The organism is Streptomyces sp. NPDC127092, from assembly GCF_042722475.1.
Classification (GTDB): Bacteria; Actinomycetota; Actinomycetes; order Streptomycetales; family Streptomycetaceae; genus Streptomyces.
Genome location: NZ_JBHXFE010000056.1, coordinates 1 through 53,261, shown reverse-complemented (window position 1 = coordinate 53,261; position 53,261 = coordinate 1). Strand labels below are relative to the sequence as shown.

Genomic DNA, 53,261 nt, shown 5'->3' with positions numbered 1-53,261 from the left:
ACCGCCGCCGCGAACGGAGCGATCTTCGCCTCCGCCAGCGCACGGACCGACTCCCGGAGCATCTCGTGCTCCTCCGGCAGGCGATACAGATCGAAGTCCTTGGCCATGGTCTGCGGCTCCCCTATAACAATGCTTGTGGCATGTGTGGCACTGAGTACCCTCAGCAAAACACACTCAGTGCCACGATGCTAGTGGCTAGGGTGCCGACATGAACACGCAGGGAGACGAGGGGCAGCTCCAGATCTACGAGACGGAGGAGAACGGGCCGGGCTGGACGCGCTGCGTCGTGCGCTGCGTCGGGGGAGTGGTCCGGCGGGGCGACCGGCTCGACGGCGGACGCCTGACCGTCGACCGCATCGACGCGTACATGAAGGTCGACGTGGACTTCGTCGACGCCGCGCATGCCGCACGGGTCCTGCTCTCTGGCCCAGGCGTCTCCGGGCTGCGCCGCTCGCTCGTCATAGGGACCGCCGGACCGCGTCTGTACGGCTACACCGGACCGCCCGAGATCCGCCGGGCCGTGGGCTGGGACCACCCCGGGGGCCCGGTGATCGGCGCCGCCGCGGACTTCGCGGCCTGGGCGGCCGTGCAGTCCGCCGCCGACCTCGCCGAACCCTTCACCTACGTCGTCGACGCGCGGGGGCGGCTCCGGCTCGCGCCCCGCCGCAGCGAGCACGTCGCCTGCGCCGGCGGCGGCTGCGTGCGCGCCGCCGGCGAGATCACCTGGGAGCCGAGCCCGGCCGGCGGCTGGTCGGCGGCCGAGGTGAACAACTTCTCCACCGGCTACGCCCCCGACCCCGAGTGCTGGCCCTCGGTCGCCGCCGCCCTCGAGACCGCCGGCCTGGGACACCCCGGCCGCTTCACCCACGCGGTGACCTTCCGGCGGTGCCCCGCACCCGACTGCGCACAGCTCAACGTCGTACGCGACGGGCTGTACGTGTGCGCGGTGTGCGGGGCCACGCTGCCGGCGGAATGGAACGCGGCGGCGGAGTGAGAGGAGCGCCGCAGCGGCGGGGGAGCGGAGTGGCTGCGGGTCTCCGCCAGGGCCGCGGGCGGGTGGTCGCGTCGTCCCTCAGTGGCGGACGACGCCGGTGCTCTCCCCGCGCAGCACGGTCTCGCCGTGCTGGTTGGTGATCTCCACCTCCAGCTCGAGGCCGGTACCGGACCGGACCTCGCTCAGCGCGCGGACCGTCACCGCCGCGGTGATCGTGTCGCCCGCCCAGACCGGCCGCACCAGCTCCCAGCTCATCCGGCGCGCGATGAAGTCGAGCCGCCCGCCGATCTCGGTGGCGAGGGACGCGGTGAACAGGCCGTGCGCCATCGCCCTTCCCTGGTCGGGGAGATGGTGCCGGCCGCGGTCCCCGACGAGTTCGGCGAAGGCCGCGATCGCCTCGTCGGTCACCGTGCGTTCGGCGCGCAGCACCTGACCAACCTTCAGATCAAGGTTCTCCGACACTCTGTTCCTCCAGACGGGCGTGCGACGGACATGACGGCGCCAGTCTGTCAGCCCCCGGAAACGCCGGACGGCGGCGGGGCGACTGCCCCACCGCCGTCCGGTGTGCGCTCAGGCCGTGCGACGGATCAGGCCGCCGGGGCCGGGAACGTCGGGTACTCGACGCCGGAGACGTGCTGGACGACCCGGATGACCTGGCAGGAGTAGCCGAACTCGTTGTCGTACCACAGGTACAGGATCGCGTTGTCGCCGTCGACCTTGGTCGCGCCGGCGTCGACGATGGAGGCGTGGCGCGAGCCGACGAAGTCCATCGAGACGGCGTCGGGGGCCGTGGTGAAGTCGATCTGTCGCTTCAGCGGCGAGTGCAGCGAGACGTCGCGGAGGTACTCGAGGACCTCCTCGCGGGTGGTCTCGCGGCCCAGGCGCAGGCTGAGGATCGCGATCGAGACGTCCGGCACGGGGACGCGGATCGAGCTGCCGGTGATCGGCGCCTTCAGGTCGGGCAGCGCCTTGGCCACGGCGGAGGCGGCACCCGTCTCCGTGATGACCATGTTGAGCGGCGCGGAACGGCCGCGGCGGTCCGCCTTGTGGTAGTTGTCCAGCAGGTTCTGGTCGTTCGTGAACGAGTGGACGGTCTCCACGTGACCGCGCAGCACGCCGAACTCGTCGTCCATGGCCTTCAGCGGCGGCACGATCGCGTTCGTGGTGCAGGACGCGCAGGACAGGACCTTCTCGTCCGGCTTGATCGTGTCGTGGTTGACGCCGTGCACGATGTTCGGCACGTCACCCTTGCCGGGCGCGGTCAGCACGACCTTGTCGATGCCGGGGCGCAGGTGCTTGGACAGGCCCTCGCGGTCGCGCCACTTGCCGGTGTTGTCGATGAGGATGGCGTTCTCGATGCCGTACGCCGTGTAGTCGACCTCGGACGGGTCGTTGGCGTAGATCACCTTGATCGTGTTGCCGTTGGCGACGATCGTGCCGTTGGCCTCGTCGACGGTGATGGTGCCCTGGAACTGGCCGTGGATGGAGTCGCGGCGCAGCAGCGAGGCGCGCTTGACGAGGTCCTGCTCACCGCCGCCGCGCACGACGATGGCGCGCAGGCGCAGACCGTTGCCGGAGCCGGCCTTCTCGATCAGCAGGCGGGCGACGAGCCGGCCGATGCGGCCGAAGCCGTACAGGACGACGTCGCGGCCGTCACGCCGCTCGATCTTGTTGGCGCCGGTGGCGCCCGCGACGGCCTCGGCGGTGAACTCGGCGACCGACAGGCCGCGGTCGTCGGCCTTGTACTCCGCGGCGAGCATGCCGATGTCGATCTGGGACGGGCCCAGGTCGAGCGTGGTCAGGGTCTCCAGGAACGGCAGCGTCTCGGTGACCGAGAGCTCCTCGCCGTCGATCTGGCGCGCGAATCGGTGGGTCTTGAGAATGCTGACCACCGACTTGTTCACCAGGGAGCGGCTGTGAACGAGGACCGTGACGTCCTGCTCTCGGTGCAGCTTCCCGATGATCGGAATCATGGACTCCGCGATCTCCTCGCGGTTCTTCCAGTTTGTGAACGAGTCCTCGTTGACAGTCACAGTGCATCTTTCGAGCTAGGGAGTGCTCATATGCTAACCCGCCCGATCGGATGTGCGGCAGGGGGCCCCTGTGTGGTTCTGGCCACGGGGCTGCGGTGGCGAGTTTCCGGCGGTAACATCACGGCCGCACAGGCCTGACACACCGTCACCTGATGCGGCATCAGTCGAGCTCGGCCGAGACCGGTCGGGCTCGGCCTGGACCAGCCGGACTTGGCCGGGACCAGCCGCGTCACCAGCCCCAGGAGGCCCACCGATGCGCCGCCCTGCCGCTCAGCTCTCCGTCCCGCCCGTCCCGCCCGTCCTTTCTGTCCTTTCTGTTCTGCTCGCCGTGGTCGCCGCCGTCCTCGCGGGCCCCGCCGCCCCGGCCGAGGCCCGTACCGCCGCCGCCGCGGCGGCGCCCCGCCCGGTGATCCTCGTCCATGGCTACAACGCCGACCCCGGAGTGTGGGGGAGCCTCGACACCCGGCTCAGAGCCGCCGGATACGGCGACGGGCAGATCTTCCGCTGGGGCTACGACACCCACCAGTCGGTCAACGAGGTACTGGCCGGCCGCTTCGCCGCGTACGTCGACGAGGTGCGGCGGCAGACCGGCGCCGACCGGGTCGACGTCGTCGCCCACTCCTTCGGCAGCCTGCCCACCCGCTGGTACGTGAAGTACGGCGGCGGCACCGCCACCGTGGCCCACTGGATCTCCCTGGCCGGCCCCAACCACGGCACGAGCGTCGCCTGGGCCTGTGCCCTGTGGGACCAGGCCTGCCGGGACATGACGCCCGGCAGCTGGGTCCAGAAGAAGCTCGCCGAGGGCGACGAGACCCCGGGCACGGTCGGGTACGCCACGTTTTGGTCGAACTGCGACGAGGTGATCAACCCCGACGACAGCGTGCCGCTGAGCGGCGCGACCAACCATCCGGCGGGCTGCCTCGACCACAATGCGCTGCTCGGCGACGAGGCGGTGGGCAGGGGAGTGCTGGCCGCGCTGGGCGGCTGAGGGCGTAGGGGACGTCAGACCTGGACCCGGGGACCCCGGCCGGGGGCCCGGCCGGGGGCGGGCCGCGCGGCGGTGCGGCGTACCGCTCAGAGGCCCACGTCCCTCGCGCGCAGGTCGGCCGGCGTCTCGCGGCGGACGAGGAGGCGGCTGGTACCGGCGGAGACCGCGACGACCGGAGGGCGGCCGACCAGGTTGTAGGCGGACGCCATGGACAGGTGATAGGCGCCGGCCACCGGCACGGCGAGGAGGTCGCCCGGGTGGACGTCGGCGGGGAGCGGGACGTCGTCGGCTAGCACGTCGCCGGCCTCGCAGTGGCGCCCCACCACCGTCGCCCGCACCGTGGCCGCCGCCGTGGAGCCGCGGCCGATCAGCCGGGGCGCGTAGCGCACCCCGTACAGCGCGGGGCGCGGGTTGTCGCTCATGCCGCCGTCGACGGCCACGAACACCCGTTCCGGCGTGGTCTTCACGGCGAGGACCCGGTAGACGGCGACACCGGCCGGTCCGACGATCGCCCGGCCCGGCTCGACGATCAGCCGCGGCACGGGCAGTCCCGCGCCCGCGCAGCTCTCGGCCAGCTCCGCGCGCACCTTGCGCGCGAGCGCGGTCAGGTCGAGGAGCGGGTCGCCGGGCCGGTACGCGATGCCGTGGCCGCCGCCCAGGTCGAGCTCGGGCAGCACCACGCCGTGCGCGTCGCGCGTCCTCGCCATGAGACCGACCAGCCTGCGCACCGCGACGAGGTACGGCTTGACGTCCGTGATCTGCGAGCCCAGGTGGCAGTGGAGCCCGGTGAGTTCGAGCCGCGGCTGGTCGAGGATGCGGGCGACCGCGTGCTGGGCGTGCCCGTCGCGCAGCGAGAGCCCGAACTTCTGGTCGTCCGTACCGGTGCGGATCTTGGCGTGGCCGCCCGCGCCGATGCCGGGCGTGACCCGCAGCAGCACCTTCTGGCGACCGTGCGGGCCGACGGCCGCGGCGATCCGGGCGATCTCCGACGGGCTGTCGATGACGATCCGGCCGACCCCGAGCCGCAGCGCGGTCCGCAGGTCCTCCGGCGACTTGGCGTTCCCGTGCAGCAGGATCCGCTCGACGGGGAAGCCGGTCGTCACGGCCAGCTCCAGCTCTCCGGCGGAGCACACGTCGAGCCCCAATCCCTCCTCCTCGACCCAGCGGGCCAGGGCGCGGCAGAGGAACGCCTTGGCGGCGTAATGCACTTCGGCGCCGGGAAACGCGCCGAGGTAGCCGCGGCAGCGCTCGCGGACCTCGCCCTCGTCCAGGACGTAGACGGGCGTGCCGTGGCTCCCGGCGATCTCGTCGAGGGCGACCCCGCCGACGAGCACCCGCCCGTGCGGGCGGACGACGGCCGAGGCGGGCCAGACGGACAGCTCACCGGCGGCGCCGGGGGCGGACCCGGGGGCGCACCCGGAGGCGCGCCCGGGGGCGGACGCCGAGGCGGGCTCGGAGGACGGCCCGGAGGCGGAATCGGGGGACGACGCGGAGGCGGACCTGGAGGCGGGCTCGGGGGACGACGCGGAGGCGGGCCTGCAGGCGGAGGCGGAGGACGGCCCGGAGGCAGGCCCTGAGGCGGTGGCGCGCGGAAGCGGTGCGATGGTCATGGCGACGGCTCCCCTCAACGCGCGGACAGGGACGCGGGTACGCACGCGACGGGCACCGCGCCCGTCGTGTCCGCGCCCATGGGCGCGGCGGCGCTGCTCGCCGCGGCCGTCAGGGTGGGGTCGACGGTCAGTGCCTCGACGCCCAGCGGCCGGACGAGGGCCCGTAACGCGGGCTCGGCCAGCGCGATCCAGGGCTGGTCGGGCCCGAGGACCGCCCGCAGCCCTCCGGGCGTGGTGAAGGCGACGGCGGTACGGCCGCCGGGCGGGGTACGGAAGAGGCGGGCGGCGCAGCCGTGGGCGACCGGCCGGACGGGTACGCAGAGCCGTCCGGCCGGCACCCGTTCGACAGGCTCGGCATCGTCTCCGTACAGCGTGTGGGTCATGGTGGTCCCTCCCCGGGAACGGGGCGCCCCGCGCCCGTCGCGCCGGGGCCGCACTCCCGAAGCTAAGCCCGGTCCGGCCCGGTCCGGGAGCACCCCTGATGCGTCTCTGACGGTCACTTGACGCGATCGGCACGGCAGCCGACGACGGCTGACCGGCGGTTGGCGACGTCCGACCCGGAAGTCGGCGACGCCTGACGCGGCGGGCGGGAATGGCCGGGTTCGGACGGGGAGCCGACCGGATTCCGGAATCCCTTCGAAACCGTCCCGCCCGGCCTGGCAGGCTTGCGTCGTGACGTACGTCGTGACCGTGGATACGTGCATACCGGACGACACCTCCGACCTCGACGCGCTCGGCCGCTTCGGCGCCGCCGTCCTGCTCGAGCGCGGCTTCGGCTCCGTGGCCGGCGCCGAGGGCCCGGACGGGGTGGAGGTGGACGTCCTCGACGTGACCGTGGCGCCCCACGCGCGCGGCGCCGAGCTGACGGTGACCGCCCTCGCGCCGTCCCTGGAGGTCGCCGAGGACGCGGTGGGGGCCGTGGCCCAGGAGGTGCTCGACCGGGAGGAACCGCTCGCCGGATGGCTGGTGGTGAGCAGCGAGGTGCGGCTGCACACCGACCGCGCCCGGGAGAGCCTGGCGGCGGCCGACGGGCCGGACGTCCCGCCCAGCGACCCGGCGGCCCGCAGGGCCCGGCACGCCGCCGCCAGGCGCGGCGGCCAGCCGGGCCACGACGGCGCGGGCGGGCAGGGGGACGGGTACGGGTACGGGGCCGGGGACGGAAGCGACGAGGACGGCGTGTGGTCGGACGTCGTCGAGGACGCCCCCGACCCGGAGACCGAGATCCGGGCCGCGGCCGTACGGCTCCGCTCCTTCGAACCCGACGTCTTCGGCGCGAGCCCCGACACCGCCGAACTCGCCGCCGGCGCCCTGGTCCACGCGGCCGAGGTGCTCATCGACGAGCTGTACGACGACGTGCAGGCCCTCGCCGACGAGGACACCGACGTCGCCGGCTGCCAGGGGCACCTCTGGCACCTCGACCGGCTGCCGGTCCAGCACGCGGCGCGCTACGACGAGCCCTTCGCGCGCCGGTTCCTGGTGACCGCCGTCGCCCTCACCACCCGCTTCACCGACGGGGGTTTCCGCCGCCTCGGCTGCCTCGCGGAGGAACTCGTCCTGAGGTTCCTCCTGGAACAGGCCCGTGCGGCCCTCGATCTGTACGGCCTCCTGGACGACGACGTGGTGGCGGCGCTGGAGCGCTTCCACTCCCATGTCCGCGCGGAGGCCGGCATCGGTGCGGACCCCGGCCCGGAACCGCCGCTCCTGGGCTTCGGCACCTGGTTCACGCCGTTCGGCGAGGACTGTTACGTCCACCCGTACGCCGCCGACTCCGCCGACTCCTCCGACTCGTCCGGCGAGGAGGAGTCGGCCGAGGAGCCGGAGGGCGCCTGAACCGGACGCCGGCACCCGTGCTGCCTGCCGATGTGCGCCCGAGGCGCCGGTAGGCTCGGGCGGACCGTCGGGAGGGCTCGGCGGGGGCACGGAGGAGAGACAGTGTTCGTCAAGGTGTGCGGGCTCGCCACGACCGCCGACGTCGACGTGGCCGTCGAGGCGGGGGCCGACGCGGTCGGCCTGGTGATCAGCGGGACCAGCGTCCGCGGTCTGACGCGCGACCGGGCCGCGGCGCTCGCCGCCCACGCCCGCGCCCACACGCCGGACCGGGTCCTGTCGGTCCTCGTCGTCAACGACACGCCCGCCGCCGAGGCCGCGGCGCTCGCCCGCGACCTGGACGTCGACGCCCTGCAGCTGCACGGCCCGTACAGTGAGGCCGACTTCGCGGCGGCGGCTTCCGTCTTCCCCCGGCTGTGGCGCGCCACCTCCCTCAAGGAGCGGCCGGACACCCGTGTCGGCGCCTACGGCGAGGAGGTCCTGCTGCTCGACTCGCCCCGGGCCGGCTCGGGCGCCCGCTGGGACCTCTCCCTGCTGGACGCGGCCCGACCCGAGGGCACCTGGCTGCTCGCCGGCGGCCTCGCCCCCGAGAACGTCGCCGAGGCCGTCGCCGCGGCCCGCCCCTGGGGCGTGGACGTCTCCAGCGGCGTCGAGTCCGCCCCCGGCGTGAAGGACCACGACCGCGTCCGCGCGTTCGTCGCCGCGGCGAAGTCCGCGGGCTGAGCCCGCGCCGGCCGCGGGCTTCGCCCACGGGGTTGCGTCGCTCGCACCCCCATCCCGTGACCGGGCCGTCGTCAGCCGTCGTCAGGGACATCCCACTGTCAGACCCTCCCGCTAGCGTGCGGACCGCCAGACCCCGCACTCGCTCCCGGAGGATCGCTCATGGACATCCTGCTCATCGCCGGACTGTGGCTGGACGGATCGTCGTGGGACGACGTCGTGCCCGAGCTCACCGAGCTCGGCCACCGGCCCGTGCCGCTCACGCTTCCCGGGCAGGGTGACGGCGCCGCCTCCGCCACGCTCGACGACCAGGTGGCGGCGGTACTCGACGCCGTCGACGCGGCGCCCGGAAAGCCCCTCGTGGTCGGGCACTCCGCCGCCGCGAGCCTCGCCTGGGCCGCCGCCGAGGCGCGGCCCGGGAAGGTGGCCGGGGTCGCCCTGGTCGGTGGCTTCCCCGCCTCCGACGGGCGGCCCTACGCCGACTTCTTCCCGGTCCGCGACGGCGAGGTTCCCTTCCCCGGCTGGGAGGTGTTCGAGGGCCCGGACGCCGCGGACCTGGACGAGGACGCCCGGAAGCGCCTCGCGGCCGCCGCGGTCCCCGTCCCGGAGGCGGTCACCAGGGGAGTCGTACGGCTCGCCGACGAGCGCCGCTTCGAGGTGCCCGTGACCCTCGTGTGCCCGGAGTTCACGCCGGCGCAGGCCCGCGAGTGGATCGCGGCGGGCGAGAGCCCGGAGCTGGCCAAGGCCGCCCACGTCGACTACGTCGACCTCGACTCGGGCCACTGGCCGATGACCACCCGCCCCCGCGAACTCGCCCGCGTCCTGGCCGACGCCGCGGACTCCCTTGCCGACGCCCAAAACGTCGGCCGGGGAGCCGAGGGCTGAGCGCGCCCCACCTGCGCCCCACTCGCACCCGGCCCGCGCCCCGCCCGCGGCCCACCTGCGCCCCACTCGTACCCGGCCCGCGCCCCGCCCGCGGCCCACCTGCGCCCCACTCGCGCCCCACCTGCGCCCCACCCGCACCCTCCCGGTCCTGCCCGCCCACCGAGCCGCCGCCTGCCGCTCGGGCCCCGCCGAACCGCCCCCCTTCCCGCCTCACCCCCTCCTCCGGCCACCCGTACGGCGCAGCCTTCGCCATCGTGCCCCGAGGCGGCCGCGCGTCGCCGGGACCCGTGGGCGGTGCGACCGAGCCGCCGGGCGGGGCGGCTCGGGGGCCCGTCGCGGGCGCCGGGGCGGGGCCTCGCCCCGGGGTCCGCGAGGGTTCGCGCGAGTAGACTCCGAGGAGGTACGAGCGCCTGCTCCGGAGGTCCTCTTGACCGGTTCTGCGGAGCCCAAGGGCACGCCCCCAGGGGCTCCCCACCATGGTGAGCCCGGCTTCGCGGGTCTGGCCGCGGAGAACCTGCGGCTCCGGTCCGAGCGCGCCCGCCGGCACCTGACCGACCTCGCCACCGGCGTCCTCGCCGCCCAGCTCGGCGTCTCCACCGTCGACGCCGCCGAGCACCTTTCCGCCCTCGCCGCCGCCACCGGGCTGTCCGCCGAGGACCTGGCGGCGGACATCGTCAACGCCCTCGGCGCCCCCGTGGGCCACCGCGGCTCCCCGTCCGCCCGGACCGACGCCCGAGCCGACACCCGGAGCGGCACGCGGATTGCCGAGGCCGGCCCCGGCGGGACGGCAGCCGAGGACGGGACGGGCGCGGTGCGTGGCGAGGCGCCGGTCGTGCTCGCGCGCCGGCTGCGCCGAGCGGCCGCTGCCGCCGAGACGGCGGACGACGTCGGCGAAGCCGCCCGTACCCTCCTGGAGGGCGGTCTCGGGCCGCTCGGCGCGGACAGCCTGTGGCTCTGGCGGTGCACCGACGCCGGCTGTCTGCGGCTCGCCGGGCACGCCGGCGTCGGCGCCACGGAGGCGGTGGCCTGGTGGTGGATCCCGCCCGCCGCCCCGGAGCCGATCCGCCGCGCCCTCGAAGGCAACACCCCGCTGTGGCTGGCCGACGGCCCCGGCGAGGGAGCCGTCCTGCCCGGGGCCCGGCCGGGCGCCGCCCGGGCCCTGCTGCCGCTGCGCCGGCGCGGCGCGGCGACCGGTCTCGCCCTGGTCGGCTGGCCCGGCCCCGTCGACTTCGACCCTGCCCTGCGCCGGGCCGTCGCCGGACTGATGGACGTCGTCGTCACCGTCCTCGACCGGCCCGACAGCCAGGCGGCCGACGCCCCCGTGCTCGTCGACCTCCTCGACGCCCTCACCCACCCCGCGGTCCTGCTGCACACCGGCACGACGGCCGAGGTCCTGGTCGTGGAACACGCCAACGAGGCCGCCGCCGTCGCCCTGGGCGGCCGCCTCCTGACCGACGACCGGACCCTGACCCGGGTCTTCCCGCACGTCCACAGCGCTCTCGACCGCCTCGCCCGGCGCGCCCGCCACACCCGCCACCCCCAGCACGCCGCCCACCTGCCCCTCGGCCGCCCGGCGGACGCCGCACCGGACGGGGTGCCGGAGGAACAGGACGCGCTGCTCGACGTCCGCGTCCTGCCGGCCGGAGCGGACCGGTGCGTGGTCCTCTGGCACACCGCGGGTGACCCCGGCCTGGCCGTCGGCCGGGCCGTCGCCCGCCTGCAGAGCGTCGCCACCTTCCAGGACAGCCTGACCGGCGGCGACACGGTGTGGTCCGAGCAGGCGTACGGGATCTTCGGGATGTCCCGCGACGAGCCGCCGCTGCCGCTGCTCGCCCTGCGCGCGCGGGTCCACCAGGAGGACGGAGAGGCGCTGACCGCGCTGCTCAGGGCGCTCACGGAGCGCCGTTCCGGTGCCCAGACGGTGCTGCGGGTCGTGCTGCCCGAGGGCTCCGTGCGCCATGTCCGGGTCGCGGCCGAGCCGCTGCTCGACGGCAACGCCGTCACCGGCTTCGTCGGCGTCTACCAGGACGTGTCGGCCACCCGGCGCACCGAGCTCGCCCTCACCGCGACCTTCGACCACCTCAACGCCGTCCGCAGCCAGGCGGAGCTGCGCCACCAGCTCGCCCTCCAGCTCCAGCAGGCGATCGTTCCGGAGGCCACCGCCCTGCGCGAGCTGCCCGGCGGCCTCACGGTGGCGGCCCGTTACCGGCCCGCGGCCGAGGAGTACCAGGTGGGCGGCGACTGGTACGACGTCCTGACGCTGCCGACCGGCAAGGTCCTGCTGGCCGTCGGCGACATCGCCGGGCACGGCATCGAATCGGTCACCGGCATGGTCGCCCTGCGCAACGCCCAGCGCGCCCTCGCCTTCACCGGCAGGCCGCCCGCGGAGCTGATGGGCTGGCTCAACGAGGTCACCCTGCGCACCAGCGGCGGTTCCACCGCCACGGCCGTGTGCGCGCTGTACGACCCCGAGGACGGCGGCCTCGTCTGGTCCAGCGCCGGCCACCTGCCGCTGCTGCTCATCCGCCACGGCCGGGCGCGGCTCCTCGAACCGCCGCAGGACATCCTGCTCGGGGCGGTTCCCGCGTACGCGTACGAGGAGCGGCGCACCGAGCTGGAGCCCGGGGACACCCTGCTCTTCTACACCGACGGCCTGGTGGAGCGGCGCCACGAAGGACTGGGGCCCGGGCTCGCGAGGCTCCTCGCGGTCGCCGGACGGCTGGCCGGCCGGGAGAGCCCGGAGCTGCTGGTGGACGCGCTGCTCGGCACGGCACTCGGCGACACGGACGACGACACGAGCGTCGTCGCGGTACGGCTGCGCCGCCCCGGCGAAGCAGCACCGGAGGGTGTGGGGCCGGAGCGCACGGGACCGGAGGGCGCGGGACCGGAACGCGGTGGACCGGACCGGAGGGTCAGGCCTCCAGGCGACGGTGGATCTTGACCAGGAGTTCCTTCTCGTCGACGGGCTTCGCCAGATAGTCGTCGGCGCCCGCCTCCAGGGCGCGGGCCCGGTCGCCGGGCATCGCCTTCGCGGTGACGACGACGATCGGCACGTCGGCGCGGTCCGGCAGCCGCCGGATCTCCTCGATGGTCTGGTAGCCGTCCATCCCGGCCATCATGACGTCCATCAGGACCAGCCGTATCTCCTCGTGCCCGCCGAGCAGTTCGATGGCACGCCGACCCCCGTCGGCGGTCAGCACCCGCAGTCCGTGCGCCTCGAGGACCTGGGTGAGCGCGAAGACGTTCCGGATGTCGTCGTCCACGAGGAGGACGGTGGGCCCCGGTCCCGCGTGCGCCGCGGCGCCGGGTTCCGAGGCCGAGGCCGGCTCGGACACCGCCGCCGTCCCGGGACCGGTCCCGGCCGCCGTGCGGGACGAGGTCCGCTCCGGCAGGTGGAAGGTGAAGCGGCTGCCGCTGCCCGGTGTGCTCTCGACCTCGATGGTGCCGCCGACCAGCCTGGCCACCTCCCGGCTGATCGACAGGCCGAGCCCGGTTCCGCCGTACTCGCGCGCGCTGGTGCCGTCGCCCTGCTGGAACGCCTCGAAGATGTTCCGCAGCCGGTCGGAGGGAATGCCGATGCCGGTGTCCTCGACCCGGAAGGCGAGCACCGGCCGTTCGTCGCGCAGCGCGGCCGGTATCTCGTCCGGCGGGGTGTGCTCGACGGTCAGCGACACCTGGCCGGCGTCGGTGAACTTCAGCGCGTTGGACAACAGGTTGCGCAACACCTGCCGCACCCGTCCCTCGTCGGTCGTCAGGTACGCCGGTACGTCCGGGGCGACGGTGACGGTGAACTCCAGGCCCTGCTCGTCGGCGACCGGCCCGAAGGTGGCCTCCAGGTACTCCAGGAGCTGGGACAGCGCGAACGGCTCGCGCCGCACCTCCATCTTGCCCGCCTCCACCTTCGACAGGTCGAGGATGTCGTTGATCAGCTGGAGCAGGTCGGAGCCCGCCGAGTGGATGACCTCCGCGTAGTCGACCTGCTTCTCCGTCAGGTTGCCTTCGGGGTTCTGGGCGAGCAGCCGGGCCAGGATGAGCAGGCTGTTCAGCGGGGTCCGCAGTTCGTGGCTCATGTTGGCCAGGAACTCGGACTTGTACATCGAGGTGCGGGACAACTGCTGGGCGCGGGCCTCCAGTTCCTGCCGGGCCTGCTCGATGACCCGGTTCTTCGACTCGATGTCCTCGTTCCGCTCGGCGAGCAGCTCCGCCTGCTCCTGCAGCTCTTCGTTGGAGCGCTGCAGTTCGCGCTGCCGCGCCTGCAACTCCTGGGTCCGCAGCCGTAGTTCGTTGGCGAGACCGCGGAACTGGGCGAGCAGTTCGTCGGTGCGCAGATTCGCCACGAGAGAGCTGAGGACGGCGCCCGCGCTCACCACGAAACGGTCGAGGAAGTCACGCTGGAGGGCGCTGAAGGGCTGCAAGGAGGCGAGTTCGACGGCGCCGAGCACCTGGTCCTCCACCACGATCGGCAGGATGATCAGCGCGGCGGGCTCACCGGTGCCGACGGCGGAGCTGATGGTGGCGTAGCCCTCGGGCAGCCGCTCGACGAGCAGGGTGCGCCGGTCCCGCGCCGCCTGCCCCACCAGCCCCTCGCCGAACCGGAAGCGGCGCGGCGGACCGCCCGGGCCGACCGGCAGTCCGTACGAGGCGGCGAGCACCAGATCGGGCCCGGCCGTCCCGGCCTCTTGGTGCCGGCCGTCCTGCGGGTCATGAACACCCTGCGCGTCGTGAAGGCCCTGCCGGTCGTTAATGCCCTGCCTGTCATGAAGACCCTGGGCGTCGTGAATGCCCTGCCGGTCCTCCAGGCCCTGGAGGTCCCGGACGTCCTGGCGGTCCCGGAGGTCCTGCCCGTCCGGGCGGTCCTCCCGGTCGCGTCGCGTCTCCCGGCCCTCCCGGACCCGGGCCTCCTCCGGTTCCACCGTGAGGAAGAAGGCCCCGTACTGGGCCGAGACCAGCGGCGGCACCTCCGTCATGATCAGTTCGGCGATCTCCGGCAGCCCACGGGTGCCCTGGAGCAGCGCCGTGGTCCTGGCCAGGTTGGTCTGCAGCCAGTCCTGCTCCTCGTTGGCCCGGGTGGTGGCCCGCAGCGACTCGACCATCGCGTTGATGTTGTCGCGCAGCTCGCCGACCTCGCCCGGCGCGTCGACCGTGATCGACCGCGTCAGGTCGCCCTCGGCGACCGCGCTGGTGACCTCGGCGATCGCCCGCACCTGGCGGGTCAGGTTGCCGGCCAGCTCGTTGACGTTCTCCGTGAGCCGCATCCACGTGCCGGAGACGCCCTCGACCTCCGCCTGGCCGCCGAGCTTTCCCTCGGTGCCGACCTCGCGCGCCACGCGGGTCACCTCGGCCGCGAACGACGACAGCTGGTCGACCATCGTGTTGATCGTGGTCTTGAGCTCCAGGATCTCGCCCCGGGCCGATACGTCGATCCGGCTGGTGAGGTCGCCCTGGGCCACCGAGGTGGTCACCTGGGCGATGTTGCGCACCTGGTTGGTCAGGTTGTCGGCCATCGAGTTGACGTTGTCGGTGAGGTCCTTCCAGGTGCCGGAGACCCCGCCCACCCGGGCCTGGCCGCCGAGCTTCCCCTCGGTGCCGACCTCGCGGGCCACCCGGGTCACCTCCTCGGCGAAGGAGGAGAGCCGGTCGACCATGGTGTTGATGGTCTCCTTCAGCTCCAGGATCTCGCCGCGCGCGTCCACCCGGATCTTCTGCGTGAGGTCGCCGCGCGCCACGGCGGTCGCGACCTGCGCGATGGAGCGCACCTGCGAGGTGAGGTTGTCGGCCATCGTGTTCACGCCGGTGGTCAGCTCCCGCCACACGCCGCTCGCCCGCGGTTCGTGCACCCGCCCGCCCAGCAGGCCCTGCCCGCCCACCTCGCCGGCGACCCTGGTGACCTCGGAGGTGAGCAGGGAGAGCCGGTCGACCATGTCGTTGTAGACCGACGCGATCTCGCCCGGGACGCCGCCGGAGCCCTCGGGAAGCCGTACGGACAGGTCGCCGTCCCGCACGGCCGTCAGGCCGTCGAGGAGCCGTCGGAGACCGTCGTCGTCGGAGCCGCCGTGGTCGCCGTGCGTTCCCTGGCGGTCCTTCGTGCGCTGGTGTGCGTGTCTGCGCTGTGCCATGAGGCCTGCTCGGCGGGGTCGGACGCCCCGCCCATCCACTCTAGGACCGCCCGGCGCCGTAAGCCTCCGGAGGCTTACGGGGCCTCCGGCAGAACCTCCACCTCGAACCACACCGTCTTCCCGGCCCGGCCCCTGGGCACCCAGCCCCAGCGCGTGGCCAGCCGTTCCAGCAGGTAGAGGCCGTGGCCCGAGGAACGGTCGGCCCGGTGCGGACCGTGCGGACGGGGCCGGTCCGGACAGGTGTCGGTCACCTGCACCCACAGGGCCCGTTCCGTTCCGGCGAGCTGCAGTTCGCTGACGGCGCCGCCGTGCCTGCGGGCGTTGGTGACCACCTCGGAGACCAGCAGCAGCGCGTCCGACGCGGCGGGCCGCTCGGGCGAGCCCGCGGGCCCGAACCAGGCCTCGAGCGCCCCCTGCGTGAGGTCGCGGCATCGCGCCACCACGCCTGCTTCGTGTGATCCTTCCGTCAGGTCGTACCGCAGCGAGCGGCCGACGGCCGGGATCTCCTTCCCGCTGGCCACGGACGGCGGGTTTCCCGGTACGGGCCGGGCAAACCTGGCGGCGGCAGGCGGGACGCCCGGCCCCGGGGGGCCGGGCGCCGGGCGTGGCGCGTCAGTCGCGGCGGCCGACCAGCCACGGCGGGCGCGAGGGGCGGCCCACCTCCAGCCACACGACCTTCCCCGGCGCGCCGTCCTGCTTCGCCGCCGAGCCCCAGGCACCGGCCAGCCGGTCGAGCACCATCAGCCCGTGTCCGCCGGGCATCGCGGGCGAGCGCGGGCCGTGCGGGCGCGGATGGACCGGGTTGGCGTCGTACACCTCCACCCGCAGCCGTCCGCCGGAGTGGCGCAGCACGAGTTCCTCGGGTCCGCCCGCGTGCAGGCAGGCGTTGGTGACGACCTCGGACACGAGCAGCAGCACGTCCTCCGCCCGTTCCCGGTCCTCCGGTGCGGCGGCCGGCAGCCAGCCCCAGTCGGTGAGGGCCTCGGCCGTGAAGTCGCGGCACCGGGTCACCGCCCCCGCCGGGCCGGCCAGCAGCAGCCGTCGCACCTGCCCGGCCTGCCGCGTGGCCCGTGGTCCGTCGCGCCGCGCGCCCGGCACCTCCTCCTGCCGCCGGCCCTGCTGCTCGTCGGGCGGCTCGCCCGGCGGCCCCTGCCGCTGTCCGTCGTGCGGCCCGCGGCGCTGCCCGTCCTGCCGCCCGCCGGCGGGCGCTCCGGCACTCCCGGCACCGGCCGGGCCCTCGTCTCCGCCGTTCCGGGTGCCGCCGCGTGTCATGCTTCCTCCGCGGCCGGTGTGTCCGCGAGCGCGGCCGCGGTGTCCGCGTACACCCGGAACACCGACCGAGCTCCCGTGATCTCGAACATCCGGTCCACCGGCGCCCGCAGCCCGGCCAGATCGAGCCTGCCGCCGCCCTCGGCCATCCGCAGCCGGGTCCTGAGCAGCACGTTCAGTCCGGTGGAGTCGCAGAACCGCAGTCCCGAGCAGTCGACGACGATCCGCTCGGCCGTCACATGCGTCGCCAGGGCCTCCTTCAGCGGGGCCGCCGTGTCGTGGTCGAGCTCACCCGTCACGGCCAGGACGACCGTCCCGGGGCGATGCCCGTCACGGACCCGTACGCCGAGCCGACCGGTGAAGTCCTCCGCCGTCTGCTCCATGCCTCCCATGCGGACGCGGCCTCCTTCCGTCCTGAACCGTGAAACGGTCCGTTCTGCCGGCCGTGGCCGGTCTCCCCATGATCAGCCGTCGCCCGGTACCGCGCGATCGTCGACGATTCCGAACAGCCGGAGCGTCCCCGTCATCGTGAACAGCCGGCGCGGCCGGCGCGGCACCGGCCCGGCGGGCACGAGGCGACCGCCCGTGAAGTGCTCCGTGGTGGCGAACTCCGGATTCCTGCCCGGTGGCGGCACGACGTCTACGGGAACCATGGCGGCACCTCCGACGGGCGGCTGCCCCGTTCCCGGCCCCCGCATGCGCGGCCGGAGCCCGGAATCACCCGGTCGGCCCGCGGCCGGCACCGGTGCGCACGCGGTCAGAACCAGTGCAGGCAGTGCGGAGGGCGCTCGGCTCCGAAGAGCGCGTCGGCGAGGGCGGCCGCGCCCGGACGGTGGGCCCGGACGTGTCCCGCCCGGACGAGCGTGCTCGGGGCGGTGCCGCCGAGGTAGACCGAGCCCAGGTCCCGCACGTCCAGGGACAGGTCGGGCTCCCGGTCCGTCGGGACGCACGCGGCCTTCCCGTCCCGCACGGTCAGCAGGTGGCGGCCGTGCTCGCCGAGGAACGGGTCGTGGACGTCGAGGACGAGCTCCCCGTTGCCCGACCAGCCGCGCGTGGTCAGCGCACGGGGGACGTCGAGGATCCGTACCCAGAGCCAGTCGGTGTGGTTGCCGACCTCGCCGGCGCGGAAGTCCGCGAACTGCCAGCGCAGCGGGTGCTCCGGCGGGAAGTGCCGGAACACGACCCGGCCGACCAGGTCGTGGCCGAGGACGAACCGCGCCAGGGCGGTGAAGACGGCGTCGTCGGCGGCGACGGTCTCGTCGACCGTGAGCGTGTCGGGCTCACCGACCGAGTAGCTGGCGTAGCCGTCGGGGACGCCGTCGGCGTCGCGGTGCACGGCGACGTAGCGCGCCGCCGGAGCGACCGGCGGCTGCCCCGCGCCCCTGGCCCACCAGCGGGGCGGCCGGGACAGGGCGCCGGGCTGGGCGCGGCGGTAGCGGTCGTAGACCTCCTCCAAGATCCCGCCGCACTCGGCACGCCGCAGCAGCTCGACCGAGCCGGTGTCCTGGCCGGACGCCGGGCCGCCGGTCCGGCCGTTGGCCGTGCCGTTCGCCCGGGGCGCGGTGAGGCCGGCCTGGTGGCGCGACACCGTCAGCCGCTGGGTGTAGGTCGCCGGTCCGTAGCCGAACCTGCCGTAGATCGGGGCCTCCGAGGCCAGCAGGACGGAAAGGAACTCGCCGCGGGCCCGGAGCTCGGAGAGCTGGTGCCGCATCATCGCGCTCAGCACGCCCCGGCGGCGGTGCGAGGGCAGGACGCCGACGGCGGTCACGCCGGCGGCCGGGGCGAGCACCTCACCGGGCAGGGTCAGCTCGAACGAGTACGCGCCGGCGGTGCCGACGGGCCGCCCGTCGGGCGCCACGGCGAGCAGACAGCGGTCCATTTCGAGCGCCGCCCACCAGACGCCGCCGCCGTCCTCGGCCGGGGTTTCCGGGAAGCGCCCGAACGCGGCGTGGAGGGTGTCGACGAAGACGTCGTGGTCCTGGTCGCTGGTCGTGCGGATGTCCATCGCTGCTGCTTCCTCCCCGGGACGGGGGCACCACGGCGGGTGGTGCCCCGCGACAGTGCAGTCCCGACCGGCGGCAGGGTCAAACGATTTACGTTCCGGCCGTCACCTCAGCGGCGTGCTGAGCTCGACCGCGCGCAGGGCGGCGGAGAGGGACAGCTCGTCGGCGAAGTCCAGGGCCGTGTCGGTCAGTTTGATGACGTGCTCGTCGCCGTGGGCGAGGGCGCGTTCCATGACCTCCTCCGGCGTGAGGGTGCCCGGTGAGACCGGGACGGCCGGGGCGGCGGGGGCGTACATCGCGGTCACGGCCGCCGAAGCGGTCCAGGCGGCCCGCAGGCTCGGCACCCACAGGGGGCGGGGGAGCGCGGGCAGGGTGCGCAGCACGGCGTTGGGGGCCGTGGCGGCGTGGACGAGCATGGTCTCCTCGCCGTGGCCGTGGGTGGCGTAGCGATGGGTGGCCGCCCGGACGAGTTCGGCCAGCCGCTCGTACGCGGCGTCGGGCTCGGTGACCGAGTCCGCCCACACCGGCAGCCGCTCGACCCGCCCGAGCCGGTCGGGAAAGCCGCCTTCCCGCACGGCGATGGCCGGTACGGCGTCGAGGGCGGCCGCCGCGCCGTCGGCGCCCGGCAGCGGGGCGACTCCGGCGACCGGGCGGTGGCGGGCGGCCCAGTACCCGAGCCCGTGGGCCAGTTCGGTCAGCCGCGGCTCGGTGTGCCCGCCGGCCAGCAGGGTGCGTACGGCGTGCCCGACGCGGATCACCGGGTGGGTCGAGCCGCCGTACATGCCGGGCAGCAGCCGGGGCCACCACTCGGCGAGGACGTCCCGCCAGGGCCGCTCGGCCAGTTCGCGGCCGAAGTGGTCGATCCAGTCGGCGGCCCGGCGCGGGTCGCCCAGCGCGGAGCGCCAGTCCGCGGCGGTGACCGGCGCGACACCGGTCGGGAACTCCTCCAGTTTCGGCGCGTACGCGTCGAGCCAGCGGTGCACGGCCCGCGCCCTGCCGCGCGCGGCCAGCGCCTCGACCGCCATCGGCGCGTGATTGGTGAGCCGTCCGAGCCGCTCGGGGCCGGAACTGTGCAGCCGCTGCAGGGCCTCGTCGAGGATCCCGGTCGCGTCCCCGCCCGCCGTCCCCGTACCTGTCGTCTCCATGGCGGGGACACTAGGCGCCGCGCCGGCGACGGCGTAACGGTCGTGAGGACCAGGCCGGGACGGGAACGGCCTCCGCCGCCGGCCCTACGCCGGGCGGCGGCAGCCGTCGCCGCCCCGGGCGCCGGTATGCCCGGCCGGCCGGCTCAGGCGCTGGTCAGGACGACGAGCTGTCGGGTCGCCCGGGTCATCGCCACGTAGCGGTCCACCGCGCCTTCGACGCCCGTGCCGAACCGCTCCGGGTCGACCAGCACGACCAGGTCGAACTCCAGCCCCTTGGACAGCGTCGGCGTGAGCGACCGGACCCGGTGCCGGTCAAGGCCCCTGTCACGGTCCCGGTCGTGGTCGTGGTCGCGCTCCCGGTCCTCCGGCCGGAAGCGGCCGTCTCCGGCGGAGAGGCGGCCGTCGTCGACTCCGGCACCGATGACACACGCGGTGCCCTCCGCGTGTTCGGCGAGCCACTCGTCCAGGATCCGGTCCAGGTCCGCGACCGGACCGTGCACCACCGGGACGCCGCTGCTGCGCACGGACGTCGGCACGTTCGCGTCGGGCAGCGCGGCGCGGATGGCGGGCTCGGCCTCCGCCATCACCTCCTCCGGCGTGCGGTAGTTGATGCTCAGCGAGGCCTGCTCGATCCGGTCGAAGCCGACCCGCTCGAGCCGTTCCCGCCACGACTCCGTGAACCCGTGCCGCGCCTGGGCGCGGTCGCCGACCACGGTGAAGGACCGGGACGGGCAGCGGAGCAGCAGCATCTGCCATTCCGCGTCGGTCAGTTCCTGGGCCTCGTCCACCACGATGTGCGCGAACGGACCGGCCAGGACGTCACGTTCGGCGCCGGGCAGCGAGGACTCGTCGACCAGGCTGACCTTCGCGTCCGCCCCGCGCAGCATCCTCACCAGGCCCTCGCCCTCGTCGCCGTCGGCGCCGGAGTCGGCCGCGGCGGCGATGAGGTTGTCGACCACCGCGGACATCTGCTCGCGCTGCGCCGCGAGCGCCTCCTCGTAACGGCGCCTGCGCAGCGCCGCCTCGGGCTCGCCGAGCCGCTGCCGCGCCGCGTCCAGGAGCGGCAGGTCGGACACCGTCCACGCCCGGGCGTCCGCGCGCTGGAGCATCCGTACCTCGTCGGCGGACAGCCACGGCGCGCACATGCGCAGGTACGCGGGGACGGACCACAGGTCGCCGACCAGGTCGGCCGGGTCAAGGACCGGCCACGCGCCGTGCAGCGCCTCGGCCAGCTCGCGGTCGGCGCGCAGCGACTTCCGGAACCGGTCCTCGGGGATCTCGGCGTCGTCGAGCTTCTCCAGGAGCAGGTTGCCGACCTCCTCCCAGATCAGCTCGCGCGCCTCGTTGTGCGGGGTCCCTTCGGCGGCCTCGAAGGCCTCGGCCCAGTCGTCGGCGGTCAGCCGCACGTCGGCCCAGGGCGTGCTCACGGTCAGGCCCCGCGCGGGCGGCTCCTCGTAGAACCGTACGGCCAGCTCGATCGAACGCACCATGTCCGCCGAGGACTTGAGGCGCGCGACCTCCGGATCGGTCTCGGGCACCGCCGTGGCGCCCTCGGGCACGAGGTCCCGCACGGTGCAGGTCCGTACGCCCTCCTCGCCGAGGCTGGGCAGGACGTCGGAGACGTACGCCAGGTACGGCTGGTGCGGGCCGACGAAGAGCACGCCGCCGCGCCGGTGGCCGAGGCGGGGGTCGGAGTAGAGCAGGTGGGCGGTGCGGTGCAGGGCGACGACGGTCTTGCCGGTGCCCGGGCCGCCGTCGACGACGAGCGCGCCGCGCGAGCCCGCCCGGATGATGGCGTCCTGGTCGGCCTGGATGGTGGCGAGCACGTCCCGCATCCGCTCCGAGCGGTTGCCGCCCAGGCTCGCGACGAACGCGGACTGGTCGTCGAGGGCCGCGTGCCCTTCGAGCCCGTCGGCGGTGAAGACCTCGTCCCAGTAGTCGTCCACCCGGCCGCCGCTCCACTGGTAGCGGCGGCGGCTGGCCAGGCCCATCGGCCGGGCGTGGGTGGCGGCGAAGAACGGCTCGGCGGCGGGCGAGCGCCAGTCGATCAGCAGCCGCCGGCCGGTGGCGTCGGTGAGGCCGAGCCGGCCGATGTACACGGGCTCGGGGGAGCCGGAGTCCGTGCCCGCGGGCACGATCCGGCCCAGGCACAGGTCGAGACCGAAGCGGTGGAAGGTGCGCAGTCGTGCGGTGAGCCGGTGGATCTCGGCGTCCCGCTCCATGGCCTCGCGGCCGGTGCCGCCGGGCGCCTTGCGCAGCGCGTCGAGGCGTTCGGACAGTTCGGTGACCGTCTGCTCCAGGCTCTGTGCGACGGCCGCGAAGTGCTGCTCGTCGGCGGCGATCAGTGCCGGGTCGGCCTTGGGGGAGAGGCGGTCGGACAGATTGAACGCGGACGTAGTGGTACGCACGTCGTGAAACTCCCATTTCCGCAGGTTCCGGCGTCAAGGCCAGTGATTCTGCGGCACGAGGGGGGGCTTGCCGCAAGGCCCCCCATGCGCTATAAGTTGAGAGTGGCGAGGAGCGCGTGTTCCTCGCTTTTCGCGTTTCCGGACCCGGGAAGGCCGCGCGCACCGGGCCCCGGCCGGCCAGGCCGGCCAGCCCGGGCCGACGGCCTGGCGAACGCCGGCCGCATCCGTACGGCGACTACGCGGGGTCGTCGGCGAGCAGCGCCCAGACCTCCAGGTCCTGGCGGGCGCCGTTGAAGGCGAACACCTCACGCAGCGTGCCCTCGTGCCGCATTCCGAGTCGCTTGGCGACGGCGATGCTGCGCGTATTGGCCGGGGTCACGCGCCATTCCACCCGGTGCATTCCGCGTACCCGCAACGCCCAGTCCGCGAGATGCCGGGCCGCACGCGTGACGAGGCCTTTCCCCTGTACGTCGGGCGACAGCCAGACGCCCATTTCGCAAACACCGGTCGGCACGTCGAAGATGCGGAACAGCGCCCCGCCCTCCAGTTCGCCGTCGACCCAGATGCCGAAAATGCGGCCGCCGTCCTGACTCTGCGTATCGGCGTACCGCTGGAGGAATTGCCGTGCCGAGTCGGCGTCCACGATGAAGTGGGCCCATGGAAGCCACGGCGCGAGATGCGGCCGTACCCGGTCGACGTACGTGGCGAATTCTTGCGCCTGCCACGGCTCCAGTGGGCGCAGTTGGGCGGAGTCTGTCAGGTCGTGGCCGAAGAGCGTCACGCAAGCCTCCCTCGGGGTCGGTTCCAGGCGATGCGGCGGGCGGATGACGGCCGTTGGCACCCCTGGTGAACGCGGCCAACGATAGGCGAGCGCCCGTCGGCGCGCCCACCGGGCCGGTCCGGGATGTCCGTTTCATCGGTCCGCATGAACATGCGCCGCACAGGCATGCGATCACGCTTTGTTGATCTCCGCTACCCGCTCGCCACACGATGTGGATGTCTGAAAGCGAACGCGGCCGACACTTATCGGCGGCCGTCGACCGAAACGGAGAAAGATGCTTACGAAGCGGTTCGTCAAGTCTGCCAGAATGGCGTTTTCGGCCGTTCTTCTCGCGGCCGCTCCGGTCGTCTCGGGTGAACTCCTGGCGGGCGCCGGTTCCGTGGCGGAAACCAACGGACGGATCGCGGCGGATCACGGCTGGGGCCGGAGCGCCGGCGTCGAGCCCGCTTCCTCGGAGGGCTTTGTCGTCCTCGCCGACGGAACCGACGACCACGGCTGGGGCTGAGCCGGTCCCCGTTTTACGCACAGTTCATTTCGAATTCAGAGGAGGGGTAGGAAATGGCGGCAGTCAGCGTGCACGAGGTCGTGGCACGGTGGGTCGAGCGACAGCCTGAAGCCTGTGCGGTACGCGATCCGGCGGGGGGCCGGGAGCTCTCGTACCGGGAGCTGTGGCAGCGCGCCGGCTGGCTGGCCGCCGAGCTGGCCCGCCGCGGAGTCGGCCGGGGCGATCTCGTACCGGTCGCCCAGGACCGCTCGGTCGACCTGATCGTCACCTTCCTCGGCATCCTGCGCTGCGGCGCCGCCTACCTCCCCTTGGACGGTCTCGCCCCGACCAGCCGGCTCGCCGACATCGTCGCCGAGTCCGGCTCGGGAGTGATCGTCCGTGCCCCGGGTGCGGCCGGGGCCGCCCCGGGCCGCTGGGCCGGTCTGCCGGACTGGCTGCCCGAGGGCGTCACGCCGCTCGACCTGCCCCGCAGCGACCCCGGTCTGCCGGTGCCCGAGGTGTCCGGTGACCGTGACGACCCGGCGTACGTGAACTTCACCTCGGGATCCACCGGGCGCCCCAAGGGCGTCGTCGTGCCCCACCGGGCCGTGCTGCGGCTCGCCCTCAACGCGCTGTTCTGCACCGTGGAGGCGGGCGACCGGGTGGCGAGCTCCGCCAACCCGGCTTTCGACGCCACCACCTTCGAGCTGTGGAACGCGCTCTGCGGCGGTGCGACCGTCGTGGTCTTCCCGTCCGTGACCGAGCTGGCCATGGACGAGTGGGCGGCGCTGATCCGCTCCGAGCGGATCGACCACATGTTCCTCACCACCTCCCTCTTCCACACCGTGGCGCGCGAGAGCGCCGGTGCCTTCGGCACCGTCGGGACCGTCGTGGTCGGCGGCGAGCAGCTGGAACTGGCCGCGGTGCGCCGGGTCCTGGCGGCGGAACCGCCCGGCCGGCTGGTGAACGGCTACGGCCCGACCGAGACGACGACCTTCGCGGCGTACTTCGACTGCACGGACGAGAGCCTGGCCGGGCTCGACCGGGTGCCCGTCGGCTTCCCGCTCCAGGAGACCTCCCTCCACCTCCTGGACGCCGGGCTGAACGAGGTGCCGGAGGGCGGGACGGGTGAGCTGTGCGTGGGCGGCCCGGGCGTCGCCCTCGGCTACCTGGCCCGTCCCGAGCTCACGGCGGAACGTTTCGTCACCCTGCCCGCGACCGGCGAACGGATCTACCGCACCGGAGACACCGGCCGGCTGCTGCCGAACGGCGCCGTCGAGCTCTTCGGGCGCACCGACCGGCAGGTCAAGCTGCGCGGCTTCCGGATCGAGCTCGAGGAGATCGAGCGCACCGCGATGGCCTGCGGCCTCGCCGACGCCGCCTTCGTCGAGAAGACCGGCGAGGGCCCCGCCGCCTCGCTCGTCGGCTTCGTCCTGCCCTCGCCCGAGGGCGCGGCGGACCTCGGCCGCGAGGAACTGCCCGGCGCCCTCAACCGGCGCCTCGGCGAGACGCTGCCGAGCTACATGCTCCCGTCGCGCTGGCTCGTGCTCGACCGCGTGCCCTTCGGCTCGACCGGCAAGGCCGACCGCAACCAGCTGCTGCGCCTGCTCGACGCGCCCGCCGCGACTCCGGCCCCACCAGCCCCGTCCGGGTCCGGCACGGCCGCCGGCTCCGGCGCCGACGGCCCGGTGATCGCCACGCTCCAGGCCGTCTGGCAGGACGTGCTCGGCGCCGAGGCCGTCGGCCCCGCGGACAACTTCATCGACCTGGGCGGCAACTCCATCCTCGCCATGCAGGTCGCCGTACGGGTGCAGCAGCGGCTCGACGTCCGCATCGACGCCGGTGCCGTGCTGCTGACCGACAGCCTCGAAGAGCTGGCCGCCCACGTGGCCTCGACCTCCCTGGTGGCCGCCCCGTGACCGGAAACCGCCCCTCGCCGCTCTCCTTCGCGCAGGAGCGGCTGTGGTTCGCCGACGCCGCCGCGCCCGGCAACCCCACCTACAACGTCCCGCTGTTCTTCCGCGCCCGGGGACACCTCGACCCCAAGGCCCTCTCCCTCGCCCTGGAGGCGGTCACCGCACGGCACGAGCCGCTGCGCACCGTCTACCGGCTGGCCGACGGCCGTCCCGTGCAGGAGGTCCTCGCCGCCGAGCCGGTGCCCGTCGAGGTCGTCGACCTCACCGGAGCGCCCGACGCGTCCGCCCGCGCCGAGCGGGAGGCCGCGGAGCGCGGCCGCGCGCCCTTCGACCTCACCGCCGGCCCGCTGCTGCGCTGCACGCTGTGGCAGGGCCTGCCCGAGGGCGACGCGGTGCTGCTCACCGTCCACCACATCGCGGTGGACGGCTGGTCGCTGGCCCCGCTCTTCGACGACCTGGCCCGCGCCTACGAGGCGGCGGCCGCCGGCGATCCGGCGGAGCTGCCCCCGCTCCCCACCCGTTACGCCGACTTCGCGGCGCTCGAACGCGGCGCGGAGGACGACCCCGCGGCCGTACGGAGCCTGGACGAGCGGGTCGCCGAGCTGCTGCGCGTCGCCCCCGGCCTCCGCCTGGCGGGCCGCGCCGACCGGCCGGCCGCCCCGGACGGCAGCCGGCCCGGTGCCCAGCACACCCTCACCGTCCCGCCGCCGGTCCGCGCCGGGATCGCCGGACTCGCCCGCTCGCTGCGCGTCACCCCGTACGTCGTGCTCACCGCCGCCGTCCAGGCCGTGCTGCGGCGCTGGTCGGGCCGGAGCGACTTCCTGCTCGGCACGATGACGGCCAACCGGGACCACCCCGGCCTGGAGGAGGCGGTCGGCTTCTTCGTCAACAACGTGCCGCTGCGCTGCCGGGTCGACACCGCCGGCTCCTTCCGCGACCTGTGCGCGGCCGCCCGCAAGGAGGCCTTCCGCTCGCTGTCGTACCAGCGCGTGCCCTTCGACCGGCTGACCGCCGCCGTCGCCGCCGCGCACGGTACGGGCCGCAGGCCGCTGGTCGACGTCGGCTTCGTGTACCAGAACACGCCGGCGCCGCGGGCCGGGCGCACCGGCTGGACCGCGCCCGCCGTCCTGGCCACCGGCACCGCGAAGTTCGACCTGCTGCTGATCCTGGAGGACGGCCCCGAGGGCCTCGCCGTCACGATCGAGTACGACACCGAGCTGTACGCCGCCGCCACCGCGCGGGACCTCGCCGAGGGCCTGGCCGCCCTGCTCGACGCGGCCGTCAAGGACCCGGACACGCCGCTGGACGCGCTGCCGGACCTGCCCGGCCAGCCCGCCGCCGAGGACCTGCCGCCCGAGCCCGCCCCGCCCGCCGCGGCCCTGGCCGGCCCGGCCACGGGCGCACCCGCCGGGACCGCCGTGGCCGCCGCCACCGGCGCACCGCTCACCGCCGCCGAGGCGGAGGCCGCGGAGCTCTTCGTCGCCGCCCTCGCCCAGCGCGGCGGGCTCGGCCCCGCCCCGGCGGCGGCCGAACTCGCCCCCGGCTCCGACTTCTTCGCGCTCGGCGGCCACTCGCTGCTCGCGGTCACCATGCTCGCCGAGGCCAAGCGCCGGCACGGGCTCGTCGTCTCACCGCGCGTCTTCCTGCCGGACCCGACGGTCGCCGGTCTCGCCCGCCTCCTCACCGAGGCGCGGGCCGCCGCCCAGGACGCCGGACCCGCGCCGGAGGCGGCCGAGCGGCCCGCCCCGGTGCCCGCCGCGGACGCCGAGGCGCACCCGGCCTCCCCGGTGCAGCAGCGCTTCTGGTTCCTGGACCGGCTGCCGTCGCTGCGCGCCGCGTATCTGATCCCCACGCTCGTCGAGTACGGCGGGCCCGTGGACCACGACGTGCTGCGCCGGGCCGTCGACCTCGTCCTCTCCCGGCACCCCGCCCTGTCCTCGGTGTTCTGCCTCGACCGGCGCAAGCGCCACGTGTGCTACCGCACCACCGCCACCCCGGCCCCCACCGAGGTCACCGACGCCGCCGACTGGCACCCCGACACCCTGCGCAACCGGCTGTCCCGGCTGTGCTGGGCCCCCATGGACCTCGGGCAGGACGCCCCCGCCCGCGCGGAGATCCTCTCCCTCGGGCCCGGGCGGACCGTGCTCGCCCTGGTCGTCCACCACATCGTCGCCGACGGCTGGTCCCGCGACCTGCTGCTCGCCGAGATCGGCACGGCCTACCGCGCCCTGTCCGACGGCACCGCCCCCGAGCTCGGGGAGCCGGTCCACCCGGCGGCGCTCGGCCCCGCGACGCCGGCGACCCCGGCGCAGGAGGCCGAGCGGGCCGCCGCCCTCCTGGAGCACCTGGCGGGCGCGCCCAACGACATCGCGCTGCCCCACGACTGGCCGCGGACCGAACTCCAGTCCACCGAGGCGACCCTGCTCACCGAGCGGCTGCCCGCCGAGACCGCGGCCCGGTTGCGCGCCGTCGCCGCCGACGTCGTCGGCTGCACCCTCTTCATGACCACCGCGGCGCTGCTCGCCGTGGCCCTGGCCCGGCGCGGCACGCAGCGGGACTTCCTCTTCGCCTTCCCGTGGGCTGGGCGCGAGGAGCCGGCCGCGGCCGGTGCGGTCGGGATGTTCGTGAACACCCTGATCCTCCGCCTCGACCTGCGCGGGGAACCGACCTGGCGCGAACTGCTCGGCCGGGTCAGGGAGAGCTGTTCCGTCTCCTACCGCCACGCCGACGTCGCGCTCGACGTCCTCGCCAACGAGCTGCACAGCGACCGCGACCTCAGCCGTCCCGCCCTCACGCCGGTGTTCCTCAGCGCCCAGAGCGGCGCCACCGGCCCCGCCGTCCTGACCGACGACACCACCGCCCGCTTCCTCCCGCTGGAACCGCTGCACATCAAGTACGAGCTCGAACTCGTCGCCACCGAGGCAGCGGACGACCGTCTGGACCTGTGCCTGGCATACGCCGTCAACCTCTTCACCCGGGACACGGCCCAGGCCCTGCTCACCGACGTGGTCGCCGCCGCCGAAGACCTCGCGGCCGACCCCGACTCCCACCCCATCACCAGGAGCACTTCGTGAACAACACCGTGGCCACGACCCCGCTCACCGAGACCGAGCTGCTCGCCCGGGTCCGGCAGGCCTGGGCCGACACCCTCGACCTGGACGGCGTCGACCAGGTGCCCGACGACGTCAACTTCCTGGAGGCGGGCGGCAGTTCGCTGCTCCTGATCATGCTGTGGGAGGAGCTGGACCCGCTGACGGAGCGCACCCTCAAGGTCTCCGACCTGTTCCAGCACAGCACCGTCAAGGCCCAGGTCGCCCTGCTCGGCGACACCTCGGGCGCCGAGGAGGAGCTGACCGAGCTCGGCGCCCGCAACCGCGGTGGCCTGATCGGCCGCGCCCGCCGCGACCAGATCTCCGAGTGAGCGAGGGAACCCGGACCATGACCAACAGCACCGACATCGCCGTCATCGGCATCGGCCTGCGCTATCCCGACGCCACCACTCCCGAGGAGTTCTGGCGCAACATCGACCGCGGCGTCGTCTCCATGCGCGAGATGTCGCCCGAGCAGCTCAAGGCCGCCGGCGTCACCGACGAGATGCTGGCCGACCCGGCCTTCGTCCGCGTCGCCACCTCGCTGCCCGGCGTCGAGGACTTCGCCTCCGAGTTCTTCGGCTACCCGCCGCGCGAGGCCGAGACCATCGACCCGCAGCAGCGGATCTTCCTGGAGGCCTGCTGGGAGGCCCTGGAGAACGCCGGACACCCCGTCCGCAAGGACGGTCCCGTCGTCGGCGTCTTCGCCGGCAGCGCCGCGGGCAACTACTCCGCCGCCCTGCTCGCCGCGAAGGCCCGCGAGCAGGGACTGCGCGCGGCCGTCGACGACCTGGAGCTCACCGTCGGCGGACAGGCCGACTTCATGACCTCCCGCGCCGCGTACAAGCTGGGCCTGCGCGGCCCCGCCGTCAGCGTCCAGACCGGCTGCTCCTCCTCGCTGTACGGCGTCCACTACGCCACCCTCAGCCTGCTGTCCGGCGAGTGTGACATCGCCCTGGCCGGCGGCGCCACGGTCCTCGAACCGTTCCGCGGCTACCGCCACCAGCCCGGCGGGGTGCTCTCCGAGGACGGCTACTGCCGCTCCTTCGACGCGAGTTCGACCGGCACCACGTACAGCTCGGGCGTCGGCGTCGTCGCCCTGCGCCGCCTCGACGACGCCCTCGCCGACGGCGACAACGTGCTCGCCGTGATCCGCGGCAGCGCCGTCGGCAACGACGGCGGCGACCGGCTCGGCTTCATCGCGCCCAGCCCGCGCGGCGTCGCCGACGTCGTGGCCGCCGCCCTCGGCACCGCCGGCGTCAGCGCCGACAAGCTGCGCTACGTCGAGGCGCACGGCACCGCCACACCGGTCGGCGACAACATCGAACTCATCGCGCTCAACCGCGCGTTCCGCGCCACCACCGACAAGACCGCCTACTGCGGGCTCGGTTCGGTCATGTCCAACATCGGGCACACCGGCCCCGCCGCCGGCATCGCCGGCTTCATCAAGGCCGTGCACGTCGCCCGTACCGGCAAGATCCCGCCGCACCCCACCTTCGAGCGGCCGCGCGACCCGGGCATCCTCGACGAGAGCCCGTTCTTCGTCACCACCACCGGCGAGGACTGCACCGACTCCGACCGGCACGTCCTGGTGAACTCCATGGGCGTCGGCGGCACCAACGCCGCCGTCGTGCTCGCCGCCCCGCCGGAGCCGGTACGCCCCGCCGCGCCGAGCCGCGCCACCGTACGCCTCGTGCTCTCCGCCCGTACCCGCGCCGAGCTCGACCAGGCCTGCCGCCGGCTCGCCGACGCCCTCGACGAGGGCGGCCTCGACGCCGAGGACGTCGCCCACACCCTGCGCGTGGGCCGCGCCGCCTTCGACGAGCGGCGCGTCGTGACCGCGCCCCGCGAGCGCCTCGCCGCCGCCCTGCGGATGCCGCGGCCGCCGGCCGTGCGCACCGAGCGCGCCGCGGGCCGCCGCCCCGTGCTCGTCCTGCCCGCCGCGGACGCCCCGCAGCCGCCGGCCGCGCTGCTCGCCGCCCTGCGCGCCGCGCTGCCCGAGCTCGGCGAGCCCCTGACGGGCGGTCAGGACACCGTGCCCGAGGGCCGTTTCCCGATCTACATCGGCCACGGCGAGCCCGCGAAGGACCGCCACGTCGTCGCCCTGCCGGACCCCGCCGCGCCGCTCGACGAGGACACCCTCGCCGACCTCCTCGACGACGCGGTGACCACCGCCTGGCTGCACGGCGCCGAGGCGAACTGGTCCGCGCTCGCCGGCCGCAGCGGCCGCCGGCTCGCGCTGCCGACGTACCCCTTCACCCGCAAGCGCCACTGGGCCCTCGACCGGCTCACCTACGACGGCCCGGTCGCCGCCGCGCCCGCCGCCACCGGCACCGGCGAGACCTCCACCGCTGCCGAGGGCAGCGTCGAGGCCGGCCTGGTCCAGCTGTGGAAGGACCTGTTCGGGCACGAGACCATCGGCCTGGACGACGAGTTCGCCGCCCTCGGCGGCACCTCCCTGCTCTCGGTCCAGCTGGTCCTGGAGATCCAGCAGCGCTTCGGCGTCCTGGTCAACATCCACCGGGCCGGCGGCAGCCAGGCCACCGTCCGCCGCCTCACCACCATCGTCGAGGGCCTCCTCAACGGCGCCGGCCTCGGCGACGAGGAGGTCGACCCGGCCGCCGACGGCGACGGCGCCCTCGTCGACGCGGACCTCCAGATCGCCCTGGAGCCGCTCGCCAGGAAGACCGCGCCCGGCAAGGACGTCCTGCTCACCGGCGCCACCGGCTACCTCGGCGCCTTCCTCCTCGACGAGCTCGTCCGCGCGTCGAAGGGCCGCGTCTACTGCGTCGTCCGCGCCGCCGACGAGGCCGAGGGCATGGCCAGGCTCAAGGCCACCGCCGCCAAGTTCGGCCTGGCCGAGCCCGACCCGGAGCGGGTCCACGCCGTCCCCGGCGACCTGCGTGACATCGCCGAGGTCTGCGCGACCTACCGCGACGGCGAACTCGCCACCCGCGTCGGCCACGTCCTGCACTGCGCCGCCAAGGTCGTCTTCACCGAGCCGTACCGCATGCTGCGCGACGACAACGTCCTGCCGCTGGTCGCCCTGCTCAACTGGATGCGCCCGCTCGGCATCCGTGACGTCAGCTTCATCTCCACCGTCGCCGCCACCGCGCCCGCCGGCGCGGACGGCATGCTGATGGAGACCCGCGAGCAGCCGCTCGACCCGCAGCTCGGCGGCTACGGCGTCAGCAAGTGGGTCGGCGAGCGCATCCTGGAGCGCGCCGACCAGGACGGCATGCGGGTACGCGTGTTCCGCCCCGGCCTGATCATGGCCTCCAGCAAGACCGGCGCCTGCAACGACAAGGACCTCATCTGGTTCCTGCTCGCCAGCGGCCTGGTCGTCGGCGCCCGCCCGGTCGACGACCGCGGCATGCCGGTCTCCCCGGTCGACGTGCTGGCCCGCGCCGTCGCCGAACTGGCCCTGTCCTCCAAGTCGGTGGGCCGCGCCTACCACCTCGTCGACGAGATCTCGCCGAGCCTGGAGGACCTGTTCGAGGCCCTGGAGGAGGCCGGCCTGCCCACCCGCACCGTGCCCCTCACCGAGTGGCAGCGGCTCGTCGCCGAGCGCGCCACGGAGACCGGCAGCAAGGTGCTCTCCGCGACCGCCCTCTACGAGATGGAGGGCCACGAGCTCGACGAGGCCGGCGTGCAGGCCCGCGCCTGGCAGCCGTGGCTGCGCAAGGCCGGACTCTCGCCGCTCGTCACCGGCGAACAGCTGCGCAGCGGCCTGGCCTTCCTGGCCCACCGTACGGACGACATCGGCTCGCTGCTCCCGGCCCTGGCGGCCGAGGGCGCGCGCGGCGACAACGAGGGGGAGAAGTGAGCGACAACCCGACGGGCACCGTCCCCGGGTCCACGACGGCCGGCACCACGGGTGCCGCCACGGGCGGACACCGCCTGGCGATCATCGGCGCCGGAGTCATGGGCACCGGCATCACCACCCTGGCCCTCGGCCGCGGCATCGACGTGATCCTCGTGGACGTCTCCGAGGACATCCTCGCCAAGGCCCGCACCGCCGCCACCGGCCAGCTGCGCCTCGCCCGCATGATGGGCAGGCTGCCGCGCGAGGGCGCCACGGGCGAGCTGGTCACCACCACCCGCATCGAGGACATCGCCGAGGCGACCGCCGTCGTCGAGGCCGTGACCGAACTCGCCCCGCTCAAGGCGAAGGTCCTCGCGGAGGCCTCGGCCGTGGTCGCTCCCGGCACCCTGCTGATCTCCAACACCTCGGCCGTGCCGATCGACGAGCAGGCCGACTCGGTCGCCCGGCCCGAGGACCTGGTCGGCATCCACTTCATGAACCCGCCCTATCTGATCCACACCTCGGAGCTGATCCGCGGGCCGCGCAGCGGCGAGGCCGCCGTCGAGGCCGCCCGCGGCCTCCTGGAGGCCCTGGGCCAGCACGGAGTCGTCGTCGGCGACGGACCCGGCTTCGTGATCAACCGGATCCTCCAGCGCATGATCAACGAGGCCGCCCGGATCGTCGCCGACGGCGTGGCCGACCCGGCGTCCGTCGACGCCGCCTTCGAGGGCTGCCTCGGCCACACCACGGGACCGCTCGCCACCGCCGACCTCATCGGCCTCGACAACGTGGTCGACTCGCTGCGCGTCCTGCACGAGCGCACCGGAGACGCGGGCTACGAGCCCTGCGCCCTGCTCCTGGAAAAGGTCGCCGCCGGCGACTTCGGCCGCAAGACCGGCCGCGGATTCTTCACCTACGGAGGAAGCACGTCATGAGCACCCCCACCACCCAGCAGGACACCACCGCCATCCGCGAGACGCTGACCGCGTTCCTGGAGCAGCGCACCAGGACCGAGGTGGCCGGCGACGTCGACCTCTTCGCCACCGGTCTCGTCACCTCCCTGTTCGCGATGGAGCTGCTCGTGCACGTCGAGCAGTCCTTCGGGGTCCAGGTCGGCGGCTCCGACCTCACGCTCGACAACTTCCGCAGCGTGGACGCGATGACCGCGCTGGTACTGCGCCTGCGGGGCGGCGGCGATGAGTGAGCCGACGGCCGTGCTCTCCCCCCGCGCCGAGGCGGAGCAGCTGGCCGGCGAGCTGATCGGCGACCGGGCCGACGCCTGGGACCGCGCAGGCGAGCTGCCGCTCGGGCTGCTGCGCGAACTCGGCGGCAAGGGCGTGCTGTGCGCCCAGGTCCCCGCCGCGTACGGCGGGCTCGGCCTGAGCAGCGCCGACAACGGCGAACTCACCGCCCACGTCGGCGCCCTGTGCTCCTCCGTCCGCAGCGTCATGACCTCCCAGGGCATGGCCGCCTGGACGATCGAGCGCCTCGGCACCGATGAGCAGAAGGCCGTCCACCTGGGCGAGCTCACCTCCGGCCGGCTCGCCGGGGTCGCGTTCAGCGAGCCCGGCGCCGGCAGCGACCTCGGCGCGATGACCACCACCCTCCGCACCGAGGGCGACACGGTCGTCATCGACGGCCGCAAGGCCTGGATCACGGTGGGCGCCTACGCCGACCTCCTCGTCGTCTTCGGCCGCCACGGCTCCGGGGCGGGCGCGGTGGTCGTCCCCACGGACGCGCCCGGCGTGACCGTGGAGCGCGTCGCCGACCCCATGGGCTGCCGGGCCGCCGGGCACGCCGACGTCACCTTCGACGGGGTACGGCTGCCCGCGGACCGCCTCCTCGGCGGCGCCGGCCTCCCCGTCGACTGGCTGGTGACCTCCGCCCTCACCTTCGGCCGGGTCTCGGTGGCCTGGGGCTGCGTCGGCATCCTGCGGGCCTGCCTGCGGGCCGCCGCCTCCCACGCCGCCACCCGGCAGCAGTTCGGCGCGCCGCTCGCCGACCACCAGCTGGTCGCCCGGCACCTGGCCGAACTGCACGTCGCCCAGGAGGCCTCGGCCCGCTGCTGCGAGCAGGCCAGCCGCTGCTGGGACGAGAACAGCCCCGAGCTCGTCACCTCCGCCGTCACCGCCAAGCACCTCGCCGCGGGGCACGCCGCCCGCGGCGCGGCGGCCGCCGTCCAGGTCCTGGCCTCGGCCGGCGCCCAGGACGGCGGCCCGGTGGCCCGCGCCTACCGGGACGCCAAGCTGATGGAGATCATCGAGGGCAGCAACGAGATCAGCCAGCTGCTGCTCGGCAAGCACGCCCTGGCGGTGTGGTCATGAACCACGACACCGCCATCGGCATCGGCGCCGTCCACACCGTCCTGCCCACCGTCCGCACGCCGCTCGGCGAACTCCCCGAGTTCACCGGACTCACCCCGGAGGAGGCCGAGTTCGCCCGCGGCAGCGGCATCGAGACGGTCGGCGTCCTGGAGGACACCACCGCCGGCGACCTGGCCGCCCGGGCCGTACGCGGACTCCTCGACGGGCTCGACGAGAACACGCCCGGCGGGCCCGGCCGCCCCGACACCCTCATGCTGGTCGGACCGCGCGCCCCCGACGTGCTGCTCGGCTCGGACGCCTGCCGCGTCCAGGCCGAGGCCAAGCTCGACGGCGCCTTCGCCTTCACCCTCGACGGGCTCGGCTGCACCGGCTCCAGCGCCGCCTGGGCGCTCGGCCGCGACCTGCTGCTCGCCGACCCGTCGCGGCAGGGCGTGCTCATCGCCCACGGCAGCCGGCCCACCGGCCTCGACCGGGTCCGGTACCCGGTCACCGTGATCGGCGACGGCGCCTACGCGATGACCCTGGTCCGCGGCGGCCGGCCGGTCCTGCGGGCGCACCGCCAGGAGACCGACGGCACCTTCCACGACCTGTTCCGGGTCGACTACAAGCAGGTGCCGTACTACGAGTGGCGCGAGGAGTGCGCCTCGCCCGACCGGTACCGCTTCGAGCTGGCCATGAACAGCCGGATGCGGCTCGCCCGGATGGTCGACGAGGTGCTCGCGGACGCGGGCGTCGACAAGAGCGCGGTCACCACGACGCTCATGCAGAACGTCACCGCGAGCGCGTACCAGTTCTACGAGACCCTGCTCGGCCTCGCCATCCACCCCGTGTGCGGCGAGCACCTGGCCGCGTACGGCCACCTGGGCGCCATGGACGTGGTGCTCAACCTCGACGCGCTCCTCGCGAGCGGCGAACTGGCCCCGGGCGACCTCGTGCTCGTCCTCAACAACAGCCCGGTCGCGGCCTGGGCCGTGACCCTGTGGGAGGTGTGATCATGACGGAGACCGTGCAGGACGTCACGACCGTCAAGTGCCTGGTGTGGGACCTCGACAACACCCTGTGGCAGGGCACCCTGCTGGAGGACGGCGAGGTCGTGCTCTCCGACGAGGTGCGCGAGGTGATCCGCACCCTCGACGAGCGCGGCATCCTCCAGGCCGTGGCCAGCAAGAACGACCACGACCACGCCTGGGAGCGCCTGGAGCGGCTGGGCGTCGCGGAGTACTTCGTGCACCCGCACATCGGCTGGGGCGCCAAGTCCGCCTCCGTGCGGAACATCGCGGAGCAGCTGAACTTCGCGCTCAGGACGATCGCCTTCGTCGACGACCAGCCCGCCGAGCGCGCCGAGGTCGCCCACCACCTCCCCGAGGTGCGCTGCTACCCCGCCGAGGAGGTCCTGGAGCTCACCGGCCGCCCCGAGTTCAGCCCCGTCACCACCGCCGACTCGCGCCGCCGCCGCGAGATGTACCAGGCGGGCTTCCGCCGTGAGGCGGCCCGCCAGGAGTTCCCCGGCGCCGACGAGGAGTTCCTGCGCACCCTGGACCTCGTCATGACCATCCGGCGGGCCGCCGACGAGGACCTCGCCCGGGTCGAGGAACTCACCCTGCGCACCAGCCAGATGAACGCCACCGGCGTCCACTACGGCGACGCCGAGCTGCGCGCCCTGCTCGCCGACCCGGCCCACGAGGTCCTGGTCATCGCGCTGCGCGACCGCTTCGGCGACCACGGCGCCGTCGGCATCGTGCTCCTCGAACGCCTCCCCGGCGTCTGGCACCTGAAGCTGCTCGCCACCTCCTGCCGGGTCGTGTCCTTCGGCGCCGGCGCCGTCATCCTGCGCTGGCTCACCGACCGGGCCGCCGCCGCGGGCGTCCACCTGGCCGCCGACTTCCGGCGCACCGACCGCAACCGGATGATGGAGGTCGCCTACCGCTTCGCCGGCTTCACCGGCGACGCCTGCCCCTGCGCCGCGGCGGTCACCGGCCCGGACCGGGACGGCATCGAGCTGCTCCACATCGAGCCCGTACGGCAGGAGCCGCCGACCACGATGCGGCTCGACGCGCCCGACCTGACCGTGCCCGCCGGCGAGGTGTCGCATGGCTGACCCGCAGGTCCCCGGCACCCTGTACGAGTGGTTCGACCGGACCGCCGAACGGCACCCGGACGAGCCCGCCCTCGCCGCCGGCGGCGCCGTCCTGACCTACCGCGAGCTGCGCCGCGCCGCCGAGCACGTCGCCGCCCGGATCCTGGCGGCGCACGGCTCCGCGCCCCGCCGGATCTCCGTCATGGCGACCCGCTCCGTCGCGGTCCTCGCCGCCTACCTGGCGGGCCAGCGGCTCGGCGCGACCGTCACCCCGGTCAACCCTGCCTTCCCCGTGCAGCGCAACCGGATGATCGTCGAGCTGGCGGGCGCCGAGGTGCTGGTCGTCGACGCCGCCGACGCCGGCCAGCTCGACGGCGAACTCGCCGGCCGCGTGCCCACCGAACTGCGCCTGGACACCGAGGAGGTCGCCGCCGCCGGACGCGCGGCGACCGCCCCGGCGGCGGAACTCCCGCCGTACACCACGAGCCCGGACGACGTGGCGTACGTCCTGTTCACCTCGGGCTCGACCGGCCGCCCCAAGGGCGTCCCGATCCGGCACCGCAACCTCGGCCCGTACCTGGCGCACAACATCGCGCGCTACGGCATCGGCCCCGGCTGCCGCACCTCGCACACCTTCGACCTGACCTTCGACCCGTCGGTCTTCGACCTGTTCGTCACCTGGGGCGGCGGCGCCACCCTCGTGGTGCCCGGCCGGGCCGAACTCCTGTCGCCCGTCGACTACCTCGTCGACAACGGCATCACCCACTGGTTCTCGGTGCCGTCCGTGGTGTCCGTCAGCGCCCAGCTCGGCAACCTGCCCGCCGGCCTGGCCACCGGACTGCGCATGAGCGTGTTCATCGGCGAGCAGCTGTCCTACGACCAGGCCCGCGCCTGGCACGCCGTCGCCCCGCAGGCCGCCATCGAGAACGTCTACGGGCCCACCGAACTCACCGTCGCCTGCACCGAGTTCGCCCTCCCGGCGGACCCGGCCGACTGGCCCGCCACCTCCAACGACACCGTCCCGATCGGGCCCGTGTACGACTTCCTCGACCACCTGGTGCTCGACGAGGACGGCAGGCCCGGCCAGGAGGGCGAGCTCGTCGTCCGTGGCTCCCAGCGCTTCGACGGCTACCTCGACCCCGCCGACAACCGCGGCCGTTTCCTCTCCTACGACGGCGGCGTCATCCCGTACGACGGGGAGGGCCCGCTCACTCCGGGACACTACTACCGGACCGGCGACCGGGTGCGCTGGGAGGACGGCCGGCTCGTGCACCTCGGCCGGCTCGACAACCAGGTGAAGGTCCGCGGCTACCGCATCGAGCTCGGCGAGATCGAGGCCGCCATGCGCCGCCACCCGGACATCGACCAGGCCGTCGTCATCGCCCTGAGGAACGGCGACGACATCGAACTCGTCGGCTGCCACACCGGCACCGCCGTCGAACCCCAGCCCCTCGGCCGCTGGCTGCGCAAGCGCGTCCCGGTCCACATGGTGCCCCGGCGATTCCGGCACCTGGACACCCTGCCGCTCAACCCCAACGGCAAGATCGACCGGCCGCGCATCACCAGTGAGCTCCAGTCCCACGACCTCGCCGCGGCCGGACCGGCCGGCGGCCACGGAGGCCACCATGGCGATCCTCGATGACATCGTCCCGCCGCCCGGCATCGTCCGGACGCTGTGCCTGAGCAACTTCGCCAAGACCGCGGGGCACGGCGTCCTCATGGCCGTCAGCGTGCTGTTCTTCACCCGCACCGTCGGCATCCCCGCCGAACAGGTCGGCCTCGCCCTGAGCATCGGCGCGGCCATGGCCATGGCCGCCAGCATCCCGGCCGGCCGGCTCGCCGACGTCGTGGGCCCCCGCAACACCACCGTCGGGTTCCTGCTGCTGCTCGGCGTGTTCGTCGGCGCCTACGCCTTCGTCGAGAGCTTCGCCGCCCTCGTCGTCGTCACCAGCCTCGCCCTGATGGCCGAGTCCTCCACCGACGCCGCGCGCGGCGCCCTGATCGCCGGACTCATCCCGCAGGAGGACCGGGTCCGCGCCTGGTCCTACATGCGGGCGGTCAGCAACCTCGGCGTGACCCTCGGCGCCGCCGCCGGCGCCGTCGCCCTCTGGTTCGACAGCCGGCCCGCCTACGTCGGCCTCCTCATCGCGGGCGGCGCGATGTTCCTGATCGCCGGCGCCGCCTACCTGACGGTCCCGTCGGTCGAACCCGCGCCCAAGGAGAGCAGCGGCCCCAAGTGGGTGGTCCTGCGCGACCTCCCGTACGCCGCCGTCGCCCTGCTCAACTCGGTCCTGGTGATGAACGTCGCCATCCTCACCGTGGCGCTGCCCATCTGGATCACCGGGCACACCGACGCCCCGAAGTGGCTCTACTCCGTGATCCTCATCCTGAACACGATCATGGTCGTGCTCTTCCAGGTCCGGGCCGGCAAGGGCAGCGAGGACGTCCGCGGCGGGGCCCGCACCCTGCGCCGCTGCGGCGTGTTCCTCGCGCTGTGCTGCGGGCTCTTCGCGCTCGCCGCCGACCGCCCCGTCTGGGTCGCCGTCGCCGCCCTGCTCGCCGGAGCCGTCGTGCACGTCATCGGCGAGATGCTCTACAGCGCCGGCTCCTGGTCCCTGGCCTTCGGCCTCGCCCCCGACCACGCCCAGGGGCAGTACCAGGGCATGTTCGGCATGTCGACCCAGCTCGGCTCGATGGTCACCCCGGCCCTCGCCACGCTGCTCATCGTCAGGCTCGGCTGGCCGGCCTGGGTGGTCTTCGCCGCCCTCCTGCTCGCCGCCGGCCTCGCCGCTCCCGCGGTGGCGTCCTGGGCCGAACGCACCCGCAAGCCGGCCCCCGAGACGGGCGCCGAAGCGGCCGTCACCGCCTGACCGCCGCCCGATCGGAGAACGCACGCCATGGACTTCAGCCTCTTCTACTTCGCCAACGACAGCACGGGCTCCGCCGACAACCGCTACGAACTCCTCCTCGAGGGAGCGAAGTTCGCCGACCGCAACGGCTTCAGCGCGGTGTGGACGCCCGAGCGCCACTTCCACCCCTTCGGCGGCCTCTACCCCAACCCGTCGGTGACCGGCGCCGCCGTCGCCGCCGTGACCGAGCGCATCGGCATCCGGGCGGGCAGCGTCGTCGCCCCGCTCCACCACCCGCTGCGGATCGCGGAGGAGTGGTCGGTCGTCGACAACCTGTCGAACGGCCGCGTGGGCCTCTCCTTCGCCTCCGGCTGGCACGCCACCGACTTCGCGCTGCGCCCGGAGAACTACGAGAACCGCCGCCAGATCCTGCTCGACCAGGTGGAGCAGGTCCGCGCGCTGTGGCGCGGCGAGAAGATCGCCGTCACCGACGGCGTCGGCACCGAGCAGCGGCTCGGGATCTACCCGCCGCCGGTCCAGCCCGAACTCCCGGTCTGGGTGACCAGCGCCGGCGGCGTCGAGACCTTCCGCAACGCCGGCCGGTCCGGCTCCGGACTGCTCACCCACCTGCTCGGGCAGGACCTCGACGACCTCGCGCACAAGATCGCCGAGTACCGCAAGGCGGTCGCCGAACTCGGCCGCCCCGACGGCTGGACCGGCCACGTCGCCCTCATGGTGCACGCCTTCCTCGGCGAGGACGAGGACGCCGTGCGCGAGACCGTACGGGCCCCGCTCGGCGACTACCTGCGCAGCTCCCTCGGACTGCTGCTCGGCTCGCAGCTCGACGGCCGGCGCGTCGACGCCTCCAAACTGTCCCCGGACGACGTCGACTTCATCGTGGCCAGGTCCTTCGACCGGTACTTCGACGACGGCGGCCTCCTCGGCACCGTCGACAAGGCCGAGCGGATGGTGGAGCGGTTCCGCGCCATCGGCGTGGACGAGGTCGCCTGCCTGATCGACTTCGGGCTCCCCACGCCCGCCGTCCTGGCGAGCCTGGAGCACCTGAACCGGCTGCGCGAGCGCACCACCCTCGACGGCGAGGGCCCGGCGTCATGACGCGGCAGCGGGAACGAACGGAAGCGGAAGCGGGATCGGGAGTGCGACCGGAAGCGGGGCCGAGGACCATGGGCGGGATCGTCGACTTCGAGGTGGTGTTCCCGTCGTCGACGGTGGACGTCCAGGAGCTGCACGAGTCCTCGGGCGTGCCCGTGACCGACATCCTGGCCATCACCCACACCGAGAGCTTCCCCGCCCTCGACGAGGACGAGGCCGCCTGGGAGCTGGCCGCGACCGCCGGCCGCACGGTCCTCGAGCGCAACGGGATCGACCCGGACGACATCGGCCTCGTCATCTACGCCGGGTCGGGGGAGTGGGACCTGCCGTTCTGGTCGCCGGCCGCCAAGGTCGCCGACGAACTGGGCATCGGCAACGCCCACTGCTTCGAGGTCGCCAACTTCTGCAACGGTGGCATGACGGCCGTGCGCACCGCGCTCGCCGAACTCGCCGTCGGCACCGCCCGGTACGCCCTCGTGCTCGTCGGCGACCGGCTCAGCCGGCTGGTCGACCACGAGGACGCCGAGTCCAAGGCGCTGTTCAACTTCGGCGACGCGCCCGCCGCCATCCTCCTCGGCCGCGAGGACTGCCTCCTCGACGTGCTGGCCTCCGCCGTGCGCACCGACCCCTCGTGGGCGGACTACTACTCCGGCGACGTGGAGGACGACCGCGTCCTCATGCGCCGCCGCGGCCGCAGGCAGGGACTCGGCGACGCCTACCTGGAGAACTTCCCCGCCCGCGTCGACGACGTGCTCGCCGCGCTCGGCCGGCGCATCGAGGACGTCGACTGGTTCCTCGTCAACCAGGGCGACAGGGGCATGCACGAGAAGCTCCTCGCCAGGCTCGGCATCCCGGCGGAGAAGAGCGTCTTCAACTACCACCGGTACGGGCACATGGGCGGCTCCGACCCGTTCATCGCGCTCGGCGACCTCATCGACGAGAAGCGCGTCGAGCCCGGGGACCTCGTCCTCGTCGCGGCCAGCGGCATGGGCTTCAGCTGGGGCGTGACGGCGCTGGAGTACCGAGGCCGATGACCGCTCCCGTACGCCCCTTCGCGGGCTGGAAGGACCTGCGGCGTTTCCTCGCCCCCGTCACCGGGCCCGAGCCGGCACCCGGGAACGCGGCCGACGGGGCCGAGGGCGGCTTCACCCTGCTCCTCGTCCACCACGCCGGAGGCTCGGCGGCGGCCTTCGCACCGCTCCTGAGGCACCTGCCCGCCGAGTGGCGGGTGCTCGCCGTGGACCTCCCGGGCCGGCTGATGGCCATGGGAGAGGGCGGCTGCCGCTCCACCGCCGAGGCGGTGGCATGGCTCGCCCCGCTCACCCGGCGCGTCCTCGACGGCCCCTACGGCGTCTTCGGCCACAGCATGGGCGCCCTCATCGCGTACGAACTCGCCCGTGAGCTCTCCAAGGACGGGCCGGCGCCCCTCTGGGTCGGCCTGTCCGGCGCCCCCGCGCCCGGCCACCGCCCCGACCGCGCCCAGCGGCACCTGTGGTCGCGGGAGCGGCTGACCGCCTTCATGCGGGACCTCGGCGGCACGCCCGCGGAGGTCCTCGCGATCCCCGACGTCGTCGGACCGATGGTGGAGGCGCTGCGCGGCGACCTCGCCGTCGTCGACACGTACGAGGAACACCCCGGCCCGCCGCTGCGGGTGCCGCTGTCCCTGTTCACCGGCGAGGACGACCCGGTCGCCCACCCGGGGCTCGCCGCCCCCTGGGCCGGCCGCACCACCGCCGAGACCGTCCGGCACTCCTGGCCCGGAGGCCACTTCTACCTGTTCGACCACGCCGCGGCGGTCTGTCACAGCATCGGCCGGGACGTCGTCGCCGCCCGCAACCAGCTTCTGGAGCCCCGCACATGACACGTCGTCTGTTCACCTCGGAGTCCGTGACCGAGGGCCACCCCGACAAGATCGCCGACCAGATCAGCGACACCATCCTCGACGCGCTGCTCGCCCAGGACCCCACCTCGCGGGTCGCCGTGGAGACCCTGATCACCACCGGCCAGGTGCACGTCGCGGGCGAGGTCTCGACCTCCGCGTACGCACCGATCGCCCAGCTCGTCCGGGACAGGATCCTGGAGATCGGCTACGACTCCTCGTGGAAGGGCTTCGACGGCGCCTCCTGCGGCGTGTCGGTGTCGATCGGCGCGCAGTCGCCGGACATCGCACAGGGCGTCGACACGGCTCACGAAGCGCGCGTGGAGGGCGCCGAGGACGACCTGGACCGGCAGGGCGCCGGCGACCAGGGCCTGATGTTCGGCTACGCCTGCGACGAGACCCCGGAGCTGATGCCGCTGCCGATCCACCTGGCGCACCGGCTGGCGCGGCGGCTCACCGAGGTCCGCAAGGACGGGACGATCCCGTACCTGCGCCCGGACGGCAAGACGCAGGTCACCATCGAGTACGACGGCGACAGGGCCGTCCGGCTCGACACCGTGGTCGTGTCCTCGCAGCACGCCGCCGACATCGACCTGGACGGACTGCTCGCGCCCGACATCCGCACCCATGTCGTCGAGCACGTCCTGGCCCGGCTGGACGAGGACGGCATCAAGCTCGAGACCGAGGGCTACCGGCTCCTGGTGAACCCGACCGGGCGCTTCGAGATCGGCGGCCCGATGGGCGACGCCGGCCTCACCGGCCGCAAGATCATCATCGACACGTACGGCGGCATGGCCCGCCACGGCGGCGGCGCCTTCTCCGGCAAGGATCCGTCCAAGGTGGACCGTTCGGCCGCCTACGCGATGCGCTGGGTCGCCAAGAACGTCGTCGCCGCCGGTCTCGCCCGCCGCTGCGAGGTACAGGTCGCCTACGCGATCGGCAAGGCCGAGCCGGTTGGCCTCTTCATCGAGACCTTCGGTACGGAGCAGGTGCCCGTGGCGACGATCGAGAAGGCCGTGACGGAGGTCTTCGACCTCCGCCCGGCCGCGATCATCCGCGATCTCGACCTGCTGCGCCCGATCTACTCCCGGACCGCCGCCTACGGCCACTTCGGCCGCGAACTGCCGGAGTTCACCTGGGAGCGCACCGACCGCGTCGACGCGCTCAGGACCGCCGCGGGGCTCTAGGCCGGACCGCCACGGCCGGACCGCCACGGCCGGACCGCCACGGCCGGGGCGCCCCGGCCGGGGCCCGGCCGTCAGGGCGGGCAGGACCGGTCGTTCTCGGGCTCCGGCAACAGGCCCTTGGTGGCGATCAGATAGCCCAGCTGGGCCCGGCTGACGCTGCCGAGGCGCCGCGAGATCCGGCTGATGTACTCGGCCACGGTCCGCCGGCTGATGCCCAGACCGCGGGCGATCTTCTCCTCGGTGTGACCGGCGACCAGGAAGCGCACGATGCTCTGCTCGAGCTCGGAGACGACGATCTCCGGCCGCTTCCCGGCAGCCGGGTCCACCGGGGTGCCGCGGGCCCAGGCGTACTCGAAGACGTTGGCCAGGTAACGGACGACATGCGGGTCCCGCACCTCCAGCGCCTCGTCCGGAGAATCGGAAAGCGTCGGAATGAATGCGACCGTGCGGTCGCAGATGATGACCCGGTCGAACATTTCGTCAACGGTGCGGATACTTCCGCCGGCTTCCGCGACGGTCCGGATGTAATCGGCGGTGGGCGGGTGATTCCACACCGCGTGCTGATAGAGGGTGCGTTGCGAGACGCCCCTCGACAGAAGTTCCAGATTGCGCCGCACCACCGTTTCCAGGATCTCCGGAGGACGCCGGCCGCCCGGCTGGGCGGTCAGCAGCTCCGCCTTGCAGAGTCCCACCGCCACGTCGATCGTCTCGGCGATCTCGGCGGCACCCCGCAGCACCGTCGAGCACTGCGGGCCGCCGGCCCGGGCCTCGGTGTACACGGCCTCCGCCGTCTCGAACGACTTGGTCAGAGCGTCGAGCCGACGGCGGCCCTCGGCGAGCGTGTGCTCCAGCGGCGCCAGGGTCCGACCTGCGGCGATCGCCGGAGTGACCGGCACCAGGAGACCGGGCTCACCCGGCACCGGCTCCAGGAGGCCGAGCTCCCTCGCACAGTGCACCGGAGGGTCGGCCGGTACCGATCCGGCGGCGACGGCGCTCTCGTAACGACGTAGTCCAGGCTCGCACAGTCCTGGTCCACATGGCGTGCTATCACACCCTGTTTGTGACATTTGCCCCCCTGCGTGATCATGCGCTGCGCATACATGTTAGGTCAGGGCGTTGTTAGGGCAACCGTGCGCCGGAAACGATGAGCGGGCCTCTCCCGGTCGGTTCCACACCCCGTTTACCCAATTACCAAGGGATGGAAATGCCTCATTCGATTCACAGCGCAGAGTTCCGTTCGGCGGTGGCCCGGCTGTCCGTGCCCGGAATGGGCACCGAAGTCGTCGGCCCGCTCCTCGCCAACCTCGTCCAACTGCTGCGCCCGCGCCGCGTACTGGAAGTGGGAATGGGCTACACGACCCCGTTCCTCGCCGCCGCGCTCGCCGAGGCCGAGCGCACCGTCGCCGAGGAGTCGCTCGCGCTCGCCGCGAAGACCCGCGAACACCTCGACGCCGGACGGCGGCTCGACGACGGCTGGCTGCTCGCCGAGCCCCCGCTCGTCACGCCCTCGCTGCACCTGGAGCCGTACCACCCGCGCCTCGCCGCCGTCGACAACCTGTCGATCGCCGAGTCCTCCGCCGGCCGGGTCCGCGAGGTCCTCGCCGAACTCGGCCTCGACGACCGGGTCACCGTCGTCAACGCCGACCTCAAGGACTCCCTCGACAAGCTGCCCGAGGAGTTCACGCCCATCGACTTCGCCTGGGTCGACGCCTGGGAGTGCCTGTGGTTCTTCGACCACTTCTGGCCGCTGATCAACCCCGACGGCGGCCTCGTCGTCATGCACTACCTGATGACCTACCCGGAGGGCGACGCCGTCCGCCGCTACATCGCGAAGTTCCAGGAGCGCCACCCGGGCGAGCTGGAGGTCGTCAGCCTGCTCGAGTCGCAGAAGCTGATGCAGAACAGCGTCACGATCCTGCGCCGCACCTCCGGCGCCCGGAAGCTGCGTTACGCCGGCACCGGCGGCCGCATCGACTACTCGGACCAGCTGCACCGCGACGCCGAGGAGCACCTGCGGCTGGTCGCCGGCGGCGGGGCCGCCGACCGGACCGCCTGACCACGACGAGCTGTGAGGACTGCTGTGACTGTCACGCTCGAACCGGTACGGAGCCGGAGCTTCGCCTTCATCCTGGGCAGCCCCCGCGGCGGAGGCAACACCGAGACCCTGGCCCGCTACGCCGCCGAGGGACTCCCGCCGGACGCCACGGGCAGCTGGCTCAGCCTGAGCGAGCTGACGCTCCCGGCCCGTCCGGCCGGTCCGCTGCCCGACGGCGCGGAGAAGGTGCTGCTCGACGCGACCCTGGACAGCACGGACATCGTCGTCGCGTCGCCGCTGCACTGGTACAGCGTCTCCGCCGCGACGAAGCTCTACCTCGACTACTGGGCCCGCTGGGCCGGGCTGCCCGACCTCGGCTTCCGCGAGCGGATGCGCGGCAAGAACCTGTGGGCCGTCACGGCGTACGCCCGCGGCGACGACACCGACACCGAACCGCTCACGGGCATGCTCCGGCGCACCGCCGGATACCTCGGCATGGAGTGGCGCGGCGCCCTCCTCGCCCGCGCCCACCGCGAGGGCGACCTGGAGGCGGACCCGGCGGCCCTGGCGCGGGCCGCCGCCTTCTTCGACGGCACGCACTGACGCACCCGCGCCGGCCCGGCGGGCGCGCCACCCGGACAACTCCGGGCGGCGCGCCCGCCGTTGCGTTTCCCCGCGCCCTCACGGCCACCCCCGGCCTCCCACTCCTCTTACGTCACCCTCGGAGTCGCTTGCACCGGCTTAATGAAAACGATTATCGTCTCGCTTGTTCGTGAGCACTCAACCACGCCCAAGGGGGGCCTTCTTTTGCGTACCTTCACGCGCTCTCTCACCGTCGCCGGATCCGTCGCGGCGGCCCTCGCCGTCGGCGGCCTCACCGCCGCCCACGCCGCCGGGACCACCCTGTCCAAGGGACACGTCGACGTCCTCGACGTCGAGTACGCCGCAGGCGCACTCGAACTCCACGTCCACGACGAGTCGGTGGTCCCGGGCGTCGAGTACGACCCCGCCGACGTCGTCCTCCAGGCGCTGCCCGCCGCCGCGTACACCGTGCCCAGCGGCACCTGCTACAGCCACCTCGGCGCGGCGGGCAGCACCGTCTACCGGCTGCCGCAGGTCGAGAACAGCAACCTGCTCTGGCCCGGCATCTCCGGCGAACACCTGACCTCCGGCACCTTCCAGGGCGACAAGGTGCAGGTCAAGCTCGCCTCCGTGAGCGGCCCCGGCAAGCTCACCGTCTACAAGAACGGCCTGTGCCCGAAGGACACCCGCTCCTTCGACAGCGGTGACGCCACCCTCGCCAACACGAAGGCCGTCGCCGCCGGCGAACACGACCACGCCAACTGGGTCTTCACCAAGGCCGGCAGCTACACCGCCACCTTCGAGGTGAGCGGCACCCTCGCCAACGGCACCCAGGTCGGCCCGGCCTCGGCGACGTACACCTTCCAGGTCGGCTGATCCCCGCCGTCCTCCCCGTCACCGCGCCGGGGGCGGGCCTCTGCCCGCCGTTCGAGCCGCCCCCGGCGCGGCCCGTCGCCCTCACCGCCGACCCTCCCTAAGGAGACGCCCCGTCATGCGGGCCGCCCGCGCACCCCGTGCCCTGCCTGCCGCCGCCCTCGCGGCCGCACTCGCCCTGTCGTCCCCGCCGCTCCTGCTCGCCGCGGCCCCGCCCGCCCGGGCGGCCGACCCGCCGCCGCGCGAAGCACCCGCCGGGGAGCGGGTGATCCTGAACGGCGGCCATCTCGACCTGGCCGCCCGGCTCCGGGACGGGCGACTGGAGTTCCGCATCAAGGACGGGACGGTCGCCGGCGCGCCGGTCTGGCGCGAACCCGAGGACGTCCTGCTCCACTTCGACCCGCGCCACGAGATCGTCATCCCGCCGCGCGAGGAGGTCCCGCAGTTCGAGGGCTTCGGCGAACCCGGCCGGAGCCTGTGGGTGGACAAGGACTTCGAGTCCGAGGAAGGGCTGCTCTGGCCCGGCTGGAACACCACGGAGATCCTGCCCGCCGACGTGCGCGACGGGGTGAGCGTCTCCTTCCCCAGGATCCAGGGACCCGGACGGTTCGTGCTCGGCCGCTGGGAGGACGACCCCGACCTCGGCGTCCGCATCGGCGTCACCGTCGACAGCGCCAGGTCCGACCCGGGCGGCGTCCGGCTGCCCGCCTTCACCCACTCCCACCCGCTCTGGATCCTCGACACCCAGGGCGTCTACCGCATCACCATGGAGCTGACCGCCACGCTGCCGTCCGGGCAGCGGGTCTCCGACCGCGAGACCCTCGCCGTGGCCGTCGGAAACGTCGACCCGCGCACCGTCGAACCGGGCGACGGCATCCCCGACCCGCCGCCCACGACGACACCGTCACCCACGACGACCCCGTCACCCACGACCACCCCCGCACCCGGACCCACGCCCACCGCCACCGGCACACCCGGCCCCACACCCACACCCACGCCGACGTCCACGGGCACCCCGGCCCCCACGAGCGCCGCGCCCACGCCGACGGGCACCGACGGGACGACGGCCCCCGACCCCACCGGCCCCGCCACGACACCGGCGCCCGCCTCCGTCCCGGCGGACGCCTCCTCCGGCGCCGGCGCCGGAGCGGCGGGCGGTGGCCGGCTCGCCTCGACCGGCGCGGGCACGGCCCTGCCCGCCGGCATCGCCGCGGCGGTGACCTCGGCAGGCGCCGCGGCCGTCGTGCTCGTGCGCCGGAACCGCCGCAAGGAGGCGGCCCGATGAGTCCGAAGAGAACCCGTACGAGGAACGGGCGGCTGCGGGCGACGGCGGCGGCCGCGGCAGCGCTCGCGACGACCCTTGTCGCCGGCTGCGCCGCCGGAGCCGGGGACCGGCAGGACGGCCGGTCCGGGGACGCCGCGCTCACGGTCTCCACGACCACCGCGATCATCGCGGACCTGGTGCGCAACGTCGGCGGCGACCGGGTCGACGTCCGCTCCGTCGTCCCGCACCACGGCGATCCCCACTCCTACGAGCCGAGCCCCGGCGACGCCGCCAGGGTCGCCCGGTCCGACCTCGTCTTCAGCAACGGGCTGCTGCTCGAAGAGCCCGGGATCATGAAGATGATCCACACGAACGCGCCGAAGGGCACGCCGAAGGTGCCGCTCGGCGAGGACCTGGAGCAGTACGGCGGTTCCGTCATCGAGCTCGAGGAGGACCTGGGCCTCGACGTCCTCTGGCTCGGCTGGGCGGTCGAGGGCGAGGTCGCCGGCGAGGGCTCCCAGGTCCGCACCACCGCCGTCGCCCTGGAAGGACCGGGCGACCTGCACGTCTACCTCACCGACACCCTCGGCACCCCGCGCTCCTACGTCGACTCCACCGACGGCCTCGACGCGAAGGACTCGTTCACCCTGCCGCCGGAGGCCCACACCCACGTCAACTGGGCGTTCACGAAGCCGGGTTCGTACCGGCTGACCGTACGCGGGGAGACCGAGACCCTGGACGGGAAGCGCGCGCCGATCGGCAGCGGGACCGTCACCTTCGCCGTCGGCGGCCCGCCCGCCCCGCCCGGCCTGACCGTTCTCGACGGCGGCCACGCCGACGTCGCCGTCGACGCGGCGGCCGGGAGCGTGCTCGTACGCGCCGACGATCCCGCGACCGGGAAACGCACCCGCCACCCGGCCGGCTCCGTCGTCCTGTCCGTGCCGGACCGGGCGAAGGAGACCGTGCCCGCGGAGGGCGCGTACCGCTTCCTCGGCACGTCCGGCGCCGACGTGTGGGTGCTGCCGCAGGCCGTCGTCGGCAAGCACGTCCACGGCGAGACGGACCCGCACACCTGGGAGGACGTCGCCAACGCCGAGGCCTACGTCCGCCGCATCCAGGCCGAACTGAGCAAGGCCGACCCGGCGGGCGAGGCCGCGTACGAGCGCAACGCCGCCCGCTATCTGAAGCAACTCGCCGCGCTCGACGACGAGGTGGCGGGCACCCTCGCGCGCATCCCGCGCGACCGGCGCGAACTCGTCACCACCCACGACGCCTTCGGCTACCTCGCCCACGCCTACGGCATGGAGGTCGCCGGATTCGTCGTGCCCGTGCCGAACCGCGAGCCCAGCGCCGCCGAGGTCGGCCGGCTCCGCGCCACCATCCGCGAGAAGCGCGTCCCGGCCGTCTTCCTGGAGCCGAACCTCGCCGCGCGCGCCGACGTCCTGCGGCGGGTCGCCGAGGACGAGGGCGTCGGCATCTGCACGATCTACGGCGACTCCTTCGACGACAAGGTCCACGACTACGTCGCGATGATGCGCCACAACGCGAACGAACTGGCCCGCTGCCTGGGCCGGGAGGGGAGTTGAGCCCGATGAGGCTCGCACGGAACACCAGGGTCGCCCTCGCCGCGGCGGGCGCGCTCACGCTCGCCGGAACGGCCGCCACGGCCCCGCCGCCCGCACCCGCCGCACCGTCGGCCGAGGCCTCCGCCGCGCCACGCGCCGAGGGCGAACCGCTCGTCGCCCTGCTCGGCGCCGACCGGCGCGCCCTCGGCACGGACGGCGTGATCGACGTCGACGACAGCCATCGGACCACCGGGCCCGACGGCGCGCCCCTGTGGCGCTTCGAGCCCTCCTGGGAGACCACCGGCACGGAGGACGGCGCCACCGTCCGCTGGTCGCTGACCGAGCTCACCGGTCCGGGAAGCCTGCGGGTCACCGACGCCACCGACGCCGCGGACGCCACCGATACCACCGATGCCACCGATACCGGTGTCGCCGACGCGACCGGCACGGCCCCGCCCTCTTCGGCGGCCCCGCCCGCCGTGCGGTTCGACAGCGCCGACGGTCTGCCCGACGCGTACGAGCTGCGCGGCGGCGAACAGGGCCGTATCCGCTGGGAGTTCGACGCTCCCGGCACGTACGCCGTGGTCCTCACGGCCGAGACGGCCGCCGGGACGGACGGCGGTGCGGACGGCGCGCAGGGCACGTCTCCGCGCCGCACCGAGGCGCGCTACACGGTACGGGTCGGCGGCCCCGCCGGCACCGCGACGCCCCTTCCTCCGCACGCCCCCGCCCCGGGCCAGGCCCCGGCAGCGCCCGCCGCCGGGCCGGTCGCCGCACCGGTGACCGCGCAGGTGCGGACCGCACCCCGGGCCGCCGCGGCGGCGGTGCCCGCCGAACGCGCCGAGACCGGACGGAAGGTGCTCGACGAGGGGCACGTCGACATCGCCGCACGCGTCGTCGACGGACGGCTCCAGGTCCAGGTGAAGGACGGCACCGTCCCCGGCCGCACGGTGTGGCGCGAGCCCTCCTCCCTGGTGCTGCACGTCAAGCCGCAGGCCCGCAGGACGATCCCGGCCGCCAAGGACTTCGCCTTCCTCGGCAAGGCGGGCGAGCCCGTCTGGCTGCTCGACCAGGTGCAGCAGCCCGGTCTGCTCTGGCCCGGGTGGTCCACCGACAACCTGCCCGCCGGGGCGACCAGGGGCGAGGTCTCGTTCACGCTGGCCAAGGCCGAAGGACCGGGCACCTTCGCGCTGTACAACTACGACGGTCTGTCCGGTGCCACCGTCCGCTTCAACAGCGCCGACGGAGTGCCCGACACCTTCGGCATCCCACAGAACACCCACGCGCACGGCGGCTGGGCCTTCGGCAAGGAGGGCGTCTACCGGCTCACCCTCACCATGTCCGCGACCCTCGCCGACGGCACGCGGACGAGCGACACGGAGACGCTCGCGTTCGCCGTGGGCGCGGTCGACCCGGCGACCGTGCCGACGGGCGGCAGCGGCGGCGAAACGGGAGGAGGCGGCACGGGCGGCGCCACCGGCGGACCGGCCGGCGACGGCGCCACCGGCGGCTCCGGCGGCAAGGGCCCGGACACCACCGGCTCCGGCTCCGGCTCCGGCGGCACGGGCGGCAGCGGCGGGCCCGGCGGCTCCGGCGGTACGGGCGGTACGGGCGGCTCCATGGCCTCGACCGGGGCCGGCTCCACGGCACTCCTCACCGGAACCGCCGCCGCGCTGGCCGCCGCCGGCGCGGGCGCCGTGGCGCTGGCCAGGAGGCGCAGGGCATGACCACCGGCACACATCCGAGCCCCACCCTGCTGAGCGTCCGCTCCGTCTCCGTCGCGCTCGGCGGCCGGACGGCGGTCGACGGCGCGTCCCTCTCCGTGTCCGGCGGCGAGCTCGTCGGACTGCTCGGCCCGAACGGCGCCGGCAAGACGACCCTGCTGCGCGCCGTCCTCGGGCTCGTGCCGACGCAGGCGGGATCCGGCGCGGTCGAGGCGACCGGACCGGTCGGCTACGTCCCCCAACGGCACGAGTTCGCCTGGGACTTCCCCATCGACGTGGCCGGGGCGGTGCTCAGCGGCCGTACCCGTTCTGTCGGCCGGCTGCGCGGGCCCCGCGCCCACGACCGGGCCGCCGCGGACGCCGCGCTCGAACTCACCGGCCTCACCGGACTGCGCCGCCGCCCGATCGGAGAGCTGTCCGGCGGTCAGCGCCAGCGCGTCCTGGTCGCCCGGGCGCTCGCCGCCGAGCCCCGGCTGCTGCTCCTGGACGAGCCGTTCACCGGGGTCGACGTACCCACCCAGGACCTGCTCAACGAGCTCTTCGGCCGGCTGGCGGCCGAGGGCAGAGGACTGCTCATGACCACCCACGACCTGGCCGCCGCGGCCCGCACCTGCACCCGGGTGCTGCTCCTCAACCGCACGGTCGTCGCCGAGGGCGGCCCCGAACTGCTCGCGGACGCCGAACAGATGCTCCGCGCCTTCGGCCTCGACCGCGCACGGGCGACCACGGGCACGCCGACCACAGGTGCGCCGACCACGCGCGGGTCGGCCACGGGCGCGCCGACCACAGACGTGTCGAGCACGGGGGCGACGGCATGACCGACCTGCTCGCCTTCCTCGCCGAGCCCTGGCAACTGCCCTTCATGCGGCGGGCTTTCACCGTCGCCGCGATCGTCGGACCGGTGTGCGGCGTGGTCGGCGTGTACGTGGTGCTGCGCGGCATGGCCTTCATCGGCGACGCGGTCGCCCACTCCGCCTTCCCCGGCGTCGCCCTCGCCTACGCCTTCGAGGGCAACCTGCTGCTGGGCGGCGCGGCGGCCGGCGCGACGACGGCGGTCCTGATCGCGTTCGTGTCGCAGAACCGGAGGCTGAAGGAGGACACGGTCATCGGCGTGTTCTTCGCGTTCGCGTTCGGGCTCGGCATCGTGCTCGTCTCGACCCGCGACTCCTGGACGACGGACCTGTCGTCCTTCCTCTTCGGCCAGGTCCTCGCCGTCGACGACGCGGACATCCGGCGCGTCGCGGTGCTCGGTGCCGTCCTCGTCGCGGTGGTGCTCGCGGTGCGGAAGGAGCTGGTGGCGGTCAGCCTCGACCGCGAGACGGCGCGTGCGGCCGGCCTGCCCGTACTGCGGCTCGACCTGACCCTGTACGTGGTCGTGACGGCCACCATCGTCATGTCCCTGGAGGCGGTCGGCAACATCCTCGTGCTCGCCCTCCTCATCACCCCGGCCGCCACCGCCCGGCTCCTCACCGAGCGGCTGTGGACGATGACCCTGCTGGCCTCCGTCTTCGGCTGCGTGGGAAGCCTGGCCGGCCTGTACGTGAGCTACGCGTACGACCTGGCCGCGGGCGGCTCGGTCGTCGTGGTCCTGACCGCGCTGTTCGCCGTCGCGTGGCTGCTCGCTCCCCGGCACGGCCTCGCGGCGAGGCTCCGTACCCGTACGGCGTGAGGAGAGGCGGACGGCCGGGCGGGGTGGTGTCGTGATCACGACACCAC

Annotated in this window: 44 protein-coding genes; 30 read left to right on the top strand and 14 right to left on the bottom strand. The window is 74.1% G+C overall.

Translation table 11 applies throughout. From position 1 onward, the window contains the following. Positions 1–208 precede the first annotated feature (208 nt). Entirely contained in the window at positions 209–994 is a 786-nt protein-coding gene (locus ACFWJO_RS33290) for a hypothetical protein (RefSeq protein WP_386871270.1), read from the top strand. Positions 995–1,072: 78 nt separating this feature from the next. Here ACFWJO_RS33290 and ACFWJO_RS33285 read toward each other — a convergent pair whose 3' ends face one another. Together ACFWJO_RS33285 and ACFWJO_RS33280 are read right to left on the bottom strand one after the other, a co-directional pair. Continuing rightward, on the bottom strand, positions 1,073–1,456 hold the full coding sequence (locus tag ACFWJO_RS33285; RefSeq protein WP_386871268.1) for a hypothetical protein: 384 nt from the start codon (positions 1,454–1,456) through the stop codon (positions 1,073–1,075). Positions 1,457–1,581: 125 nt separating this feature from the next. Further along, entirely contained in the window at positions 1,582–3,027 is a 1,446-nt protein-coding gene (locus tag ACFWJO_RS33280) for a glyceraldehyde-3-phosphate dehydrogenase (protein ID WP_386871266.1), read from the bottom strand. Between the two features lie 253 nt (positions 3,028–3,280). On the opposite strand from ACFWJO_RS33280, the gene ACFWJO_RS33275 reads away from it, so the two are divergent. Next, positions 3,281–4,015 (top strand): esterase/lipase family protein, encoded by a 735-nt coding sequence (locus tag ACFWJO_RS33275; RefSeq protein WP_386871264.1) that lies wholly within the window; start codon positions 3,281–3,283, stop codon positions 4,013–4,015. 86 nt (positions 4,016–4,101) lie between these two features. Here the strand turns inward: ACFWJO_RS33275 and lysA are convergent, their stop codons facing one another. Continuing rightward, positions 4,102–5,625, bottom strand: coding sequence for a diaminopimelate decarboxylase (lysA, locus tag ACFWJO_RS33270; RefSeq protein ID WP_386871262.1), 1,524 nt, complete (start codon positions 5,623–5,625; stop codon positions 4,102–4,104). 14 nt (positions 5,626–5,639) lie between these two features. Beyond that, positions 5,640–6,008, bottom strand: coding sequence for an SAV_915 family protein (locus ACFWJO_RS33265; protein ID WP_386871260.1), 369 nt, complete (start codon positions 6,006–6,008; stop codon positions 5,640–5,642). A gap of 289 nt (positions 6,009–6,297) precedes the next feature. On the opposite strand from ACFWJO_RS33265, the gene ACFWJO_RS33260 reads away from it, so the two are divergent. From ACFWJO_RS33260 to ACFWJO_RS33245, 4 genes are all read left to right on the top strand, one after another. Continuing rightward, positions 6,298–7,455 carry a hypothetical protein gene (locus ACFWJO_RS33260; protein WP_386871258.1) on the top strand — a complete coding sequence of 386 codons (1,158 nt, stop codon included), beginning with the start codon at positions 6,298–6,300 and terminating at the stop codon, positions 7,453–7,455. Positions 7,456–7,557: 102 nt separating this feature from the next. Then, entirely contained in the window at positions 7,558–8,175 is a 618-nt protein-coding gene (locus ACFWJO_RS33255; RefSeq protein WP_386871257.1) for a phosphoribosylanthranilate isomerase, read from the top strand. A 159-nt stretch (positions 8,176–8,334) separates the two neighbouring features. After that, positions 8,335–9,057: an alpha/beta fold hydrolase gene (locus ACFWJO_RS33250; protein WP_386871255.1), complete on the top strand. Its 723-nt coding sequence runs from the start codon at positions 8,335–8,337 to the stop codon at positions 9,055–9,057. A gap of 427 nt (positions 9,058–9,484) precedes the next feature. Further along, entirely contained in the window at positions 9,485–11,998 is a 2,514-nt protein-coding gene (locus ACFWJO_RS33245) for a SpoIIE family protein phosphatase (protein ID WP_386871254.1), read from the top strand. Here ACFWJO_RS33245 and ACFWJO_RS33240 read toward each other — a convergent pair. The 9 genes from ACFWJO_RS33240 to ACFWJO_RS33200 form a co-directional block, all read right to left on the bottom strand. Beyond that, a complete protein-coding gene (locus ACFWJO_RS33240; protein WP_386871252.1) occupies positions 11,970–15,173 on the bottom strand; it encodes a HAMP domain-containing protein in 3,204 nt (1,067 codons plus the stop codon). The two genes, ACFWJO_RS33245 and ACFWJO_RS33240, sit on opposite strands and share 29 nt — an antisense overlap. Before the next feature lie 74 nt (positions 15,174–15,247). Beyond that, positions 15,248–15,694 carry an ATP-binding protein gene (locus ACFWJO_RS33235; protein WP_386871250.1) on the bottom strand — a complete coding sequence of 149 codons (447 nt, stop codon included), beginning with the start codon at positions 15,692–15,694 and terminating at the stop codon, positions 15,248–15,250. 91 nt (positions 15,695–15,785) lie between these two features. Beyond that, positions 15,786–16,445, bottom strand: a complete 660-nt coding sequence (locus tag ACFWJO_RS33230) for an ATP-binding protein (RefSeq protein ID WP_386871248.1) — start codon at positions 16,443–16,445, stop codon at positions 15,786–15,788. Continuing rightward, positions 16,442–16,834, bottom strand: coding sequence for an STAS domain-containing protein (locus ACFWJO_RS33225; protein WP_384410448.1), 393 nt, complete (start codon positions 16,832–16,834; stop codon positions 16,442–16,444). Before ACFWJO_RS33225 ends, ACFWJO_RS33230 begins: the two co-directional genes overlap by 4 nt. 72 nt (positions 16,835–16,906) lie before the next feature. Further along, entirely contained in the window at positions 16,907–17,095 is a 189-nt protein-coding gene (locus tag ACFWJO_RS33220; RefSeq protein WP_386871246.1) for a hypothetical protein, read from the bottom strand. A 104-nt stretch (positions 17,096–17,199) separates the two neighbouring features. Continuing rightward, positions 17,200–18,447, bottom strand: a complete 1,248-nt coding sequence (locus ACFWJO_RS33215; protein WP_386871244.1) for a GNAT family N-acetyltransferase — start codon at positions 18,445–18,447, stop codon at positions 17,200–17,202. Between the two features lie 102 nt (positions 18,448–18,549). After that, entirely contained in the window at positions 18,550–19,590 is a 1,041-nt protein-coding gene (locus tag ACFWJO_RS33210) for a questin oxidase family protein (RefSeq protein ID WP_386871242.1), read from the bottom strand. A gap of 143 nt (positions 19,591–19,733) precedes the next feature. After that, entirely contained in the window at positions 19,734–21,998 is a 2,265-nt protein-coding gene (gene helR, locus ACFWJO_RS33205; RefSeq protein ID WP_386871240.1) for an RNA polymerase recycling motor ATPase HelR, read from the bottom strand. 235 nt (positions 21,999–22,233) lie between these two features. Further along, a complete protein-coding gene (locus ACFWJO_RS33200; RefSeq protein WP_385694793.1) occupies positions 22,234–22,779 on the bottom strand; it encodes a GNAT family N-acetyltransferase in 546 nt (181 codons plus the stop codon). Between the two features lie 274 nt (positions 22,780–23,053). Here ACFWJO_RS33200 and ACFWJO_RS33195 point away from each other — a divergent pair, with 274 nt between their 5' ends. From ACFWJO_RS33195 to metK, 16 genes are all read left to right on the top strand, one after another. Further along, on the top strand, positions 23,054–23,284 hold the full coding sequence (locus ACFWJO_RS33195; protein WP_386871237.1) for a hypothetical protein: 231 nt from the start codon (positions 23,054–23,056) through the stop codon (positions 23,282–23,284). Positions 23,285–23,337: 53 nt separating this feature from the next. Then, positions 23,338–25,182 carry an amino acid adenylation domain-containing protein gene (locus tag ACFWJO_RS33190; RefSeq protein ID WP_386871236.1) on the top strand — a complete coding sequence of 615 codons (1,845 nt, stop codon included), beginning with the start codon at positions 23,338–23,340 and terminating at the stop codon, positions 25,180–25,182. Further along, on the top strand, positions 25,179–28,253 hold the full coding sequence (locus ACFWJO_RS33185; protein WP_386871234.1) for a condensation domain-containing protein: 3,075 nt from the start codon (positions 25,179–25,181) through the stop codon (positions 28,251–28,253). Before ACFWJO_RS33190 ends, ACFWJO_RS33185 begins: the two co-directional genes overlap by 4 nt. Further along, complete coding sequence (locus ACFWJO_RS33180) at positions 28,250–28,600, top strand: acyl carrier protein (protein ID WP_384410475.1); 351 nt, start codon at positions 28,250–28,252, stop codon at positions 28,598–28,600. The genes ACFWJO_RS33185 and ACFWJO_RS33180 overlap by 4 nt, the downstream gene beginning before the upstream one ends. Before the next feature lie 17 nt (positions 28,601–28,617). Then, positions 28,618–32,094, top strand: a complete 3,477-nt coding sequence (locus tag ACFWJO_RS33175; protein ID WP_386871231.1) for a thioester reductase domain-containing protein — start codon at positions 28,618–28,620, stop codon at positions 32,092–32,094. Beyond that, positions 32,091–33,008: a 3-hydroxyacyl-CoA dehydrogenase family protein gene (locus ACFWJO_RS33170; RefSeq protein WP_386871229.1), complete on the top strand. Its 918-nt coding sequence runs from the start codon at positions 32,091–32,093 to the stop codon at positions 33,006–33,008. Before ACFWJO_RS33175 ends, ACFWJO_RS33170 begins: the two co-directional genes overlap by 4 nt. Further along, on the top strand, positions 33,005–33,277 hold the full coding sequence (locus ACFWJO_RS33165) for an acyl carrier protein (protein ID WP_386871227.1): 273 nt from the start codon (positions 33,005–33,007) through the stop codon (positions 33,275–33,277). The genes ACFWJO_RS33170 and ACFWJO_RS33165 overlap by 4 nt, the downstream gene beginning before the upstream one ends. Further along, positions 33,270–34,397: an acyl-CoA dehydrogenase family protein gene (locus tag ACFWJO_RS33160; protein ID WP_386871225.1), complete on the top strand. Its 1,128-nt coding sequence runs from the start codon at positions 33,270–33,272 to the stop codon at positions 34,395–34,397. Before ACFWJO_RS33165 ends, ACFWJO_RS33160 begins: the two co-directional genes overlap by 8 nt. Then, a complete protein-coding gene (locus ACFWJO_RS33155) occupies positions 34,394–35,389 on the top strand; it encodes a 3-oxoacyl-ACP synthase (RefSeq protein WP_386871223.1) in 996 nt (331 codons plus the stop codon). Before ACFWJO_RS33160 ends, ACFWJO_RS33155 begins: the two co-directional genes overlap by 4 nt. Positions 35,390–35,391: 2 nt before the next feature. Next, the gene (locus ACFWJO_RS33150) at positions 35,392–36,495 is read left to right on the top strand and encodes an HAD-IIIC family phosphatase (RefSeq protein ID WP_386871221.1); all 1,104 of its coding nucleotides are present in this window, start codon (positions 35,392–35,394) and stop codon (positions 36,493–36,495) included. Continuing rightward, a complete protein-coding gene (locus ACFWJO_RS33145; protein WP_386871219.1) occupies positions 36,488–38,116 on the top strand; it encodes an amino acid adenylation domain-containing protein in 1,629 nt (542 codons plus the stop codon). The genes ACFWJO_RS33150 and ACFWJO_RS33145 overlap by 8 nt, the downstream gene beginning before the upstream one ends. After that, positions 38,100–39,344 carry an MFS transporter gene (locus ACFWJO_RS33140; protein WP_386871217.1) on the top strand — a complete coding sequence of 415 codons (1,245 nt, stop codon included), beginning with the start codon at positions 38,100–38,102 and terminating at the stop codon, positions 39,342–39,344. The genes ACFWJO_RS33145 and ACFWJO_RS33140 overlap by 17 nt, the downstream gene beginning before the upstream one ends. A gap of 27 nt (positions 39,345–39,371) precedes the next feature. Continuing rightward, positions 39,372–40,439 carry an LLM class flavin-dependent oxidoreductase gene (locus tag ACFWJO_RS33135; RefSeq protein ID WP_386871215.1) on the top strand — a complete coding sequence of 356 codons (1,068 nt, stop codon included), beginning with the start codon at positions 39,372–39,374 and terminating at the stop codon, positions 40,437–40,439. A 68-nt stretch (positions 40,440–40,507) separates the two neighbouring features. Beyond that, positions 40,508–41,470: a 3-oxoacyl-ACP synthase III family protein gene (locus tag ACFWJO_RS33130; RefSeq protein WP_386871213.1), complete on the top strand. Its 963-nt coding sequence runs from the start codon at positions 40,508–40,510 to the stop codon at positions 41,468–41,470. After that, positions 41,467–42,297, top strand: a complete 831-nt coding sequence (locus ACFWJO_RS33125; protein ID WP_386871211.1) for a thioesterase II family protein — start codon at positions 41,467–41,469, stop codon at positions 42,295–42,297. The genes ACFWJO_RS33130 and ACFWJO_RS33125 overlap by 4 nt, the downstream gene beginning before the upstream one ends. Next, positions 42,294–43,502 carry a methionine adenosyltransferase gene (gene metK / locus ACFWJO_RS33120; RefSeq protein ID WP_386871209.1) on the top strand — a complete coding sequence of 403 codons (1,209 nt, stop codon included), beginning with the start codon at positions 42,294–42,296 and terminating at the stop codon, positions 43,500–43,502. Before ACFWJO_RS33125 ends, metK begins: the two co-directional genes overlap by 4 nt. A 71-nt stretch (positions 43,503–43,573) precedes the next feature. Here metK and ACFWJO_RS33115 read toward each other — a convergent pair whose 3' ends face one another. After that, a complete protein-coding gene (locus ACFWJO_RS33115; protein WP_386871207.1) occupies positions 43,574–44,398 on the bottom strand; it encodes a LuxR C-terminal-related transcriptional regulator in 825 nt (274 codons plus the stop codon). A gap of 308 nt (positions 44,399–44,706) precedes the next feature. Here ACFWJO_RS33115 and ACFWJO_RS33110 point away from each other — a divergent pair, with 308 nt between their 5' ends. The 8 genes from ACFWJO_RS33110 to ACFWJO_RS33075 all read left to right on the top strand — a co-directional run bounded on the left by ACFWJO_RS33110 (position 44,707) and on the right by ACFWJO_RS33075 (position 53,214). Beyond that, on the top strand, positions 44,707–45,558 hold the full coding sequence (locus tag ACFWJO_RS33110) for an O-methyltransferase (protein ID WP_386871205.1): 852 nt from the start codon (positions 44,707–44,709) through the stop codon (positions 45,556–45,558). A gap of 24 nt (positions 45,559–45,582) precedes the next feature. After that, entirely contained in the window at positions 45,583–46,140 is a 558-nt protein-coding gene (locus tag ACFWJO_RS33105; RefSeq protein ID WP_386871203.1) for a flavodoxin family protein, read from the top strand. 204 nt (positions 46,141–46,344) lie between these two features. Next, positions 46,345–46,995 (top strand): choice-of-anchor M domain-containing protein, encoded by a 651-nt coding sequence (locus ACFWJO_RS33100; RefSeq protein ID WP_386871201.1) that lies wholly within the window; start codon positions 46,345–46,347, stop codon positions 46,993–46,995. Positions 46,996–47,110: 115 nt separating this feature from the next. After that, the gene (locus tag ACFWJO_RS33095; RefSeq protein WP_386871199.1) at positions 47,111–48,277 is read left to right on the top strand and encodes a choice-of-anchor M domain-containing protein; all 1,167 of its coding nucleotides are present in this window, start codon (positions 47,111–47,113) and stop codon (positions 48,275–48,277) included. After that, positions 48,274–49,842, top strand: coding sequence for an anchored repeat ABC transporter, substrate-binding protein (locus ACFWJO_RS33090; RefSeq protein WP_386871197.1), 1,569 nt, complete (start codon positions 48,274–48,276; stop codon positions 49,840–49,842). The genes ACFWJO_RS33095 and ACFWJO_RS33090 overlap by 4 nt, the downstream gene beginning before the upstream one ends. Before the next feature lie 5 nt (positions 49,843–49,847). Continuing rightward, entirely contained in the window at positions 49,848–51,548 is a 1,701-nt protein-coding gene (locus ACFWJO_RS33085) for a choice-of-anchor M domain-containing protein (RefSeq protein WP_386871195.1), read from the top strand. After that, positions 51,545–52,363, top strand: a complete 819-nt coding sequence (locus ACFWJO_RS33080; protein ID WP_386871193.1) for an anchored repeat-type ABC transporter ATP-binding subunit — start codon at positions 51,545–51,547, stop codon at positions 52,361–52,363. The genes ACFWJO_RS33085 and ACFWJO_RS33080 overlap by 4 nt, the downstream gene beginning before the upstream one ends. After that, positions 52,360–53,214, top strand: a complete 855-nt coding sequence (locus ACFWJO_RS33075; RefSeq protein WP_386871191.1) for an anchored repeat-type ABC transporter permease subunit — start codon at positions 52,360–52,362, stop codon at positions 53,212–53,214. The genes ACFWJO_RS33080 and ACFWJO_RS33075 overlap by 4 nt, the downstream gene beginning before the upstream one ends. Positions 53,215–53,261 lie beyond the last annotated feature (47 nt).

Coding starts and splice junctions, on each gene's coding strand:
- ACFWJO_RS33290 (WP_386871270.1), top strand. CDS start 209: ATGAACACGCAGGGAGACGAGGGGCAGCTCCAGATCTACGAGACGGAG.
- ACFWJO_RS33275 (WP_386871264.1), top strand. CDS start 3,281: ATGCGCCGCCCTGCCGCTCAGCTCTCCGTCCCGCCCGTCCCGCCCGTC.
- lysA (WP_386871262.1), bottom strand. CDS start 5,625: ATGACCATCGCACCGCTTCCGCGCGCCACCGCCTCAGGGCCTGCCTCC.
- ACFWJO_RS33265 (WP_386871260.1), bottom strand. CDS start 6,008: ATGACCCACACGCTGTACGGAGACGATGCCGAGCCTGTCGAACGGGTG.
- ACFWJO_RS33250 (WP_386871255.1), top strand. CDS start 8,335: ATGGACATCCTGCTCATCGCCGGACTGTGGCTGGACGGATCGTCGTGG.
- ACFWJO_RS33240 (WP_386871252.1), bottom strand. CDS start 15,173: ATGGCACAGCGCAGACACGCACACCAGCGCACGAAGGACCGCCAGGGA.
- ACFWJO_RS33230 (WP_386871248.1), bottom strand. CDS start 16,445: ATGACACGCGGCGGCACCCGGAACGGCGGAGACGAGGGCCCGGCCGGT.
- ACFWJO_RS33225 (WP_384410448.1), bottom strand. CDS start 16,834: ATGGGAGGCATGGAGCAGACGGCGGAGGACTTCACCGGTCGGCTCGGC.
- ACFWJO_RS33220 (WP_386871246.1), bottom strand. CDS start 17,095: ATGGTTCCCGTAGACGTCGTGCCGCCACCGGGCAGGAATCCGGAGTTC.
- ACFWJO_RS33215 (WP_386871244.1), bottom strand. CDS start 18,447: ATGGACATCCGCACGACCAGCGACCAGGACCACGACGTCTTCGTCGAC.
- ACFWJO_RS33210 (WP_386871242.1), bottom strand. CDS start 19,590: ATGGAGACGACAGGTACGGGGACGGCGGGCGGGGACGCGACCGGGATC.
- ACFWJO_RS33195 (WP_386871237.1), top strand. CDS start 23,054: ATGCTTACGAAGCGGTTCGTCAAGTCTGCCAGAATGGCGTTTTCGGCC.
- ACFWJO_RS33190 (WP_386871236.1), top strand. CDS start 23,338: ATGGCGGCAGTCAGCGTGCACGAGGTCGTGGCACGGTGGGTCGAGCGA.
- ACFWJO_RS33175 (WP_386871231.1), top strand. CDS start 28,618: ATGACCAACAGCACCGACATCGCCGTCATCGGCATCGGCCTGCGCTAT.
- ACFWJO_RS33165 (WP_386871227.1), top strand. CDS start 33,005: ATGAGCACCCCCACCACCCAGCAGGACACCACCGCCATCCGCGAGACG.
- ACFWJO_RS33160 (WP_386871225.1), top strand. CDS start 33,270: ATGAGTGAGCCGACGGCCGTGCTCTCCCCCCGCGCCGAGGCGGAGCAG.
- ACFWJO_RS33155 (WP_386871223.1), top strand. CDS start 34,394: ATGAACCACGACACCGCCATCGGCATCGGCGCCGTCCACACCGTCCTG.
- ACFWJO_RS33150 (WP_386871221.1), top strand. CDS start 35,392: ATGACGGAGACCGTGCAGGACGTCACGACCGTCAAGTGCCTGGTGTGG.
- ACFWJO_RS33145 (WP_386871219.1), top strand. CDS start 36,488: ATGGCTGACCCGCAGGTCCCCGGCACCCTGTACGAGTGGTTCGACCGG.
- ACFWJO_RS33140 (WP_386871217.1), top strand. CDS start 38,100: ATGGCGATCCTCGATGACATCGTCCCGCCGCCCGGCATCGTCCGGACG.
- ACFWJO_RS33135 (WP_386871215.1), top strand. CDS start 39,372: ATGGACTTCAGCCTCTTCTACTTCGCCAACGACAGCACGGGCTCCGCC.
- ACFWJO_RS33130 (WP_386871213.1), top strand. CDS start 40,508: ATGGGCGGGATCGTCGACTTCGAGGTGGTGTTCCCGTCGTCGACGGTG.
- ACFWJO_RS33125 (WP_386871211.1), top strand. CDS start 41,467: ATGACCGCTCCCGTACGCCCCTTCGCGGGCTGGAAGGACCTGCGGCGT.
- metK (WP_386871209.1), top strand. CDS start 42,294: ATGACACGTCGTCTGTTCACCTCGGAGTCCGTGACCGAGGGCCACCCC.
- ACFWJO_RS33110 (WP_386871205.1), top strand. CDS start 44,707: ATGCCTCATTCGATTCACAGCGCAGAGTTCCGTTCGGCGGTGGCCCGG.
- ACFWJO_RS33095 (WP_386871199.1), top strand. CDS start 47,111: ATGCGGGCCGCCCGCGCACCCCGTGCCCTGCCTGCCGCCGCCCTCGCG.
- ACFWJO_RS33090 (WP_386871197.1), top strand. CDS start 48,274: ATGAGTCCGAAGAGAACCCGTACGAGGAACGGGCGGCTGCGGGCGACG.
- ACFWJO_RS33085 (WP_386871195.1), top strand. CDS start 49,848: ATGAGGCTCGCACGGAACACCAGGGTCGCCCTCGCCGCGGCGGGCGCG.
- ACFWJO_RS33080 (WP_386871193.1), top strand. CDS start 51,545: ATGACCACCGGCACACATCCGAGCCCCACCCTGCTGAGCGTCCGCTCC.
- ACFWJO_RS33075 (WP_386871191.1), top strand. CDS start 52,360: ATGACCGACCTGCTCGCCTTCCTCGCCGAGCCCTGGCAACTGCCCTTC.